This is a genomic window from Dyadobacter endophyticus (assembly GCF_014641595.1).
Taxonomy (GTDB): Bacteria; Bacteroidota; Bacteroidia; order Cytophagales; family Spirosomataceae; genus Dyadobacter; species Dyadobacter endophyticus.
In genome coordinates this window covers 230,686-288,356 of record NZ_BMIA01000005.1, presented here as the reverse complement: position 1 = coordinate 288,356, position 57,671 = coordinate 230,686, and the positions used below count along the sequence as shown (strand labels likewise).

At 49.5% G+C, this 57,671-nt stretch carries 46 protein-coding genes (1 of these 46 running past the window's edge); 21 read left to right on the top strand and 25 right to left on the bottom strand.

What is annotated here, in order from left to right:
* Positions 1-64: 64 nt before the first annotated feature.
* From IEY24_RS28125 to IEY24_RS28080, 10 genes are all read right to left on the bottom strand, one after another.
* Positions 65-715 (bottom strand): response regulator transcription factor, encoded by a 651-nt coding sequence (locus IEY24_RS28125; RefSeq protein ID WP_188938617.1) that lies wholly within the window; start codon positions 713-715, stop codon positions 65-67.
* Between the two features lie 235 nt (positions 716-950).
* A complete protein-coding gene (locus IEY24_RS28120; RefSeq protein ID WP_188938616.1) occupies positions 951-2,069 on the bottom strand; it encodes a DmpA family aminopeptidase in 1,119 nt (372 codons plus the stop codon).
* An 89-nt stretch (positions 2,070-2,158) separates the two neighbouring features.
* Entirely contained in the window at positions 2,159-3,082 is a 924-nt protein-coding gene (locus IEY24_RS28115; protein ID WP_188938615.1) for a DUF4249 domain-containing protein, read from the bottom strand.
* Between the two features lie 41 nt (positions 3,083-3,123).
* Positions 3,124-5,487 (bottom strand): TonB-dependent receptor, encoded by a 2,364-nt coding sequence (locus tag IEY24_RS28110; protein ID WP_188938614.1) that lies wholly within the window; start codon positions 5,485-5,487, stop codon positions 3,124-3,126.
* Between the two features lie 288 nt (positions 5,488-5,775).
* Positions 5,776-6,267 carry a 2-amino-4-hydroxy-6-hydroxymethyldihydropteridine diphosphokinase gene (gene folK, locus IEY24_RS28105; protein ID WP_188938613.1) on the bottom strand — a complete coding sequence of 164 codons (492 nt, stop codon included), beginning with the start codon at positions 6,265-6,267 and terminating at the stop codon, positions 5,776-5,778.
* A 90-nt stretch (positions 6,268-6,357) separates the two neighbouring features.
* On the bottom strand, positions 6,358-6,597 hold the full coding sequence (gene rpmB / locus IEY24_RS28100; protein WP_090384950.1) for a 50S ribosomal protein L28: 240 nt from the start codon (positions 6,595-6,597) through the stop codon (positions 6,358-6,360).
* Positions 6,598-6,691: 94 nt separating this feature from the next.
* Positions 6,692-7,378: a response regulator transcription factor gene (locus tag IEY24_RS28095; protein ID WP_188938612.1), complete on the bottom strand. Its 687-nt coding sequence runs from the start codon at positions 7,376-7,378 to the stop codon at positions 6,692-6,694.
* Entirely contained in the window at positions 7,378-8,628 is a 1,251-nt protein-coding gene (locus IEY24_RS28090) for a sensor histidine kinase (RefSeq protein ID WP_188938611.1), read from the bottom strand. The genes IEY24_RS28095 and IEY24_RS28090 overlap by 1 nt, the downstream gene beginning before the upstream one ends.
* Positions 8,629-8,725: 97 nt before the next feature.
* Positions 8,726-9,616, bottom strand: coding sequence for an N-acetylglucosamine kinase (locus IEY24_RS28085; protein WP_188938610.1), 891 nt, complete (start codon positions 9,614-9,616; stop codon positions 8,726-8,728).
* Between the two features lie 18 nt (positions 9,617-9,634).
* Positions 9,635-9,871: a cytochrome b5 domain-containing protein gene (locus tag IEY24_RS28080; protein ID WP_188938609.1), complete on the bottom strand. Its 237-nt coding sequence runs from the start codon at positions 9,869-9,871 to the stop codon at positions 9,635-9,637.
* Between the two features lie 175 nt (positions 9,872-10,046).
* On the opposite strand from IEY24_RS28080, the gene IEY24_RS28075 reads away from it, so the two are divergent.
* From IEY24_RS28075 to IEY24_RS28065, 3 genes are all read left to right on the top strand, one after another.
* Positions 10,047-10,466, top strand: a complete 420-nt coding sequence (locus IEY24_RS28075) for a hypothetical protein (RefSeq protein ID WP_188938608.1) — start codon at positions 10,047-10,049, stop codon at positions 10,464-10,466.
* Between the two features lie 81 nt (positions 10,467-10,547).
* Positions 10,548-11,570: a thiamine-phosphate kinase gene (thiL, locus tag IEY24_RS28070; RefSeq protein ID WP_188938607.1), complete on the top strand. Its 1,023-nt coding sequence runs from the start codon at positions 10,548-10,550 to the stop codon at positions 11,568-11,570.
* 143 nt (positions 11,571-11,713) lie between these two features.
* Positions 11,714-12,568, top strand: coding sequence for a hypothetical protein (locus IEY24_RS28065; RefSeq protein ID WP_229223304.1), 855 nt, complete (start codon positions 11,714-11,716; stop codon positions 12,566-12,568).
* A 60-nt stretch (positions 12,569-12,628) separates the two neighbouring features.
* On the opposite strand, the gene IEY24_RS28060 is transcribed toward IEY24_RS28065, so the two are convergent.
* Positions 12,629-13,459 (bottom strand): aminotransferase class IV, encoded by an 831-nt coding sequence (locus IEY24_RS28060; protein WP_188938606.1) that lies wholly within the window; start codon positions 13,457-13,459, stop codon positions 12,629-12,631.
* A 154-nt stretch (positions 13,460-13,613) separates the two neighbouring features.
* Between IEY24_RS28060 and IEY24_RS28055 the strand changes: the two genes are divergently transcribed.
* Positions 13,614-14,585, top strand: a complete 972-nt coding sequence (locus IEY24_RS28055) for a polyprenyl synthetase family protein (protein ID WP_426295883.1) — start codon at positions 13,614-13,616, stop codon at positions 14,583-14,585.
* Positions 14,586-14,609: 24 nt separating this feature from the next.
* Entirely contained in the window at positions 14,610-15,230 is a 621-nt protein-coding gene (locus tag IEY24_RS28050) for a rhomboid family intramembrane serine protease (RefSeq protein ID WP_188938604.1), read from the top strand.
* On the opposite strand, the gene IEY24_RS28045 is transcribed toward IEY24_RS28050, so the two are convergent.
* Complete coding sequence (locus IEY24_RS28045) at positions 15,222-15,881, bottom strand: phosphatidylserine decarboxylase family protein (RefSeq protein WP_188938603.1); 660 nt, start codon at positions 15,879-15,881, stop codon at positions 15,222-15,224. The genes IEY24_RS28050 and IEY24_RS28045 overlap by 9 nt on opposite strands.
* Positions 15,882-16,099: 218 nt before the next feature.
* Complete coding sequence (gene secA, locus IEY24_RS28040; protein WP_188938602.1) at positions 16,100-19,444, bottom strand: preprotein translocase subunit SecA; 3,345 nt, start codon at positions 19,442-19,444, stop codon at positions 16,100-16,102.
* A 283-nt stretch (positions 19,445-19,727) separates the two neighbouring features.
* Between secA and IEY24_RS28035 the strand changes: the two genes are divergently transcribed.
* The 7 genes from IEY24_RS28035 (at position 19,728) to bshC (ending at position 30,200) form a co-directional block, all read left to right on the top strand.
* A complete protein-coding gene (locus tag IEY24_RS28035; protein WP_188938601.1) occupies positions 19,728-19,961 on the top strand; it encodes a PspC domain-containing protein in 234 nt (77 codons plus the stop codon).
* A gap of 159 nt (positions 19,962-20,120) precedes the next feature.
* Positions 20,121-21,299 carry an acetyl-CoA C-acyltransferase gene (locus tag IEY24_RS28030; RefSeq protein WP_188938600.1) on the top strand — a complete coding sequence of 393 codons (1,179 nt, stop codon included), beginning with the start codon at positions 20,121-20,123 and terminating at the stop codon, positions 21,297-21,299.
* Between the two features lie 106 nt (positions 21,300-21,405).
* Positions 21,406-22,413 (top strand): glycosyltransferase family 2 protein, encoded by a 1,008-nt coding sequence (locus tag IEY24_RS28025; RefSeq protein ID WP_188938599.1) that lies wholly within the window; start codon positions 21,406-21,408, stop codon positions 22,411-22,413.
* Entirely contained in the window at positions 22,410-23,525 is a 1,116-nt protein-coding gene (locus IEY24_RS28020) for a glycosyltransferase (RefSeq protein ID WP_188938598.1), read from the top strand. The genes IEY24_RS28025 and IEY24_RS28020 overlap by 4 nt, the downstream gene beginning before the upstream one ends.
* Before the next feature lies 1 nt (position 23,526).
* Positions 23,527-26,415, top strand: a complete 2,889-nt coding sequence (locus IEY24_RS28015) for a putative Ig domain-containing protein (protein ID WP_188938597.1) — start codon at positions 23,527-23,529, stop codon at positions 26,413-26,415.
* 170 nt (positions 26,416-26,585) lie between these two features.
* On the top strand, positions 26,586-28,400 hold the full coding sequence (locus IEY24_RS28010; protein WP_188938596.1) for an acyl-CoA dehydrogenase FadE: 1,815 nt from the start codon (positions 26,586-26,588) through the stop codon (positions 28,398-28,400).
* A 249-nt stretch (positions 28,401-28,649) separates the two neighbouring features.
* The gene (bshC, locus tag IEY24_RS28005; protein WP_188938595.1) at positions 28,650-30,200 is read left to right on the top strand and encodes a bacillithiol biosynthesis cysteine-adding enzyme BshC; all 1,551 of its coding nucleotides are present in this window, start codon (positions 28,650-28,652) and stop codon (positions 30,198-30,200) included.
* Positions 30,201-30,202: 2 nt separating this feature from the next.
* Here the strand turns inward: bshC and IEY24_RS28000 are convergent, their stop codons facing one another.
* From IEY24_RS28000 to IEY24_RS27990, 3 genes are all read right to left on the bottom strand, one after another.
* Positions 30,203-31,267: a hypothetical protein gene (locus tag IEY24_RS28000; RefSeq protein WP_229223303.1), complete on the bottom strand. Its 1,065-nt coding sequence runs from the start codon at positions 31,265-31,267 to the stop codon at positions 30,203-30,205.
* Positions 31,227-31,835 carry a restriction endonuclease subunit S domain-containing protein gene (locus IEY24_RS27995; protein WP_188938594.1) on the bottom strand — a complete coding sequence of 203 codons (609 nt, stop codon included), beginning with the start codon at positions 31,833-31,835 and terminating at the stop codon, positions 31,227-31,229. Before IEY24_RS27995 ends, IEY24_RS28000 begins: the two co-directional genes overlap by 41 nt.
* Before the next feature lie 84 nt (positions 31,836-31,919).
* A complete protein-coding gene (locus tag IEY24_RS27990) occupies positions 31,920-32,483 on the bottom strand; it encodes an RNA polymerase sigma factor (protein WP_090149524.1) in 564 nt (187 codons plus the stop codon).
* Between the two features lie 179 nt (positions 32,484-32,662).
* Between IEY24_RS27990 and IEY24_RS27985 the strand changes: the two genes are divergently transcribed.
* Together IEY24_RS27985 and IEY24_RS27980 are read left to right on the top strand one after the other, a co-directional pair.
* Positions 32,663-33,886, top strand: coding sequence for a 4-hydroxy-3-methylbut-2-enyl diphosphate reductase (locus tag IEY24_RS27985; protein ID WP_188938593.1), 1,224 nt, complete (start codon positions 32,663-32,665; stop codon positions 33,884-33,886).
* Positions 33,887-34,027: 141 nt separating this feature from the next.
* Entirely contained in the window at positions 34,028-39,487 is a 5,460-nt protein-coding gene (locus IEY24_RS27980) for an alpha-2-macroglobulin family protein (protein ID WP_188938592.1), read from the top strand.
* A gap of 2 nt (positions 39,488-39,489) precedes the next feature.
* Here the strand turns inward: IEY24_RS27980 and IEY24_RS27975 are convergent, their stop codons facing one another.
* Complete coding sequence (locus tag IEY24_RS27975) at positions 39,490-40,230, bottom strand: MIP/aquaporin family protein (RefSeq protein ID WP_188938591.1); 741 nt, start codon at positions 40,228-40,230, stop codon at positions 39,490-39,492.
* Positions 40,231-40,384: 154 nt separating this feature from the next.
* Here IEY24_RS27975 and purB point away from each other — a divergent pair, with 154 nt between their 5' ends.
* Positions 40,385-41,743 (top strand): adenylosuccinate lyase, encoded by a 1,359-nt coding sequence (purB, locus tag IEY24_RS27970; RefSeq protein ID WP_188938590.1) that lies wholly within the window; start codon positions 40,385-40,387, stop codon positions 41,741-41,743.
* Positions 41,744-41,794: 51 nt separating this feature from the next.
* Here the strand turns inward: purB and IEY24_RS27965 are convergent, their stop codons facing one another.
* From IEY24_RS27965 to IEY24_RS27940, 6 genes are all read right to left on the bottom strand, one after another.
* Positions 41,795-44,347: an adenosylcobalamin-dependent ribonucleoside-diphosphate reductase gene (locus IEY24_RS27965; RefSeq protein ID WP_188938589.1), complete on the bottom strand. Its 2,553-nt coding sequence runs from the start codon at positions 44,345-44,347 to the stop codon at positions 41,795-41,797.
* Positions 44,348-44,634: 287 nt separating this feature from the next.
* Complete coding sequence (locus IEY24_RS27960) at positions 44,635-45,681, bottom strand: hemin-degrading factor (RefSeq protein WP_188938588.1); 1,047 nt, start codon at positions 45,679-45,681, stop codon at positions 44,635-44,637.
* Between the two features lie 27 nt (positions 45,682-45,708).
* Positions 45,709-46,503, bottom strand: a complete 795-nt coding sequence (locus IEY24_RS27955) for a heme ABC transporter ATP-binding protein (protein WP_188938587.1) — start codon at positions 46,501-46,503, stop codon at positions 45,709-45,711.
* Positions 46,500-47,606 carry a FecCD family ABC transporter permease gene (locus IEY24_RS27950; protein ID WP_188938586.1) on the bottom strand — a complete coding sequence of 369 codons (1,107 nt, stop codon included), beginning with the start codon at positions 47,604-47,606 and terminating at the stop codon, positions 46,500-46,502. The genes IEY24_RS27955 and IEY24_RS27950 overlap by 4 nt, the downstream gene beginning before the upstream one ends.
* A 6-nt stretch (positions 47,607-47,612) precedes the next feature.
* A complete protein-coding gene (locus IEY24_RS27945; protein WP_188938585.1) occupies positions 47,613-48,443 on the bottom strand; it encodes a heme/hemin ABC transporter substrate-binding protein in 831 nt (276 codons plus the stop codon).
* A gap of 8 nt (positions 48,444-48,451) precedes the next feature.
* Positions 48,452-48,799: a DUF6686 family protein gene (locus IEY24_RS27940; RefSeq protein ID WP_188938584.1), complete on the bottom strand. Its 348-nt coding sequence runs from the start codon at positions 48,797-48,799 to the stop codon at positions 48,452-48,454.
* Positions 48,800-49,012: 213 nt separating this feature from the next.
* Between IEY24_RS27940 and dctA the strand changes: the two genes are divergently transcribed.
* From dctA to IEY24_RS27910, 6 genes are all read left to right on the top strand, one after another.
* Positions 49,013-50,284 (top strand): C4-dicarboxylate transporter DctA, encoded by a 1,272-nt coding sequence (gene dctA / locus IEY24_RS27935; protein WP_188938583.1) that lies wholly within the window; start codon positions 49,013-49,015, stop codon positions 50,282-50,284.
* Between the two features lie 33 nt (positions 50,285-50,317).
* Entirely contained in the window at positions 50,318-52,051 is a 1,734-nt protein-coding gene (locus IEY24_RS27930) for a M3 family oligoendopeptidase (RefSeq protein WP_188938582.1), read from the top strand.
* Positions 52,052-52,128: 77 nt separating this feature from the next.
* Positions 52,129-52,383 carry a hypothetical protein gene (locus tag IEY24_RS27925; RefSeq protein ID WP_188938581.1) on the top strand — a complete coding sequence of 85 codons (255 nt, stop codon included), beginning with the start codon at positions 52,129-52,131 and terminating at the stop codon, positions 52,381-52,383.
* A 240-nt stretch (positions 52,384-52,623) separates the two neighbouring features.
* Positions 52,624-53,700 carry an NAD-dependent epimerase/dehydratase family protein gene (locus tag IEY24_RS27920; protein WP_188938580.1) on the top strand — a complete coding sequence of 359 codons (1,077 nt, stop codon included), beginning with the start codon at positions 52,624-52,626 and terminating at the stop codon, positions 53,698-53,700.
* 54 nt (positions 53,701-53,754) lie between these two features.
* A complete protein-coding gene (locus IEY24_RS27915) occupies positions 53,755-54,702 on the top strand; it encodes a glycosyltransferase (RefSeq protein WP_188938579.1) in 948 nt (315 codons plus the stop codon).
* 4 nt (positions 54,703-54,706) lie between these two features.
* Complete coding sequence (locus IEY24_RS27910; RefSeq protein ID WP_188938578.1) at positions 54,707-56,341, top strand: hypothetical protein; 1,635 nt, start codon at positions 54,707-54,709, stop codon at positions 56,339-56,341.
* Here the strand turns inward: IEY24_RS27910 and IEY24_RS27905 are convergent.
* Both IEY24_RS27905 and IEY24_RS27900 read right to left on the bottom strand, forming a co-directional pair.
* Positions 56,333-56,776: an RrF2 family transcriptional regulator gene (locus tag IEY24_RS27905; RefSeq protein ID WP_188938577.1), complete on the bottom strand. Its 444-nt coding sequence runs from the start codon at positions 56,774-56,776 to the stop codon at positions 56,333-56,335. The two genes, IEY24_RS27910 and IEY24_RS27905, sit on opposite strands and share 9 nt — an antisense overlap.
* Before the next feature lie 71 nt (positions 56,777-56,847).
* Positions 56,848-57,671 carry the final stretch of a 3-hydroxyacyl-CoA dehydrogenase/enoyl-CoA hydratase family protein gene (locus IEY24_RS27900; protein ID WP_188938576.1) on the bottom strand. The gene runs 1,582 nt beyond the window's last position, so only the last 824 of its 2,406 coding nucleotides appear in the window; its start codon lies off the right edge, out of view — the gene reads right to left on this strand; the stop codon is at positions 56,848-56,850.

Below are 57,671 nucleotides of genomic sequence, written 5' to 3'. Positions count from 1 at the left end.
TGATTTTACTAATGGTTTTGACTATCCTTTCTAAGGGTTTTCCACTACGAACATCAACAAAAAACTACACTACGCCCATGCGGACGGCTATTTTGGTGAGGCCTACCGAGTTTCTGACACCCAGTTTCTGAAAGAGGTTACGGCGGTGGGTTTCGACGGTTTTGTCGCTGATGCACAACTCGCTGGCGATCTTATTGGTAGAGTACTCGCTGGCTACGAGCCGGAGAATTTCAACTTCCCTCTTGCTTAAAAAATCACGTGTGGAAGGTGCGGGCTCCTGAATGTATTTATCCATGGATGTTTCGGCCAATTTGAGCATTACTTCCTGCCCATAATACACTTTCCCTTCTGAAACGGAGCGTATGGCGCGTTCCCATTCATCGAGCTCGGCTTCGAAAACAATGTAGCCGCTTACACCCGACCGTACCACCTCCCGGACCGATTCGGCCGAGGGGCTGGGGGCGAGCAGAAGGAATTTTAATTTGGGGTAGAGTTTTCTGATCTTTAAAATCTGGTCTGCCGTCTTCTCGGCGTGATGTGCGAATACAACTACTATATCGATGTCTTTCAGGTAGGGTAACTGGGTGATTTGTTCAAGATTGTTGCATTTACCAACCAGCTCGATGTAAGACCTCCTCCTCAGCCATTCTGCAACCGCCTCGCATTCCAGAGGATGCGGATGAACGAGGCACGCGTGTGTAATAGAATGTTCCATACTTTTCGGGGTTGAGTACTAGAATTTGCATGTCAAAAGTAATCCTAAGCGACAGGTTCGGCAATACGGGAAAGTACAGGAATAGCCAGGTAAGATTACCCGGTTTCGTAAGGGGTTGAAAATTAGGGCTTTTTAGTCGAAATCCTAACTAATTGTTTACATCATGTCAAATATAAGGGAATCCCTTAGGGGTATTCACTGACTGTTTACTATATACGTTTAAGTAAACATCCGGTTATTCCTTGATCCGGCCGTACTTGCGCATGATTTCCAGCACTTTGTCCCTGGGCAGCTCTTCTATCTTGTGCCCCTGAGTCCCTTCCGAAGTTTTAGCCATGAAGAGTGAATTGATAATCGCTTCTTCGGTAGCTTCCATGGCGGCCATAAAGAGTGGCGAAACATAGTCGTTGTGCAGGAATGTCGAGCTGAAAACCGGTTCGGCCGTTTCGTGCAATACTTTGTTTGCTGTGGAGAATGCGATCACATAATCGCCACTGCCGTTCGCGGCGATGCCGCCCGTTTGCGCCATGCCGAGCATGACGCGTTTTGCAAGCCGTTTCAGGTTGCGGGCGTCCAAAGGAGCGTCCGTAGCGAGCACCATCATGCAGGAGCCGTCCGAAGACTTGTCGAGCGATTCTTTGAATGCATATTTGCCGAGCTCTTGACCCACAGGAACACCATTTACCTTCAAAACACCTCCAAAATTGGTCTGTACCAACACACCTACCGTGTAATTGCCCAGCTTTTCAGGTAGTTTGCGTGAGGCTGTGCCAATGCCGCCTTTCCATCCGAAGCAGACCGTGCCGGTTCCCGCTCCTACATTCCCTTCCGCCACCGGACCATTTTCGGCCTGGGCCAATGCATTAAGGACGTGGTCTTTCTGTACGTGGCGCCCACGAATGTCGTTCAGGAAGCCGTCATTGGTTTCTCCGACGACAGGGTTGACCGATCTGACATTCTCGTTGCCTTTCTGTCCCAGCGTCCAGTCGATCACGGCGTCGGCGGCTGTGGGAACGCTCAGTGTGTTGGTTAAAACAATAGGGGATTCGATCGTTCCAAGCTCCTCGACCTGCGAATAGCCTGTCATTTTGCCGAAACCATTACCAATGTACATCGCCGCCTGGACCTTCTGTTGGAACATGTTGCCGTCGTGTGGAAGAATGGCCGTCACGCCCGTGCGTACGTCCGCGCCTTCCGTGAGCGTTACCTGGCCTACCTTCACACCTGCTACATCCGTGATCGCATTCAATGCGCCGGTGGGCAGCACGCCTATTTTGATCCCCAATTCGCGCGGGCGCTTCTGTGCGGCGAGGGTGAGGGGCAGAATGAGGAGGAATGAAAGGAGGCTCTTCATAAGTCAGTTTTTTTAAGCATGAAATATAACAAAAAATCCACTGGGAACCGGGGCTCTCCAGTGGATACATCTGCTGTTGAAGTGTAATCTTAATCGTTGTCCGGGCGGGCCTTTTCAGGGTCTATCACCGTTTCTTTGCGGCTCACAGCCGACGCGCTGAAAAAGCCCAGGGCTTTGGGGCCTTTTGGATCAGCATTGATGATGTTGGAACGGACGTTGGCGATAGGTGTCGCAAACAATCCGCCGTTTGCACCCTGTTCGCTTACTTGTTTGAGGAATTCAAATGCCTCATAAGTAATGCTATGAAGTTCCACACCCACTTCCGCACCTGCGGAATAGAGGGAGTCGGTGGTGATCGATTCGCGCAACGGCAGAATGAATATCAGGCCATCGGAAGGAGCACCGGCACCAAATGCAGCATCGTAGGCGATCGAAATATTGACCGCTTTATCGACAACCGCTTTGCCGCGGATTACGGGTTTGATCCAGTAAGTATCCCCCACACCTTCGAGATCCCGGGCGTAGAATGAGGCTACAAAACCTTCGCGAGGCCCCTTATCCGGTTCGAAAGGCCATTTTTCATGCCGGTATACCACTGAATCCACGGTTGGCACGCGTTTCAGCTCGGATTTGGCGGTGAAAATATCTGTACCGTTCACCACTTTGAGCGAATAAGTGCGGCCCACGTGTCCAAGCGTGTCGGCAGTGGTTTTACCCCAGGTGTATTTGCCATCGCCGTCGGTGTCCACGAATTTGTAAACTTTGCCTTTATCGTCGGTAACGGTCACTTCTGCGCCCAGTACGGGTTTCGGAGCGCTGTTGTTGAAGTAGGCTTGCGACCATGATAACGTAATTGCCTGCTCGCCGGGCTGATTGTTCAGCCAGCCGTCCACCACGAGCTGCGAAGGGCCGTCAGCTGTGTCCAGGTTGATCACGTCCTCGCAGCTTGTGAGGCTTATCAATGCAAGTGCGAACAATGCCGGGTATTTGATATATTTTAATGTTTTCATCATTGCTGTTTTTCAGGCTTTGTAATGATTTCCGTTGATTGATGTCAGAATTTGAAGTTGTAAGTGACGGAAGGAATGAAGTTTCCGATCACCGAGTAACGTACGGCTTCTGCTTTAAGCGGGTTGTCTTCGTTGATCCGCGTGTAGACCGAGAACGGGTTGCGGCGGTTGTATACATTGTAAACCGAGAACACCCATTCGCCTTCCCCTACTTTGAATAGCTTCTTTTTCGCTTTTAAGGTAGCAGCCAGATCCAGACGGTGGTAAGCAGGAATGCGGCTGTTGTTGCGCAGGCCATTGTAATTGTTACCGATCGTGATACTACCAACAGTGTACCGGTTGGTGGGGAATGTGGCTGGTGTGCCGCTCTGGATCGTGAAGTTCGACGAAAGTGACAGACGTTTGGTCAGTTCATAGATGGCCACCGCAGTAATGTTATGTGGTTTGTCGAAGCGTGCGGGGAACCAGTCGTCGTTATTAATTGATTCGACCAGACGCTCAGTTCTTGACAATGTGTAGCTCAGCCAACCGGTTAGCCTGCCTTTGTTTTTCTTCAAATAAAATTCCGCTCCATAGGCCCGGCCTTTGCCGAATAGCAGGTCACCGGCGAAATACTCGTTCAGCAGCAGATCAGAGGCAGGCACGTAGTCGATCTGATTGTACATTTTTTTGTAATACAACTCCACCGAAGCCTCATAGGTATTATCCTGAAAATTCTGGAACCATCCTAATGCAACCTGGTCGGCCTTTTCGGGCTTGATATTGATCCCGCTCAATGTCCATACATCAAGTGGTGAACTGGCTGCCGTGTTCGACAGCAAATGCAGGTACTGTGAAGTGCGGTTATAGCTGGCTTTAATGGAGGCATTGCTTGTAATACCAATATTCAATGCAGCGCGAGGTTCGAAATTACCGTAGCTTTTGATCACGTCGCCTCTTTTATATTCGGTACCGGGGAAAACCGGCTTCTTACTGGCGCCCTTTTCCGTTTCGGCGTATTGATACTCCGTGGCTGGGCCGAGGCTGCGGAAGTAGGAGTACCTCGCTCCGTATTGCAATGAAATACGATCACCGAATTTCAATTCATGGCCAATATATAAAGCTGACTCGTCGGCATAGCGCGGTTCGAGGCTGATATCGGTCATTTCTCCTTCCGAAATCGCCGTGGCTTTGCCGGGGCGTGTATCATAATATATGTACTGGCCGCCGAACGTCAACTGATTGTTGGGGGTGATGTAGTAGGTAAAATCAGGTTTGATACTCGTGCTGATGATCTTCGATTTCCAGTCGAATTTGTCCTTGGCATCGGGTTTGTTCTGATTCTGGCCCAGGTTATAGTCGTAGTTGCTGTAATAACCGGTCAGGTTCATGAAAAGCTTGTTCGAAAAAATGTGGTTCCAGCGGGCAGTTGCCGTTTTGTTGCCCCATCCGAATCCGAAATCACCTCCTCCGAACACATCTTTTCCAAAATAACCTGATGCGTAGAAAGTATCCTTGTTACCCAATTGGTAATTCACTTTCGCCGTCAAATCATAGAAATAGAATTTGGAATCTTTCAAATCCGAGTTCAAAAACGGTTTTGCCAGAATATCGATGTACGAACGACGGCCAGCTACGATGAAAGACCCTTTTCCCTTTGCGAATGGCTGCTCGTAAGTAAGGCGCGAAAATATCGAACCGATACCGCCGTTGATCTCCCGCTTTTTGGCATTCCCCTCTTTCATACGTACATCGAGGATCGAGGAGATACGGCCGCCATATTGTGCCGGAATACCGCCTTTGATCAGTTTTACGTCCTTCACCGCGTCGGGGTTGAATACCGAGAAGAATCCGAAAAGGTGAGATGAGTTATATACCGGCGCTTCGTCAAGTAGTACGAGGTTCTGTGAAACATCGCCGCCGCGCACGTTGAAGCCCGAGGCACCCTCACCGACGGTCGTCACACCGGGGAGCAGCTGAATGCTGCGAATGAGGTCCACCTCGCCAAGTAATGCGGGCATTTTGCGGATGGTTTTCATCTCGACCTTGTTCACCGACATCTCGATGCTGCGGACGTTTTCATCCTCTTTCTGTGTCGAAATGGTCACCTCTGAAAGCTGGTTGCTTTCGTCGGACATTTCGATGCTAACGGTCTTGTCGCCGTCCAGTACTACCTCGCGGGTCGCTTTTTGGTAGCCGATGTAGGTAAATACCAGCGTGTACTTACCGTCGGGAAGCGTGAGTGAGTAGAAACCATACGGGTTGGTGACCACGCCTGTTTCGGCCTCACGCACATACACGGACACGCCGATGAGTCCCTCGCCATTGGAGTTGTCTTTGACGTAACCGCTCACCGAGTGCCGGTTCTGTGCGAGGGCCGGCAGGCTGATCAAGGCTAATAGAAGGCATTTGAGTACTTTGTTTTTCATGGACTTTTATGGTAGTTACTAAAAACTGGTTTATTCTGTTGCTGGCAAAAAGGAAATAGCCGTTTTTAATGCAGACGATTAAATTGAATTTTTCCTTTTCTCCGTGACAACTCAATGTGGATATACCCCCTGCGTATTGAGAAAAAATATTTCAGCAATAGTTACAAAGGCCAGCAAAGCACGTGTTAATCAGCCTAAAATGACAGCAAAAAATGATGAACTGGTAAAAAACTGGAATAAATGGCTCGATGCCCGAAATGAAGCTGTTAATGTAGTAATAGCATTTTTTCAAGGTATTTTTGACACGGCGGAGGTGTCGGGGCATTCTTCCAGAAGTTGTGAGGAGGTTTTTTGTAAAAGTGGGTGGAGGAAAGCGGGCGCGATCTCTGCTAATGGTGCAAGTACAAAACGGCGATCCTGAATGCGTGGGTGCGGTAATGTAAGGCGGGCGCTGTCCAAGACGGTTTGCCCGAAATACAAAATATCGATGTCGATCACCCGCGCGCCCCAGCGCTCGTAGCGCACGCGCCCGAGGTCGTGCTCGATGTTGAGAATGATCCTGAGCAAATCCTCAGGCAGGAGGGAGGTGGAGATTTCAATAACCTGGTTCAGGAAAGCAGGCTGGTCGGTAATGCCCCAGGGGGCAGTTTCGTAAATCGCGGATTGGCCTGCAATGCTCCCTGCCTGCTTGCCGATCGCCTCGCGTGCGGCTGCGAGCACCTGCGGGCGATCGCCCAGATTGGAGCCTAGTAACAGAAAGACCTGGCCGGTTGCTGCCATAACGAAACACGTTTGGAATACACAATCCACGAAAAAAAGGACTTCCCGATCGGAGGAAAGTCCTTTTCCAATAAATTCGTAAAATTCCTTTTAGAACGTAAGTGTTCCTTTGTCGTATGCTTTTTGTATAGTTGCTTCGATACCGTTCTTGTTGATGGTACGAAGAGCAGAAGCTGCTACTTTCAACGTAACCCATTCTCCTGATGAAGGAAGGAAGAAACGTTTCTTTTGCAAATTCGGGAAGAATTTACGTTTTGTTTTATTGTTAGCGTGAGAAACGTTATTTCCGACGCGAGTTCTTTTACCTGTTATTTGACAAACCTTAGCCATGACTTACAATTTTTCCAAATGAGGGTGCAAAGATGCGTAATTAATTTTTGTTGAGCAAGTAACGGCAAAACAAATTTTCAAAAAAAACTGCATTTTACCATCGCATCCGGAACCCGACGCCGTGTACATTGTCAATGCGGATATCGGGATCGCCCGAGAGGTATTTCCGTAATCTTGAAATGAAAACATCGAGGCTGCGGCCCATAAAATAGTCGTCGTCGCCCCAGATAGCCTTCAAAAGCTCGTCGCGGCGAATCACCTGATCGGTGCGTTCGGCCATAAATTTCAACACTTCGGCTTCGCGAAATGTGAGGCTTTGAGATTTCCCTTCGAGGGTTAATGTCAGTTTTTGAAAATCGAATAAATATTTTCCGATCTGCTTGCTGCCTGGTTTCACAACCAATATTGAATCCGCTTTGCTTCGGCGGAGAAAAACGTCGATACGCAATTTAAGCTCTTCAATGCTGAACGGCTTGGTGATGTAATCGTCGGCGCCGAGTTTGAGGCCTTTGATCTTATCCTCCTGCATAGAGCGGGCCGATAGAAAGAGAATGGGGACCTGGCTGTCGGAGTTGCGGATTTTTTCGGCTAATGTGAAGCCGTCCATTTTGGGAAGCATAATGTCGAGCACGCAAATATCGAAATGCTCCTTACCGAAAAATTCGAGCGCTTCGGCTCCATCCGTGGCATGAACGACTTCGTAATCGTATTCTTCGAGGTTATCCTTGGTAGCAAATGCAAGATTGGGGTCGTCTTCGACGTACAGGATTCTCTTTTTCATCAAGCGTGTTTCTGCGGAATAGTGATTTTAAATGTACTGCCTTTGCCCAGGACGCTTTCCAGCGCAAGGTGCCAGTGGTGTGCCCGGACGATCTGCTTCACATAGCTCAGCCCGATCCCGAAGCCTTTCACGTTATGCACATCGCCGTAGGGAATGCGGAAAAACTGGTTGAAAACCTTCTTCTGGTACTCGGGTGCGATGCCGATACCCTGGTCGCGGACTGCTATAACGAGGGTATTGCCTTTATTGTATGTTTCGACGACCACGTCCGGTACATCGTCCGAATATTTCAGCGCATTATCGACGAGGTTGCTGAGCAGGCAACGGAGGTGAAAAGGGTCGGCGTCGATCATACTGCTGGTTGCATTGGCCTGAAAACGCACTTTTTCTTCATACGGAAGCAAAATGGATTCAATCATCTGCCGGGCGTCGAGCCGTTCTTTTTGCAAGTGCAATGCATCGCGCTCGGCTTTGGCCATAGAAAGTACCATCTCCACCTGCCCCTGCAAGCGGAGGATTTCGTCCTGGACGATCTGCACGTAGCGTTTGTGGCGTGCCGGTTGGGCCACGATATTTTCGGAATTGAGCACGTCGGCGGCAATGCGGATGGTCGAAATAGGCGTTTGCAGCTCGTGGGTCATATTATTGACAAAATCCCGCTGCACTTCGGAAAGCTGTTTTTGTCTTAAAATCACAAACAATGCATAGGCGAAGAACGAAACCGCCACCAGTACCAGCGCCGAGGACCAGATAGCCCCGCTAATGCTCCCCGCAAAATAGGTTTCCTGCTCGGGAAAGCGTACGCCGAAGTAATAAGGGTATTTATCGGTTTTAATCCAGTTGGTCGTTTTAGTGGGAATCTTTTCGCTGTTCTTAGTGCTCAGCGACATTCCGTAGCGGATCCGGTTGGTGGTACAATCGTAAATGCCGATCTCGAAATTCGTGATCAGGTTATGTTTTTGAAAACTATCCTTGATAAAATGTTCCAGGATTTCGGGCTGGGTGGTTGCATTGGTATTCACCAGAAAGTATTCCGGCGACAATTGCTCTACGGGATTCGTGGTTTGCATTACGCCGCAGACGTTGGCCAGTTTTCCGGCAACGTCCTGCAATGCAATGTGGGCATTCTGATTGAACTGCCGGTGCCTGAGGTCAAGGGCCTGCTTTACCCAGTAAATCTGCGTGATAACGACGCCGATAATGAGCAATGCGGAAAAAACCGTGAGGGACTGAATGGTACGTCTTGACATAACTAACTCGAAATGACCAATAAATATACAGCCATTCGTTCAATTAAACAGCCGTGGCGGCCGTAACATGACCGGCCGGGGGCTGTTTAACATTTCATTAACTTTTAGACTTCGGATCGGCCAGGTGGTAACCGATCAATCCTTCCAACGGCGATTTCAGTATCCGTCCTGCTTGTAACCCATTGCTTTCGAGCACCCCGCGAAGGATATCCTGGTAATAATAGGCAATCGATCCGGTAAAATGGACCGGGTAATGGTCGGCATTGGCATGTTTCAAAACATATTTTTTCACAAATAACCCGAATGCATTGCCTAGCAGCGTCTGCATGAATTCGTGGGTACGATTTTCTGCGATGAATTTGGAATACGAAGCAAAATACCGGTTTGGATAAGGCTTTTTATAGGCATGATCAAGCACGGTAAGGCGGTCGAGGCTGGGATATTGCGCAATGAAAAGTGCTTGCAGGTCCTCCGGTAGCTCGTTTTGCAGGTAATGGACAACCAACGTTTTGCCCAGATAGGAGCCGCTTCCCTCATCGCCCAGCCAGAAACCCAGCGAGCCGATTGAATGCGTAATGCGGTCGCCATCGAAAAAGGCATTGTTCGCGCCCGTGCCTAATATGCACGCAAGCCCAGGCTCGTGCCCGCACAACCCGCGTGCGGCCCCGAGCATATCCGAAGCCACTTCTACGACATTGGCCGAAGGAAAGCATTGTTTCAGTGCATTGGTAACGGGCATGCTCGATTTTTCGTCGGCGCATCCCGCTCCGTAGAAGTGGATTTCCTGAACGTCGCTGCCAATGCCCCGGGCAACCTGGCCTTGTAAAACAGGGGCTATCTCTTCCGCTGTCTGGTAAAACGGGTTAATGCCCGCCGACTGAACCAACTCGTGTTTGCCGGTTTTCCGAGCGTCGGACCGTGAATCGATATATGCCCAGTCTGTTTTCGTGGAACCGCTGTCGGCGATCAGGATATTTTTGAAATACATGAAGAATCGTTCGGTTGATTATTCGGGTAGTTGCAGCTTGCCGATGACATTGAAACGCTCGAAAACGCGTTCGGTATGTGGGGCGTCGCCGAGCTCTTTGGTGAGGTCCTGTCCGGCCCAGTGCTCGTAATGATGGCCATTGCGCCAAAGGCGCGACGAGGTCACGTCGTAAATCACTCCTTTATATGCACACCATATTTCCTCCCGGTCCTGCCCGTTACGAAGCGCCAGTTGTGCCCTGGTATATACTTTCATTGGTTTGAATTTGGCGCGCAATTTAGCGATAAGGGTAATCCGCAGGAAAATTAAGAAACGATCTGCCATGAATATTTTGATTATAAGACTAAAAAGTAAGAACTTGGCGTTTTGAAAAGACATTTACGAAAAATAAAATATGAGAAAAAGTTACGCTCTTCTATGGTGTTCAATCATGATTTTGGGACTGGTAGTTGCTGGTTGCAAAAAGAAAGTTGCACCTGTATCTGAAAGAATCGCAAAGGCATGGACAGCAGAATCTGTGAAGCACGGCGCAACGGTGGTTTACACCCGAGGCGGCTCAGGCAATATCGAAGCTGCCTATTCAGGTTTCCGCCTGACGCTTACCAACAGCGGTGGTACTAAAACAGTGAGCCTGATTGACGTGGATGCGAAAACATTCACAGGAAACTGGGATTTGGAAAGCGATACAAAGCTGGTTCTGACCAACCTGACCCCTGCGCCAACCGGTTCGGGAGGGAAGCTGGAATTCACGATCAACTCGATCGACGATGCGAAACTGGTGCTTACACGCCTTACGGCAAGTCCGAAAACAGGGGGTACTATTAATGAGTATACATTGACTAACCCGTAAGCGGAACGTTGATTGAACATAACCAGGGCGAAGCCATTCCCACCGAGGGAATGGCTTCGCTTTTTTATTTAATTTTGCGGGATGGAAACAAGAACTGAAATAAGCAGCCTGGGTGAATTCGGGCTGATCCAAAGAATAAATAAAGGCATTCAGACATCGCTCCCCGACACTGTGAGAGGGATAGGTGACGATGCGGCGGTAATCGACGCAGGAGAAGAGTTCGGCTTGCTGACCACCGATATGATGCTGGAAGGAGTCCATTTTGATCTCACATTTTTTCCGCTTAAACATCTTGGTTACAAAGCCGTGTCGGCTAATATCGCCGACATTGCTGCGATGAACGGAATTCCCCGGCAGGTAACGGTCAGTATTGCATTGAGCAACCGGTTTTCGGTTGAGGCGGTCGACGAGCTGTATGAAGGAATAAAAGTAGCTTGCAAGGACTTTAATGTGGACCTGGTGGGCGGTGACACGACCTCGTCACGGTCCGGGCTCATTATTTCCGTAAGCGTTTTTGGTAAGGTTAAAAAAGACAAGATCGCATACCGGAATACGGCCAAACCCAATGACCTGCTCTGCGTGACGGGTGACCTCGGAGGTGCTTACATGGGCCTGCAGTTGCTCGAAAGGGAGAAGCAGGTATTCCTGGCGAACCCCAATATGCAGCCGGAGCTGGACGGAAAAGATTATGTAATCCAGCGCCAATTGCGCCCGGAAGCAAGAATGGACGTGGTTTTCGAACTAGACGAAGCCGGAGTCGTTCCGACTTCAATGATCGACCTCTCGGATGGCCTAGCCTCCGACCTTCTGCATATATGTGCGCAATCGGGCGTGGGCGCGGTGATTTTTGAAGAACGCCTGCCGATTGACGAGCAGACTTACCTCGCGGCGTCGGAGCTGAATATCGGTGCGGCCACGGCGGCATTGAACGGAGGGGAGGACTATGAATTGCTTTTCACGGTTTCCCAGTCAGCCTACGAGCTGATTAAAAACAATCCCAAGATTACTTTTATCGGTTATATCACAGATAAACAGGGCGAAGTGGAGCTTCATACCAAAGCCGATTCGCGTGTGCCGCTCACAGCGCAGGGCTGGACAGCCTGATTTATTCCCCGGCAAAATCCCCCAAAGCATAACCTTCACCGGTTATGCTTTTTTTGTTTTAATCTATACACGCAACCATCGGAAAGATTTGGTCGTAATCGCGACGTATCCAATTCATCTTTAACAAATCACAATTAGATCCGATGAAAATCCTTTCAACTTCCAAAATGCTGGTGGCATTGGGACTGTTAATGGCCGTTAGCTTGTCCTGCTCGGACGATGACGACAATACCCCCACGCCCACACCAACCAACGATGTTCAATTGAAAGACAATGCGACGCTGGGTAAAATCCTGACCGACAGCAAGGGCAGAACGCTTTACTATTTTTCAAAGGATGCGTCCGGTGCTTCGGCTTGCTCGGGACAATGCCTGGTCAACTGGCCAATTTATTCGGCAGGCGACCTCACGGCGATCAAACTCGATGCTGGTTTGGATAAGGCCGATTTCGCGACGATTACGACGGGTGGCCAGTCACAAACAACTTACAAAGGTTGGCCGCTTTATTATTACAAAGACGATGCGGTTGCGGGAGATGTGAAAGGAGAGAATGTAGGTACAGTTTGGTTCGTCGCCAAAACCGACTACACCATTATGATTGCCAGCGGCCAGCTCGTGGGTAACGATGGAAAATCGTACAAATCGGACTACACCGAAGGTACTGGTGCTACTCAATTCTTCACCGATGGCAAGGGAAGAACATTGTACGCGTTTGTCAACGACAAAAACAATAAGAACAATTTTACCAAGCCCGACTTTTCGAACGACGCTGCCTGGCCTATTTACACTGCCGACCTGAAATCGCTGCCCACAGGAGTTGATAAGACCTTGTTCAGCACGATCGATGTGTTTGGGAAAAAACAGCTGACTTACAAAGGCTGGCCACTTTATTATTTTGGTCAGGACGGAACGACCAGAGGTGCTACCAAGGGCGTAAGCGTTCCTACGCCAGGTAAGTGGCCGATCGTCAATTTGCAATCACCGAATGCGCCTAACTAAATAAGTGCTTATTGCAGAGTGTAATTGGAAAGTGGCGCTCCCGTCGGGATCGCCACTTTTTTATTTGCCCCAGCGGGCTACCAGTTCTTCAAATTGCTTCTGCAAATGTAAAGTCCGTTTGCCGGCCAGGCCATTTCCGACAGGCTGGTCGCTGATCTGCACCACGGGCATGACCCATTTGGTGGTACTAGTCGTGAAAACTTCGTCGGCGGTAATCACTTCTTTATAGGTTATCGGTCGAATTTCTACCTCGAAGTGTGCTTGGGCAAGCTCGATGACCACGCGGCGGGTAACGCCGTTGAGGATATTCCGGTCGGAGGTAATGAGTTTGTCGCCCTGGAATGCAAACAGGTTGCTGCGCGTGAGCTCGCTTACTTCGCCGTCTTTGTGGAAAAGCAGGTCGGCCGCATTCTGGCGTTTCAGTTCGTCGGCCATGAGCACCATATGCACATAATTTGTGGTTTTAACCTCCGGCAAATCGCGAACATATTCGTAAGGAAGCACTTTAATACCTTTCAAACGGCCAGCCGGATTATCTTGCGGCAATGCCTCGGTGCGGATCAGCAAATTAGGTTGCACCACATGCACGCCATCCGGGGCATAACCACCTGTAAGCACAAACCGGAATGCTACTTCCGCCTCACCCGACATGGAATGCAAATCCGCCAGGATCTTTTCAGTTTCCCCCCGCGTCACCGGAAGCGGCAGTTTCAGCAACCGCGCGGAATTTTCGAAGCGTTGCCAGTAATCCTCCCAACGGAAGGGAATGCCATTATAAGTCCTGAAAAAATCGAATAAGCCATAGCCACGCAGCAACGAGAGGTCGTTTGTCTGAAAAACGGGCTGGTCGAGCGGAACGATTTCACCGTTAAAATATTGGTAAAAAGGCATGAAAAGCAGATTTTGTTGACTGGGGTAAAGTTATTAATAAAGGCTTTTCAAATACTGCTTTTGTAAATGTAAATGCCGGTTTTTAGGTTTTATCTTTGCGGCTCACATAACCTGTCGGGCCAGTTGTCGGCCTGGCAACATTACGCTTCGCATGATCGAACCCACTGCATTACTTGAAAAACTACAAATCGAATTCGACCGGCATTCCTATGGCAACACGCCTGTGGAGCTTTATGAGCCGATAACCTACATTATGTCACTCGGCGGGAAGCGTTTTCGTCCTTTGTTGACGCTCCTTGCTGCTTCCATTTTTGATACAGATATTGAAAAAGCCACGAAGCCAGCCATGGCAGTAGAGGTGTTTCACAACTTCACGCTCATGCACGACGATATCATGGACCGTGCGCCTTTGCGAAGGGGCATGCCTACGGTGCATGAAAAATGGAATGCGAATACGGCCATTCTGTCGGGGGATGTAATGCTGATCCGTGCATATGACCTCCTGCTGGACGTGCCGCAGGATAAATTCCGTTCAGTTTTAATGCGATTTAATCAGACGGCCGCGGAAGTTTGTGAAGGGCAGCAGCTCGATATGAATTTCGAAACGCGCTGGGATGTGACGGAAGAGGAGTATATTGGTATGATTCGCCTGAAAACATCGGTATTACTAGGTTTTGCATTGGAACTGGGCGGCATGATCACGGGGGCGGATGAGGAGACGACCAAGCTTTTGTACTCGGCAGGTGAGAATATGGGTATTGGTTTTCAGCTGAAAGACGACCTGCTGGACGTTTACGGTGATCCTGCGAAGTTTGGTAAACAGGTAGGCGGCGATATTATTGCTAATAAAAAGACATTCCTGCTGATTGAAGCGCTGTCGAAAGCCGAAGGACAGCTGAAAACCGAGCTTGACCACTGGATAGGTCTTGAAACATTCGATAATGCCGAAAAAGTAGTAGCGGTAACCGGCATTTACGACGCGTTGGGTATCCGGGCATTTACCGAACGTAAAATAAATGAATATTTTTCGCGCGGAATGGCTAGTTTACAGCAATTGCGCACGGACAGTGTTCAGAAAGAAGTGCTCTTGCAGTTTGTGGAGCAGCTCGTGGCGCGGGAAAAGTAGATCATTCAATCAATAACCCATTTTATGTCGATTACCCTTATTTTAGTAATTATAACCTCGGGGATCAGCTATTACGCGTTCAACAATTACAGTTTGATGGACAAGCTGATCCTGAACCCTTACCGCGTGACACAGCGCAATGAATATTATCGGTTTGTTACATCCGGCTTTGTGCACGCGGATTTCGGGCACTTAATTTTCAATATGCTCAGCTTATGGTTTGTAGGCGAAAGCATCGAGCGGCTGTTCGGCATGCTTTTCGGCGCGAGCGGGACATTTTACTATCTGGCTCTGTACCTGGTGGGGATCATCGTTTCGGACATTCCTACATTTTTGAAACACCGGAAAAATTCGAAATATAATTCGCTCGGAGCGTCCGGCGGTGTTTCGGCCGTGCTTTTTGCGGCAATTCTTTATGCGCCGCTGATGCAGATCTGCCTTTACTTCTTCATTTGCATGCCCGGCTTCATATTCGGTTTGCTCTTCCTCGGCTATTCATTTTATGAAGCGCGGCGCGGCACGAGCTATGTGAATCACAGTGCGCACATGTACGGGGCCATTTTCGGGATGGTATTTATGGCAGTGGTGTACCCCGGCGCGGTACCCCAGTTTTTCGAGCAAATCCTGACTTGGCGGTTATTTTAATGTAGCCAGCACAGTAACGCTGCCTACCGTCTTGTCTTGAAGATTAACATTGATTTCGGCGTCCAGGGGGATATAAAGATCGACTCTGGACCCGAATTTGATGAAGCCCATTTCGGTGCTTTGCTCTACTTTATCGCCTTCCTTCACATACCAGCGTATACGACGCGCAGCCGCACCGGCGATCTGGCGGAACAATACTTCCACGCCCTCAATGGTGCGGATCACGACGGTGGTACGTTCGTTTTCGGTACTCGATTTGGGGTGCCAGGCAACGAGGTACAAGCCCGGATGATATTTAAAATACTGAATAACCCCGCTGATCGGGTTCCAGTTGACATGTACATTCAGTGGCGACATGAAGATGCTGATCTGGCGGCGTGGCCCTTTGAAGTACTCAGTTTCAACAACCTCTTCGATCACTACCACCTTGCCATCGCAGGGCGCCACAATCTGGCGGTCGCTTTGATGGATAACACGCTTAGGAACGCGGAAAAACTGCACAACGAGGAAAAAAACGATGATACTGCCGATCAGCACAAGACGCGGGATCCAGTAGCCGTCAGGAAGGAGATAATTGATCCCTAAATTGATAATGATCAGTACAATGGCCGTTACAGCCATAATAGTATATCCCTCTCTATGCAGTTTCATGCAAGCTTGTTTTTTGTTAATGATGGTCTCTAAAATGCAAATATCGCATAAATCCTGATTTTCCGGCAACGAAAAAGCCCCGACGGTAACGCCGAGGCCATTTTGGTAACGTTTATAGTCAGTTATGGTCAGGCGTTGTCATTTATTGTCAATTGTAACAACCTCTTGCCATCCTGACTACCAATGGCTATATCTGACCACACCCGACAGCCTTGCGGCTAGTCTTCATGCACGTCAATCACGACGCAGTCGCCGTTTTTGACTTCATGTTCTACTTTTTTGAACTTCACGTCGCGGAGAATGCGGCCATCTCGGTATTGAACCGAAACTTTCTGGTTGCGGTCGGCGATTTTGATCGTCCGCACAGGCTGTGCTTTCGTGGTAGATTCCTGTGAATGGAAAGTGTCGCTTTCCAGGTCGTAATCTTCTTCACGGTTGGTATGAAGCTCGGGCGCGGGCTCTGGCCTGCGGACCTGCTGCGGTACGGCAGTTGGCGGTGCCGCTTCTTCCTGAGGAATGTCAGCCTTCATGAGGAAGGAGATCATATCAAAGTTTACTTTACTCAGGAAGCGTTTAAAGAGTTCCACCGATTCGAACTTATAAATCAGCAACGGATCTTTCTGTTCGAATACCGCGTTCTGGACCGATTGTTTCAAATCGTCCATTTCACGCAAATGCTCCTTCCATTCCTGGTCGATGAGCGAAAGCACGATCGCTTTCTCCATTTCGCGGGTAATGTCTTTGCCTTCGCTTTCAATGGCTTTCTGCAAACCAACTACTACGCCAGCCTGACGGATACCGTCTGTGAATGGGATCATGATCTCAGAAATTACGGCACCGCGTTCTGCCTGGATCGAGCGGAGAACCGGCAATGCCTTGCCTGAGATCGAGTCGTTTTTGTCCTGATATTGTTTCTCGGCCGCTTCGTACAATTTTTGCGTGCGGTCGGCGGGTCTCAATGCTGCATACTCATTTTCGCTGAACGGGATTTCCATTCCAAGCGTCGTGATGGCCGCGAGTTCAAGCTCCGCGTAACTTCCGGCAGTCGTAGCGATTTCGTCGCACACATCGAACAATGTATTGGCAATATCCACCGCCAGACGATCCCCGAACAATGCATTGCGACGACGGGTATAGATCGCGTCACGCTGATAGTTCATTACATCGTCATATTCGAGCAGGCGTTTCCGCATGCCGAAGTTGTTCTCTTCTACTTTTTTCTGCGCTCTTTCGATCGACTTGGTAATCATGCCGCTCTGGATCACCTCGCCTTCTTCGAGGCCCATGCGGTCCATTACCTTCGCCATACGGTCGGAACCGAACAAACGCATGAGGTTGTCTTCCAGAGAGACGAAGAATTGGGATGAACCCGGGTCTCCCTGGCGTCCCGAACGACCACGCAGCTGGCGGTCGACGCGACGGCTTTCGTGGCGTTCTGTACCGATGATCGCCAAACCGCCTGCGGACTTGGATTCCGCAGTCAGCTTAATGTCGGTACCACGACCGGCCATGTTCGTCGCAATCGTTACGGTTCCCGGCTTACCTGCTTCGGCAACTACTTCCGCCTCACGCTGGTGCTGTTTCGCATTCAAAACCTGGTGCGGGATCTTGCGGAGCGTAAGCATCCGGCTGATGATCTCGGAGTTTTCAACCGAAGTCGTACCCACGAGTACCGGCCTGCCGGCTTCCACGAGTTCTACGATTTCATCGGTTACCGCATTGTATTTCTCACGAACCGAGCGGTACACTTTATCTTCCTGGTCTTTACGGACGATTCCTCTGTTGGTAGGGATCGAAACGACGTCCAATTTGTAGATTTCCCAGAATTCACCTGCTTCCGTTTCGGCTGTACCGGTCATACCAGCCAGCTTGTGGTACATCCGGAAGTAATTTTGCAGGGTAACCGTCGCGTATGTCTGCGTGGCGTCTTCCACTCGTACGTTTTCTTTCGCTTCAATAGCCTGGTGAAGGCCGTCGGAGTAACGGCGACCATCCATAATACGGCCGGTTTGCTCGTCGACGATCTTAACCTTTCCGTCCATGATCACGTACTCCACGTCTTTTTCAAAAAGCGTAAATGCTTTCAGAAGCTGGTTAACCGTGTGGATACGGGCTGTTTTTACGGAATAATCGCGGATCAATGCTTCTTTCGCGATCACACGATCGTGTTCGTTGAGCGAAGTGTCTTTTTCGATCGCGTCGAGGTCAACAGCGATGTCCGGCAGAATAAAGAAATTGGCCTCTTCCGACTCGCCTGTCAGGAAGTCGATCCCTTTCTCGGTCAATTCAATGCTGTTATGGCGCTCATCGATCGTGAAGTAAAGAGGTGCATCGGCTTGGGGCATCAGTTTCTGGTTTTCTGCCAGGTAAATCGATTCCGATTCCTGCATAATAGCCTTCACGCCGCCTTCGCTGAGATATTTGATCAAGGGCTTGTACTTTGGCATACCGCGGTGTGCGCGGAACAATGCCAAACCGCCTTCTTTTTTATCGCCGGCCTGGATTTTCTTTTTAGCCTCGTTGAGGAAGTCCATCGCGAGGCGTTTTTGAGCTTCCACGATCCTCGAAACGCGTGGTTTCAGTTCCAAAAACTCCTGCTCATCGCCGCGCGGCACCGGACCGCTGATGATCAATGGCGTACGGGCATCATCGATCAAAACGGAATCGACCTCATCGACCATTGCGAAATGGTGCTTGCGCTGAACGAGTTCTTCCGGCGTCCGTGACATATTGTCACGCAGGTAGTCGAAACCGAATTCGTTGTTGGTACCATAAGTGAGGTCTGCTTTATAGGCATTGCGGCGTGCAATAGTGTTCGGCTGGTGGCGGTCGATACAGTCGACGCTCATGCCGTGGAATTCGAAAAGCGGGGCATTCCACTCGGCATCGCGTTTCGCGAGGTAGTCGTTCACGGTAACGATGTGGACGCCTTGTCCGGCCAATGCATTCAGGAATGACGGCAGGGTAGCTACAAGGGTTTTACCTTCACCCGTTGCCATTTCGGAAATCTTGCCCTGGTGCAGTACCACACCACCGATCAGCTGCACATCGTAATGGACCATATTCCATTTAATAGGCTGGCCGATTACGTCCCAGGTTGTGTTCCAGGTCGCTTTGTCACCGCTGATGGTTATATGCGACTTTTTAGTAGCGATTTCGCGGTCAAAATAGTTGGCGGTTACTTCCAGTTTATCATTTTCCGTAAAACGGCGTGCTGTATCTTTTACGATGGCAAATGCTTTTGGAAGAATTTCCAGCAACACCCTCTCCAGTTCTTTATTTCTTTCCAGTTCGAGCGCGTCGATTTTCTTGAAGATCGCCTCTTTGCTGTCCACATTCGGTTCGTCGGCAGCCTGTTGTTTCAACGTACCAATCTGTTCGTCGATAGACTTCAGTTGATCGGCAATATGTTGTTTCAAGTTCGCGGATTGTGCCCGGAGCTCATCATTCGACAGAGAGGCTAGGAGTGCATATTCGGCATTGACTTTATCAACGTACGGAGTTAGTTCCTTTAAATCCCGTTCCGATTTCGTGCCAAACAGCTTGGAAAATATTTTAAACATGATGTGATGTATGTTTTTTAACCGGTTTTATCCTTGAAAATATTGAGCCTGTACATAAACGCGTGTCACATTGTCAGCAAAAACTCCTATTTCTTAGGCCAAAGGTAATTCATTGCCAATACTATTACGCAACAACTGGCATAATCCTAATGCAGATCTAATGTTTTTAATCACTAAAAATAACCCGTGCTACCGGCCAATAACCGCCTGTATAGATTTAGAACCACTACTAGGTAATGCATAGTACCTTTAACACATCAAAACGATTTAAACAGATATAGCCATGAACCACAATAGATTGTTCCGTAACACCAGCAACAAAATGATCGGCGGCGTAGCCTCAGGATTAGCTGATTACTTCGAAATCGACGTCACAATTGTCCGTGTATTGTTGGTACTCGCAGTGTTCATTCCGGTCACATTCCCTGTCATTTTGTTTTACATCATCCTTTGGATCGTCATGCCTGACAGCGCAAAACGACCCAAAGAGCTGGAACAAGGGCACATCCCTTCCTAAAATTTAAATTTCCATCAGCAAAGACTCGGTAGTTGCAAACCGTCGGAAAACAAACTCCGGCGGTTTGTTGTTTTAGGATTAATACCTATTTTTACCAATGGTATGCAGGCATACTATCACAAGCGCCTGCTTAAAACTGATTCCAAAAACAGATCCAATATGAACGCATACATTGTTGCGGGCTATCGCACCGCGGTGGGCAAGGCGCCGAGAGGCGGGTTCCGGTTTACACGTCCCGACGACCTCGGTGCGACGGTGATCAGGCATTTGCTGGAACAGACCCCGCAGCTCGACCCAACCCGCGTGGATGATGTGATTGTGGGAAATGCGGTGCCGGAAGCGGAGCAGGGAATGCAGATGGGCCGGTATGTAGCCTTGCTTTCTTTACCCAAAAATGTGTCTGGTATCACCATCAACCGCTATTGCGGCTCAGGCGTAGAGGCGATTGCCATGGCTTCCGCGAAAATACACGCCGGAATGGCCGAATGCATTATCGCCGGCGGTACCGAATCGATGTCGCTTGTGCCTACAATGGGTTGGAAAACCGCATTGAACTACGAAATCGCTCATACGAATCCGGATTATTACCTGAGCATGGGCCTTACCGCCGAGCAGGTTGCCAAGGATTTCAATATCAGCCGTGAAAAGCAGGATGAATTTTCATTCCAATCTCACCAGAAAGCGCTGCGCGCGCAGAAGGAAGGCTGGTTTACCGAAGGCATTGTGCCGGTGACGGTGAAGGAAACGTTTTTCGACCAGGCCTCCGGTAAGAAGAAAACAAAGGAAACGGTCATCAGCCAGGACGAGGGCCCGCGTGCGGATACCACTGTTGAAGCATTGAATAAATTGAAACCGGTTTTTGCGGCGGGCGGATCGGTAACGGCAGGAAATTCTTCCCAAACTTCCGACGGTGCCGCATTTGTGATCGTCATGTCCGAAAAACTGGTGAACGAATTAGGCCTGAAACCCATTGCACGCATGATGTCGTACGCGACAGCGGGCGTGGATCCTCGCATTATGGGCATAGGGCCGGTTGCGGCAGTGCCGCTGGCATTGAAACAAGCCGGTTTGCAGCTAGGCGATATTCAGCAGGTGGAGCTAAATGAGGCATTTGCAGCACAAGCGCTTGCGGTTATACAGGAGTTAGGCATCGATCCCGATATCGTGAACCCGAACGGCGGCGCGATTGCATTGGGACACGCATTGGGCTCCACAGGCGCAAGGCTTTCGGTGCAGCTTTTCAACGAAATGAAGCGCCGCGACCAGAAATATGGCATGGTTACGGCCTGTGTAGGAGGCGGCCAGGGTGTTGCGGGCATTTACGAAAGGCTTAATTAAGCCGTAGACTAACATTCGACCCGATTTTAAAGGTCTCCCCGGAAGTGTTACCCATCTTCCGGGGAGATTTTTTATTTTTGCCCTTTCATCATGCACGCCGGCTTTCATGGATGTTTCCATTATTATCATTAATTACAGGACACCCCAACTCATTAACAATTGCTTAGATTCGATCAAACGGTTTACCTCCGGGGTAACCTTTGAAGTGATCGTGGTAGACAATGACCCGGCGAATGGCGGAGGTGCTTTGGTGAGAGAGGCCCATCCGGAAGTGCGGTGGATCGACATGGAATTCAATGCGGGTTTCGGTATTGCCAATAACCGCGGCATGGAAATTGCACAGGGAAAGTACCTGCTGCTGCTGAACGCCGATACGCTGCTGACCGACAATGTGATCGGCCGGTGTTTCAACCGGATGAACCAGCGGACGGACATTATCGCCTGCGGTGCATTGCAATATTACCCCGATGGTACACCGATGCCTTTCTACCGCAGCTTTAACGAATTTCGGAAGACGTTTTTCATACTTCCCCCGAGTGGTTTGGTAGATAAGCTCATCGGCAAACTTTATCCTGAACCGGCCTATACCGATCCGGACCAGTACGACTGGCTCGTAGGCGCATTTATGTTTGTGAGAAGGGAAGGTTTCGAAAAAACGGGCGGTTTCAGCAGTGAGTTTTTCATGTACGGCGAAGACGTGGAATGGTCGGGCCGGTTGGGAAAGCTCGGGAAGCTGTGCTATTTTCAGGATTGCATTTTTATCCATCTAGAAAATAACAACCCGTTCCGTCGGACGCATATTTCGTGGATCAACCGGTTCAGTACCCAAATGCAGGTTTCTAATTTTCTTTGGGTCAGGAAGCAATACGGCGTTTTTCAATATATCATGCTGATCCTGCATTACATTTTCATGGTGCCGGTCATTTACGGTTGGAAGATGCTTCTGAACCTGAGAAAAAATGGGAATCCGTTCTCGGAACTTCGCACACAATATATATATGTAAGGAAGACCCGCGTTCTTTTAAAATATTTCTGGAAAACGCTGTTCCTCAGAAAAGGGTTGTATAAGATCAAGCCTCAGGAGAACATCGACCTCTTAACTGCCTCTGCATGAATCAATCCAAGAAAAGAATACTCTTTTTTACGCCCTATGCCACACGGACAGGATCTGAGATGATGCTGTTGTACATTCTGAAAAAAATAGACCGTTCCCGTTTCGACGTCGGTATCGTCAGTTTTGCTAACGGCGAACTGCTGGCCGAGTTCCCCGAAGATATTCCCGTCCATATTGCCCCGCGCAAGTTCAATACGATAGAAAAAATTTCCTTTCACCTGGGCATTAACCCAACGCTCCGGGCATTAAGAAAGCTTGCCAAGAGTTTCCGGGCGGATTTCTGGTATGTGAATACAACCATGATCCCCGAGACGATCGTGGTGGCCAAAGAATTCGGTATTAAAGTAATTACCCACTTCCATGAAATGCCGCTCACTTACGCGTACCTGAGCGCGCCCGATTTCAAAAGCATCGTGGATTATTCGGAACTGCTGATCGGATGCTCTCAAACGACTTGCGATGCATTGAAAGATGCCGGCGGGAAGAATGTGGGCCTGCTTTATTCCTTCATAGATCCTTCGCTTGTAAAAAAAGACGATCACCGGTCGGCCGAACTCCGGCAGAAGCTTAGGATACCGGCCGATGCATTCGTATGGATTTTGTCGGGTATGACTTCGGAGCGAAAAGGCTTCGACCTGCTGCCCGATATTGCGGCAGAAGTGAACGATCCGAATGTCCACCTCGTGTGGGTAGGTGCAACGATCGACGATGGATTGGTGTATTATACCGAGCAACGCTGCGCGAAAAACACGTCGGCGACCAAAATTCACCTGACCGGCAAGCAAAAAGAAGATTATTATGCCTACCTTAATATGGGTAATGGTTTTCTGCTCACTTCCCGGCAAGACCCATTTCCACTGGTGATGATAGAAGCTGCGTTGTTGGGTAAGCCTATTGTTTCATTCCCTTCCGGAGGCGTTTCCGAGTTTGTAAAGGATGGAATGGGTGTTGTTACCGAGGATCTGAGCGTCAGGCAAATGGTCGCGGCGATGCGGTCGGTAATGCGTGGCGACACGAAAACCGACAGTGCGAGGAGCATTGAAGTAGCGAGCCGGTTCAATGTGGAAAACGGATATAATGAGTGGATTGAATTAATTGACAAAACCCGTTAGTATGCTCAATTCTACGTGCGCAGTGAAGTTTTTGACCCGTATTTTTTTGTTACTGAGCGTATTGGCGCTGGCAGGCCGCGTTTCGGGGCAAAGCCAGCAAAGAACGACCGAAATAGATAACCAGCGTTACCTGGCGCTGATGCTCCTGAACCTCACCGACCCGGACGATATTGGCCCGGAACCGGACCTGATCCGCTCCGCAAAGGACTTTGGGCTCAATGCGGTATACATTACTATTCCCTGGGACAAGGTCTATTTCAGCTCGCCTACCGAAACGCCCCAATGGGCGAAATACGATCAGCAGATCAAAATTGCGACGGATTTGGGCATGAAGGTCGCATTACGCGTTCACCTTGGCCGGCACAGCACGCGCATCAAAGGTTTTTGGGAGGTTTCCGACAGTCAGTTCAGCCATTCCAATAAGCCGTTGCTCAGCGGTTACCAGGATACATTTTTTGGCTTTGATAACCAGACCATTCTCGATAAAGGGGTGGCTTTTGTAAAAGAGGTCGTAACCCGTTACAAATACCTGCAGACCGATAAAAAGTTGCTCTACGTGTCGGTGACCAATACCGGTACGCAGGAAGGGGAATATCCCGGCGGGCTGATCGAGAAAGGAAAGGAAGAGGCGGCCGTTTACGACTATTCGCCTTCGATGGTGAAAGGGTTTAAGGATTTTGTAAAATCAAAATACAAGAAGATCGAGCGGATCAATTTCCTGTGGGGAATGACGTTTAAATCGTTCGACGAGGCGAATCCGCCTGCGACTGCCTGGGAGCCTAATCTTTCCTTCCGTCAGCGCTATGGGAAAGACTGGTACATCTACCGCCATATGATGCTCAAAAGGTTTACCGAGCAAATGGTAAGCGCTGTCAAAGGCGTCGACCCGGCTATTAAATATGTTTCTGATTACGGTTCGGTATTCGATTCGCAGTCGGCATCGCGGGGCACGTTGGGCTTTCGTGACCTCAACCAAAAAACGGATGGTATCAAGGTAAACGACAACCTGGCCACGCACGACCATCGGTGGTCGGTGGATATTTTGAAAAGCGATGCGCCGGCAGGTTTTATCACGGCCAATGAGCTTTTTGTGAGTTCCTACCTCGATAACAATGCCCACATCAAACAAATCAACGAAAACTTCGAACACGGTGCCAATGTGGTAGCGGTCGTCATTTCGCAAAAAGAGCAGATGGCACGTGCGGAAGGCTTTTTGCGCCAGGGAGCGACCTTCTGGTTGAACAAACCCATGACTCCGATCGTGTATGCCGATTCGGTCTCGTACCGGTTGTCGGCAGCTACCGAAAAGGGCGGTGCGCAGGGTGTGATCTACGATGAATGGGCCAAACGCGCCTACGCCGATCCGGCAAAGCCACGGCCTGTCCGCATTCGTTTGATCGAAGACATATTGTCGCCAAGTTACTGGGCGGATGCCTCCAACTACATGCCTTATGTTTTCAGACCGGTTCCTATGCAAATAATTCCGGTAAATAAGGACTTCCAGTACCGGCTGCCTATCGATACTTTCTCGGATGTGGATGGAACGGTCGTACGGGTGGAAGTAGGTGCGTTGCCCGCGTGGCTGCGCTACGAGAACGGCGTTCTCAAAGGCAGGCCCGGTACGTTGGGCGACTACCGCATTTCGGTAAAAGGAATTGACGACGAAGGAGGTTCGGCGGAAGCATTTTTCACCATTCGGGTGGATACGCGCGAGAATGCCAATAAGCCGCCGACCGTCGACAGTAATTTCTCGAATCAGATGGTGGCCGTGGGTAAGCCATTTACTATTACGATTCCAAAAACGGCGTTCGTCGATCCGGACGGCGACATTACCAAAGTGGAAGCCAGCGAACTGCCTTCCTGGCTGACGTTTTCGAACGGCATATTGAGCGGAACACCTATGAAACTGGGCGATTACCGCATCAGTCTTAAAGCCTATGATGATCTTAACGCATTTGTCGAAACTTACTTCACGGTTAAAGTCGTGGAGCCGCAGTTCCTGAATGCGCCACCGTTTGCCACCAGTGGTTTGCCCGTAAAGTATGCGCAGATCAATATGCCTTTCAACTACATTCTGCCCACCAATATTTTTGGCGATCCGGATGGCTATATTTCTTCCATTACCGTGCAAAACCGGCCTTCTTGGCTCAATTTTGCCATGAACGAATTTTCAGGAACGCCCAAGGAAGAGGGCGAGTACCAGCTGATCATCCGCGCATACGACAACGCGGGTGCATACGTGGAAATCCCGCTGGTGCTGCTGGTGCAAATCCCCGAGATCCGTTTTGAACTCGTTCAGGGAGGCAGCAAGGTGGATCAGCGGGTGATCAGGAAGTTGTCGGGCGATGACGTAATCCCTTACGATTCGCTGCCGTCGAAACTGAATATGTATGCCTACGGAAATTTCGAGTACGACAAAGTCTCTTTTGATCTGAACGGTCCCTATCGCCGAAAAGCAACTACTGCGATATTCCCTTATGCGCTGTATGAGGATGCGTCTGGATTTGCGCCTTATGTAGGGAGGTATACTTTAACTGTCACCGCATTTAAAGAGGATTCCGCAGTAGTCACGAATTCCATCGAATTCGGCATTTCGGCGGGAGATAAGGCAGACATCACCAAGAACATGGCCGACTGGGCATTTTATCCTAACCCGGTTGAAAGCATCGTCAATATCAAACTTCCCGAATACCAGCCGGGAGATAGCCTGAGCTGGGAAATTGTGACCGTGGCGGGCAAGAGAATTCCGATTACCAGTTCACTGGTGAAGATTTCGGATTCCCTGGCCAACCTCGACCTCGATGCCATCGGGCTGTCCGCGGGCATTTATTTTATCAGGGTCGAAAACAACGGAGAGTTCTTAAAGCAATTCAAGGTTTTCAAGAAATAGCAAAGCCGCATGTCTCTGCAATTGTTGGTGACCGCCATTTGATGGCGGTCATTTTCATTTATTTTTAATAATAGTATGCTTGCATAATAATTTTTATGACCTATATTTGCATTAACCTGTAATGGTATGCAAGCATACTCAACACGTTCCCGACTAACCCGCATTCAGATATGTCCGTTGCAGCAGTAAATCAAACCTCCATCAAAGGAGGTGAATTCCTGATCAAGGAAACCCTGGCCAGCCAGATTTTTATCCCGGAAGAATTTAATGAAGAGCAGCGCATGATCGCTGATACGTGCCGAGATTTCCTTTCGAAGGAAGTGTGGCCGCATCTGGATGAAATCGACCATGCCAAAAGTCCGGCGCTGATCTCCGGCCTGATGGACAAAGCGGGTGAGCTGGGCTTGCTGGGGACTGCGGTCCCCGAAGAATTCGGCGGCTTTGGAATGAATTTCAACACTTCCATGCTCGTGGCAGAAGCGACGGGCGCCGGTAATTCATTCTCCGTGGCACTTTCGGCGCATACCGGGATTGGAACATTGCCGATACTCTACTACGGGAATGAAGGGCAGAAGAGCAAATACCTTCCTAAACTCGCTTCGGGGGAGTGGAAAGCGGCCTATTGCCTCACCGAGCCCGATTCGGGCTCCGACGCCAATTCAGGTAAAACGAAGGCGAAATTGAGCGCCGACGGTAAGCATTACGTCGTGAATGGCCAGAAAATGTGGATCACGAACGGCGGTTTTGCAGACATTTTTATTGTTTTTGCTAAAATTGAAGAGAATGGCGAGACCGATAAAAACCTGACGGCATTTATCATCGAAAAATCATTTGGTGGCATTACCATGAACGAGCCCGAGCACAAAATGGGCATCAAGGGGTCGGATACGCGCCAGCTTTTCTTCAACGATTGCCTGGTACCGGTAGAGAATATGCTCTCCGAAAGAGGTAACGGGTTTAAAATAGCAGTTAATATCCTTAATGTCGGCCGTATCAAGCTCTCGGCAGCGGCCCTCGGAGGCTCAAAACGTGTCGCTTCGCAGGCGATACAATATGCCAACGAACGCAAGCAGTTCGGCACGGCGATCGCCAATTTTGGTGCGATCAAACACAAACTGGCCGAAATGGCGGTAGGCATGTTCGCGACCGAATCGGCGGCTTACCGCGTGGGACAAAATATAGATGACTTAATCCAGGCCTTCAAAGAGAAGGGAATGAACGATGAGGAGGCGAAATTGAAGGCTCTGGAGGAATTTGCGATTGAATGCGCGATCATGAAAGTGCACGGCTCGGAAGTACTGGATTTTGTGGTCGATGAAGGTGTGCAAGTGTATGGAGGGATGGGTTTCTCTGCCGATGCACCGATGGATCGCGCATATCGCGATAGCCGGATCAACCGGATTTTTGAAGGTACCAATGAAATTAACCGCTTGCTGGTGGTGGATATGCTGCTGAAACGCGCCATGAAAGGCCAGCTTAACCTCATGGGGCCGGCGGCGGCAGTGGGCAAAGAAATTTTGTCGATCCCCGATTTTAGCTCCAATGAGGATGAAACATTGTTCGCAGCCGAGAAAAAAGTGATCGGAAACCTGAAAAAGGCCGCATTGATGATTGCCGGTGCCGCGGTACAGAAGTTTATGATGAAACTTTCTGAGGAACAAGAGATTATCATGAACCTCGCCGATATGGTAATTGAAATTTTTGTAGCTGAATCGGTGTTATTGCGGGTGGAGAAGCGGATCGGGCTGTTGGGCGACGCGCCTAATGCATTGCATAAAGATATAGCGGCCATTTACCTCAACCGTGCGGTAGAAAAGGCGAATATCGCCGGTCGTTCCGCCATTACCAGCTTTGCGGAAAGCGATGAACTTCGCGTGATGCTGATGGGGCTTAAAAGGTTCACGAAGATCGAACCGGCAAACCTGAAAGACGCACGCCGCCGCATTGCCGACGAGCTGATTGCCAAAAATGACTATGTCTTTTAAAAAATCATAAATATCTCAGGTGTATAACCTGCTACAACTGAAAACCAAAATGTACACGTTGAAAGCCGTATCTGACTCAGATGCGGCTTTTTTGTATCTTGGTAAAAGGTTTTCGATTATCGGTCAAAATGCGCAATTTTAGGAAACCAAAATCGACGGCTTTCTCGTTAGAGAGTAGGTTTCTTTTTTGACTCAAATAGCAAAATAAATACGTTGGATTCTCTACTAGCTACTGAAAAACCACCTTTCATGACATTGCATTCCGTGGATCTGCGTACCACAGGCCAGTTTCCTGCATTATTACTCGACTATCTGGACCAGAAACCGACGCTCGAATCTTTTTACAGCATTTTCCCGACGCTAGAGAACGCCGAAAAGGTTATTTTGAACAAAAAAGGATTTGATGCAGAGAAGCGCAAAACGCTCGTGGAAGTGCTAACGAGGCAATATCACGGACTGCCTTACCTCCCCGATTTTTCAGTTTTATTACAGGACAATACATTTACCGTCACAACCGGTCACCAACTGAATATCTTCACCGGGCCGTTGTATATTGTTTACAAGATCGTTACGATCATCAAGCTTGCCGAAGCGTTAAAGGCGAAGTATCCCGCATATAACTTCGTACCGATTTACTGGATGGCTTCGGAAGACCATGATTTTGAAGAAATCGCATCTTTCCATCTGTTCGGGCAGACGCACAAATGGACGGGAGAGCATAAAGGGGCGGTAGGAAAGCTCAATCCTAAGGAATTGGCGGGTATTTTGAAGCAACTGCCTGATAAACCGCTGCTTTTTGCGAAGGCCTATCTGGAAAATAACACGCTGTCGGATGCGGTTCGATGTTATATGCACGAACTTTTCGGACGATACGGGCTGATCAGTCTGGACGCCGACCACGCCGACCTTAAACGCCACTTCCTGCCTGTTATCCGGGAAGAGCTCAAAGACTCCATTTCGGAAAAACTCGTTACAGAAACTACTTCCCGGTTGAATGCGCTCGGTTACCACACGCCCCTGCACGCGCGCGAAATCAATTTCTTCTATCTTGACGACAATCTTCGCGAGCGTATCGTGCGCGAAGGCGACGTTTTCAAAGTACTGAATACCGAGCTGGAATTTAGCGAGGAAGAATTGCTGGCACTTGCGGAAAGCAATCCGGAGCATTTCAGCCCGAACGTGATCCTGCGCCCGTTGTACGAGGAAGTGATTTTGCCCAATCTGGCGTATATAGGGGGGCCGTCAGAAGTGCCCTACTGGATGCAGTTAAAAGGCGTTTTTGACCATTTCGGCGTACCTTACCCCATGCTGATGCCGCGGAATTTCGCGCTGTACATGAACGGTCATCAATATAAGAAAGCGCAGAAGCTGAAAATCGATTACAAGGACTTGTTCCTCGACGAGATCGCGTTGCGCAAGACTTTTATCGAACGCAATACGGAGCACGAGCTCAACCTGAATGATCAGAAAGAGGCGTTCAATGCAGTTTTTGAACAAATCCTTGCCAAGGCTACCGAAGTAGATCAAACGATGCATGGCGCAGTGAAAGCGGAGCAAACCCGCCTCTTGAATTCGCTGAAACACCTCGAAAAGCGCATTATCCGCGCCGAGGAGCGTAATCATGAATCGGAGATCGAACAGTTGCTAACCCTCAAAAACAAACTGTTCCCGAACGGAATCGCCCAGGAACGGTATGACAATCTGCTGAATTTCTACATTAACGATCCTCAGTTCATCCAGAAGCTCTACAATGCCTTCGATCCGTTAGATTTCAGGTATAATGTGCTGCTGGAAGAGTAGAGTTACTCTTTTAATTTTACATCTCCAAAGAGCGAGGTTACAGTAATTTTGGTTCCTCCTCCGGTGCCGATTTTGCCCTGATAATGTTTCATTTTGTCGGGCCGGCCGTCTTTATCAGGCTGCATAGAAAAATTGACATTTTCGGTCGGATAACTGAATTTGCCGTACGTCACGCTCACATTGAACTGGTTGGCCTCCGCAGGAAGTACTATTGACGAGTACTGTGCCTGGATATCGACATTCTGCGCCGAATGTGTCAGTTCATCGATTTTGAAATTACCCGAATAATTGAGTTTTATCTTGCCGGTGCCGCGGATCGTCCCGATTTTAGCCCCTGAATAGTCGATAGCAGCATCCAGGTTCACCACGTCGCCGATTGTCAACTCGCCGTGCTTGTTGCTCAGCCAGACTTTCTTGGCCTGATCGAGCTTCACATTTGAATACTGGCAATCCAGCTTCCCGCCGTCCATTTTGCCGATTTTAGCGCTGCCGAATTGCACGTCGATCATATTATCAGGGTTTTCGAGCAATGTGGCTATAAAGTTACCATGCTTAGAAAATACGGTGAGCGGAGCGTAAAAGGAAGGAATATCGGTATTTCCAAATTCGTTCCGTATCGTCAGAGAGTTCTCTTTCGGCATGTAGATCGTATAATCGATCTGGATGAAGTTCTTGTCCCCTTTGCTATTGTTCCAGCCGTTCTTACCGAACTGGCTGCGATCGATGCGGGTAACAATGCTGATGAGGTTTTTCGCCCGTTTTTCATCGATATTCACCGAACTGAGATATTCCGCAGCGCGGTTGTCGGAAGGCGCATTGGCGGTCACTACAATTTCGACCTTAATTTCTTCCTTAGCCCACAGATTCACCTTAACGAGACCAAACTGATTGTCGATTTCAAGTGCATCGCTCTTTTTGACATCAAATACCTTTACAATATTCCTCCGCCTCTCTACCAGTCCATTCTGTTCAGAATCGTCGGGATCGAGGGTTGCGCTGGCTACCTGTGGCAGTGTGGCGATCACACTAAATAACAGGAGCGTCGCTATTTTCTTTATCGTTATCATTTTTCACTTTGTTAATACGTTGCAAAATTTCCAGTTGTTGATTCAGAAGATCCACCTGTAATTGCAGGTTCTGAACCATTGCTTCGAGCAGTGCTTCCTGGTTAGGGGCGTTAGATAAGTTGGAACGGAGGTTTTTATAGCTCGATTCCAGACTTTCCAAATCAGCGGAGAAATCTTTGTACAGCTCAGGATTGTTCCGGGCCAGTTTGATGATCTCCTCCCTTTTTTGGTCTATTGCAACATTGTATTGATTGAATTCGCGGGCATATGCGGGGACTTTCAGGGCCACGTTCGGATCACGGGTAATGCCATACTCGTTATTGAGGTAAGCCAGAAACCCGATTCCGAGCGCCAGGAACACCCCCGCGGCAATACGCCAATCGAAATAGGGGTTACTCAGACGCCTGATTTTTTTTTTCGATTTCTCGGGTACTATCGGAATCTCGTTATGTAATTGGCTCTCAATCTGGCTCCATAAAGAATCCTGCGGTAAGAAAGTATCAAATCCATCCCTGTTATCACGCACAAACCGCTCCAATCGATCCTTTTTATCAGAAGAATTTTTCATAGATTAATTAACTTGTCAAGTGTAAATAATAGTCTCAAATCCGTAAGAGTTTTAGGTAAGTATCATTTCTAACTAATGAAAAGCTCATCTGACCAGCATTTCAGTCAATTTCCTTTTCGCCCTCATATATTGCGTCCGGGAGGTCGTTTCGCTGATCCCGAGCACTTCGCCGATTTCTTCATGGTCGTAGCCCTCGAACAAATACAGGCTTAGTACCACCCGGTAACCATCCGGCAATTTCTGTACCGCGTTGCGAACCCTTTCTATTTCGAGCGTCGTGTCGCTCTCATCCAGTCCGAAAGAGTCCTCATTCCGGTCGCTTTGCTCCAAAGTCTCGTGGAATTCCTCGATTTCCACCCATTTTACCTTTCTGCTCCGCATGTGGTTGATAGCCTTATTGACCACGATTTGCTTCAACCATGCCCCAAACGTGGATTGTTGCCTGAACTGGTGGAGATTCGTGAAAGCATCCACGAAGGCCTCCTGCAAAGCATCCTCAGCCTCTCCCAAATGGTTCAGTATCCGCATGCAGATGTTGAACATGGCTTTTGAGTAATGTTTATAAAGCTCGTACTGCGCTTTGCGCTCTCCGAGTTTACAACGCTCTACCAGTTCGACGTGCCGGTCGGGGTAAATTTGTGTTTTCAAGCAGAAGGTTTAGATTTTGAACGTTCTGAATCAAAGACAACTGTTTATACGGCATGTTGCATTTGGTTAAAAATTTTTTCAAAATGCTGCATACCGAACAAAGGGACATACCGTCTTGTTCTTAGAAAAAGGTGGGGTTATCTTTGTGCTGCCTTGATGCAATCTACCGATTTTAGTACATGAAAACTTTCAATATCCCCGATTTTTACCGGAGCCGCATTATCACGCCGATCAAGGAATTTCGCCGTAAAAACGACAAGCTGAAAAGGGATTATTCGCCCACTTTGCTCGATTTCGGACCGGTACAGTTCCTCATCGCACGCCATTTCGGCTTTTGTTACGGGGTAGAGAATGCGATCGATATTGCCTATAAAGCAATTGCTGAAAACCCGAACAAGCGGATTTTTCTTTTGAGCGAAATGATCCATAATCCGGACGTGAACCGCGATCTGATGGAGCGCGGTGTGCAGTTCATTATGGATACCAAAGGCAACCAACTTATCGGCTGGGAGCAGCTTACCACCGAGGATATTGTCATCGTTCCTGCATTTGGTACAACTGTTGAAAACCAGCAGAAACTGTCGGAACTGGGCGTGAACGCATATGTGTATGACACAACCTGCCCATTTGTAGAGAAGGTATGGAACCGGGCGGCGCAGATTGGCGAGAAAGATTATACGATCGTTGTACACGGCAAGCCCAATCACGAGGAAACGCGCGCCACATTCTCGCATAGTAAGGAAAATGCGCCGACCGTTGTGGTCGAGAATATGAAACAGGCCCAGATTTTGGCGGAATACATGACGGGTCTCAGGCCTGCATTGCAATTTTTTGAGGATTTCAAAAACCAGTATTCCGAAGGCTTCGACCCTGAAAAAGACTTGCAGCGTATCGGTGTCGTGAACCAGACAACCATGCTGGCTTCCGACACGCAGGGCATCGCGGATTATCTCAAAAATGCGATGATCCGGCATTACAGCCTGCGTCCCGAACAGGTCGAGGACCGTTTTGCCAATACCCGTGATACATTATGCTATGCGACGAACGATAATCAGGACGCTACGTATGCGCTGCTTACGCACGAGGCGGATCTGGTGGTCGTGGCGGGAGGTTATAACAGTTCGAACACCTCGCATTTAGTCGAGTTGTGTGAACAGAAGTTTCCAACCTATTTTATCGAATCAGTGAATAAAATCCTCGACCGGCAGCTGATCCGCCATTTTGATTTGCATAAAAAGGAAGAAACGGTCACGGAAAACTATATTCCCGACAAAGCTCCCGTACGTATCATGCTCACGTGCGGCGCATCGTGCCCGGATGCAGTGGTGGAAGGAATTCTCGTGCGGCTGCTTTCGTTTTTCGAAGGAACAAAACCGATCGAAGAAGTCATGCGGGCGTTCTGAAAGCGTGCTACCGTTAAATTTTACAGAGACGCCGTTGAATCATTTGAAAGAGGTTATATAAAGCGAATTAACTTATAAAGTCTAATTTAGGCGGATGGTTTTTGATCCTAAAAATCATCCGTTTTTTATATCTTCTTTCCTATGAAAAAGACTGCCATCCTGTGTTCTTTTTGCCTTCTCTTTTTTGTCTGGTTTTTTAGCAGATGCTCTTCTTTTAATGAGATTCGCGTGGCAGGTACCAACTTCACGGAAGAGGTCGGGCAATCGCAAAACCTTGTGTTTACCTTCAACAAGGACCTGGTTTCTGCGGCCGAGCTCAATAACTGGGATTCGACGCAGTATGTGACGTTCGAGCCTGCGGTTCGGGGGAAATTCAAATGGACTGCACCTAACGAACTTGTTTTCTCGCCTGTTGCCGGATTTGGTGCTGCTACGTCCTATAAGGCACAACTCACGGACCTGGTCACGGAGAAGACGGATAAGGAAAAAAAATACAATATTTCCAAAGACCCGATCGCGTTCCATACCCCCTATTTACAACTCGTGGAAACGGAAAGCTGGTGGACACTGTCTCAGGAAACGAGCAGGCAGGAAGCGCGGCTGCGGTTGCATTTCAATTACCCGGTGAATGGGCAGAATGTGGCTGAAAAATTGAAGGTTTTGTCCGGGAACGAGGCATTGCAATACAGGGTATTGCCCTCGCAGGATGAATCGTCGATGACGCTGGCGTTGACCAATATCGGGAAAGCGGACAACAATGAAACGCCGGTCAATATCGCGATTGATAAAGGTGTGAAGGTGCAAAATACTTCATACAGTAGCCAGGAGGCGCTTGCAAGGACCGTCAGCATTCCGTCGCCGCTGCATCTGGAAGTGATGGATATCAAAACCGGGTTTGAGAATAATGCGGGTTATGCGCGGATCGTCACTACGCAGGAGCTGAATAAGGAAAGTATCGCCAATAGCTTTACGATAAGTCCCGAAGCTGCGGTAGAAACCGAACCGACGGAGAATGGCTTTATTCTCCGAGGAGCTTTCAATGAAACGGAAACTTACGTACTGCAACTGAAACAGACACTGAAAGGCATTTTAGGGCAAGCTTTGGAAGAAGAAACTTCGCGGGATCTGTTTTTTGGTAAAATGCCCGCGGCGATCTCGTTTGCTAATAAAAAGGGCCTGTATTTATCTTCCAAAAGTTCGAGAAATATCGGCGTCAATATCGTAAACGTGCCGAAGGTACAGGTACGCATTTCGAAGCTGTACGCCAACAATATCCTGCATTATATCCACAACAACCGCTGGAATGACTATGCGTACGTGGGGGATGACTGGCAGCCAACCGGCAATTTCAATTATAGCGACGACCGCGACAGCCAACTGAGCGATGTAATCGTGAGCAAAACGGTCGAAACTGCAGACCTTTCGAAAGACAAGGGTATTTCGGCATTGAATATTGCATTACCTGACGACAACAAACGGCAGGGCGTGTATCTGGTGGCGGTGAATTCGGAGGAAGAGGCGTACCTGGGCGCGACCAAGCTGGTGTCGATTTCCGACATTGGCCTTATTGCCAAGCAGGGTAAAGATGAGCTCTGGATTTTTGCAAATTCCATTAAAACCAACGAGCCGATCAAGGACCTTGAACTGACGCTCGTCAGTTCCAACAATCAGACTGTTCACACACTCAAAACCGACGGCGACGGCATTGCGCATGTTGATAAGCTAGGCGAGAAAGCGCCTGGCTTCAAGATTGCGATGATCACGGCGAGTTTAGAAGACGATTTCAATTACCTGCTGCTCGAAGATACGCAGGTACTCACTTCCCGATTCGATGTGGAAGGCTTGCGGGACAATGCGTCGGGGTACCAGGTGTTCATTTACGGCCAGCGCGACATTTACCGCCCTGGCGAAACCATGCATTTCAACACGGTGTTGCGGACGCAGGATTGGAAAACGGCGGCGAAAGTGCCTTTGAAACTGCGGTTACTAACTCCGAATGGCCGAGAATTCCGGACATGGCGCAAAACGACCAACGACCAGGGCGCCGTAGAATCGGAAATCCCGCTCGATGCCGGCGTACTGACAGGCACTTATATTCTGGAAGTCTATAATGCGAATGAGGTTTTACTAGGGTCTCAGGCTGTGAGCGTGGAAGAATTTATGCCTGATCGCATTAAAGTAGATCTCAGCGGTGCGGCCAAAGACTATGTTTCAGGGCAAAAAGTGTCGCTGACGGCCACAGCGGTGAACTTGTTTGGCCCTCCTGCCAGCAACCGCACTTACGAGATGGATTTTCAGTTGCAACGAAAAGGCTTTTCTGCCAAAGGTTTTCCTGAATATACATTTGATATACCTGCTGAAACTACCTTCGAGCGCGACAGCCGCCAGGGCACGACGAACGAGCAGGGCCAAGCCAACGAGCAGTTTACATTACTCTCCGGCTTGCAGGATATTGGTGTGTTGGAAGGCAAGATTTATGTAACTGTTTTTGACGAAAACGGAAGGCCGGTAAATAGGTTGCAGCGCTTCGACGTGTACACGCAGCCGGTATTCTACGGCATTCGCCTGCCCGATGCGTACGTTGGGACGAATGCGCCCGTGCCAGTTGATATTGTGGGTGTTGGCAAGAACGGCGCATTGCAAAATGGTACAACCGCAAGCGTCGAAGTAGTGCGCCTCGAATACCAGACGGTTGTTGAAAAGAAATACGACCGCTTACAATACACCTCCCGCAAGCACGAAAAACTGGTTTATTCCAACAAACTGACGCTTTCGGGAGGAAAAGGTACATTCCATTATGTGCCCACAGTTTCGGGCGAATATGAGGTACGTGTGCGGCGCCCGGGCGCTGCGCATTACACGCTCGCGAATTTCTATGCTTACGGCTACGGTTATACCCAATACTCGTCGTTTGAAGTGAGCAATGAAGGGCGAGTGTTGATGGAAACTGATAAAGACCGGTACAAAACCGGCGAATCGGCAAAGGTTCTGTTCAAAACGCCGTTCGACGGGAGGTTACTGGTGACAATAGAGCGGAACAACGTGCTCGAACAGCACATCCTCACAACCGAGAAGAAGGCTGCCGAACTCACATTCAAAATCAAGGAAGAGCATTTGCCGAACGTATTCGTGACAGCGACGCTGATCAGGCCACTGGACGCTTCCGATATGCCCCTGACGGTCGCACACGGGTTCCAGCCTATAATCGTCGACGATCCTGACCGGCAACTGTCTGTTTCCATTACCGCCATTGAGAAATCGAGATCGAAAACGAAGCAACAGATCCGGATTAAGACGGAGCCGAATGCGGAAGTGACGCTAGCCGTGGTAGATGAGGGAATTTTGCAGATCAAAAATTCTAAGACTCCCGATATCCACGGGCATTTTTATCAGAAGCGGGCATTGGAGGTCGTAAGCCATGATTTGTACGCCCAGCTTTTCCCGGAACTGACCATTTCAGGAACGTCCAGCTCGGGTGGTGACGGTTATGATCTGGAAAGACGCATAAACCCGCTCAGCAACGGCCGCACCGAACTGGTTTCGTTTTGGAGCGGTCAGCTGAAAACCAATGGCAGCGGCGAGGCGACTTTCGATGTCAATATCCCCCAATTCAGTGGCGATTTGCGCATTATGGCAGTTGCTTACAAGGATAATGCATTTGGTTCAGCGACCAAAAACATGAAAGTGGCCGACCCGATTGTGATCAGCGCAGGTCTGCCGCGTTTCCTAAGTCCGGGCGACGAACTGGTACTGCCAGTTAATATCAGCAATACAGAAGCCAAAGCGACTACTGCAACAGTTTCCGTGCAACTTTCCGGCCCGCTGGCAGCAGGCTCTGCACCGGTTACCCAAAATATCACTGTACCGGCCGGGAAAGAAAGCCGTGCAGTGTTTGCGGTCAAAGCGGCGGCGGCCATTGGCCTCGGTAAAGTGGTGGTGAAAGTGAATGCCTTCAAAGAAACTTTCGTCAACCAAACCGAAATTACGGTTCGTCCCGCATCGCCGCTGTTGAAAACGAGTGCATCCGGCCTGATTGCTGGCGACAAGCAGGGCCAGATCGACCTGCGGTCGCCATTCATACCTGCGACAAGTACAAGCCAGGTAGTTCTGAGCCGCTCACCGCTTGTCCAGGGAGGCGGAAAGGCGTTATCGACACTGCTGGGTTATCCATATGGTTGTCTCGAACAAACTGTTTCCAAAGCATTTCCGCAGATTTACTTCGCCGACCTTGCGAAGGCAATGGCTGCACCGGTTTACACTGTGAGAAGCGGGGATAGTGATTTTAACCCCATGACCAATGTACAGCAGGCTATCCGCAAAGTAGAATCGCAGCAGCTATTCAATGGGGGAATGGGTATGTGGCCCGGCGCAACACAGGAAGACTGGTGGGCGACCGCATATGCCGTTCACTTCCTGGAGGAAGCGCGCAGGGCAGGTTTTGAAGTAAATGCCAAAACGCTCAGCCGGGCGGTGGAATATCTGACAGCACAGAGCGGCACCACCGCCAACAGGGAAGTGGTCACTGCGAGCACCAACAGCGGGTTGGCTTACGAGGGGCAGCCAACTGGCACGCAAACCAGAAAGACAGTAGCACGTCGTGAGGCCATTTACTCACTTTACGTGCTTGCCCTGGACGGTCATCCAAACCGTGCTTCGATGAATTATTATAAGCAAAACCCGCACCTGCTCACGTTAGACACCAAGTACCTGCTTGCTGGTGCATTTCAACTCACCGGCGATTCACGGAGTTTCAATGCATTGCTGCCCAAGAAGTATGTAGCGGAAAATGCCGGACAATATTTCGATAACAGCTACTCATCACCCCTTCGGAACATGTCGCTCGTACTGAATACGCTGATCGAATCTGACCCTTCCAATGTACAGATTCCCGTGCTTGGACGGCAGCTCTCCCAGGCTATCCAATCGGCTTCGTACCTGAATACGCAGGAAGCTGCGTTTGCGGTGTTGGCTTTGGGTAAACTGGCTAAAAAGACTTCCAACTCCACGGTAACGGCATCTGTTTCGGCGAATGGCAAGGCATTGGGCCAGTTTTCGGGCAAGGAGTTGAAGATCTCGAAAGGCATCATCAATCAGAAGTTGCTCGTGAAAACGCAGGGCAAAGGCGATTTGTACTGGTTCGCGCAGACAGATGGCATGTCGGCGACGGGCAGTTATGTCGAGGAGGATCAGGGGCTCAGCATTCGCCGCCAATTCCTCACACGCAATGGCGCGCCTGCGCAGTCTTTCAAGCAAAATGATTTGATTGTCGTCAAGCTCTCGCTTTCGAGCACCAATGGCCTGCCGGTTGAAAACGTGGTAATTACCGATCTGCTCCCCTCAGGTTTTGAAATAGAAAATCCGCGCATTACCGAGCCTCGCGATATGCCGTGGATTACGAAAGCGGCAGTGCCGGAGTTTTACGATATCCGCGACGACCGCATCCATTTCTTCACGACGGCCGACGCACAGGAAAAAACCTTTTATTACCAGGTAAGGATTGTTTCAAAGGGCATATTTACCGTTGGCCCCGCTGCCGCCGATGCGATGTACCAGGGAGCGTACCGCAGCTATTCGGGCGGCGGGAAGATTACAGTTGAATAAAATTACATAGAAAAGCTACGAAGAATCAATCCGCCGATGATGGCTCCCACAATGGGGGCCGCCACGGGGATCCAGCCGTAGCCCCAGTCGGAGCTGCCTTTGTTGGGAATAGGCAGTATGGCGTGGGCGATCCGCGGGCCAAGGTCACGCACAGGATTGATCGCATACCCTGTCGTTCCTCCGAGCGATAAACCAATGCTCCAAACGAGCATACCGACCAGGTAGGGTGCGACACCCGACGGTATACCACCTTTTTCGGGATCCGACGTGCCCGCGTAGCCGATGGCCACAATGCCGACGATCAGAATAATAGTAGCGAGAAATTCACTTAGGAAATTGGCACCGGTGCTTCTGATGGCCGGATCTGTTGAAAAACAGGCTAGTTTGGCCCCGCCGTCTTCGGTTGCCTTCCAGTGGGGCAGATATTGCAGCCATACCAGCACAGCGCCAAGAAATGCGCCGATCAGCTGGGCGGGAATAAAAGTTGAAATCAGGCTATAATCGTTTTGGAGAACCGCAAAACCCACCGTAACGGCCGGGTTCAAATGTGCCGCCGCGCTTCCGAATGCATTGGCTGTGAACACACCAAACATTACTGCGAAAGCCCAACCCGCGGTTATCACGATCCAGCCGGAGCTTTCACCCTTGGTTTTCTTCAGTACGACATTGGCAACTACGCCATTGCCAAGTAAAATAAGAACCATGGTTCCGACTAATTCTCCAATAAAAGGTGAAGGCTGCATGTGTTTGGTTTAATCAAGGTTTGTGAACGAATATGCGAATAGTTTTATAATTTCTATTTCCAATCCCAAAAAGAATTTTTCGTTTCTGATTTACCATTTTAGGACCATGAATTCTGCTAACTTTGCCTGATAATCAATTTTTGTATTGAAAATCATGTCATTAAATCAGCTTACGGCGATCTCCCCCGTTGATGGCCGTTATTACAAACAAGTGTCTGAACTTTCGGCGTATTTCTCGGAATATGCCCTGATTTATTACCGGGTGTATGTGGAAATCGAATATTTCATAGCACTCTGCGAAATCCCTCTGCCACAGTTATCAGAATTTGACAAGAAAAAATATGCGTCGCTGCGAAAGATCTATGAAGATTTCAGCGAAGCCGACGCACTGCACATAAAGGACATCGAAAAGGTGACCAACCACGATGTGAAGGCTGTCGAATACTTTATCAAAGAGCAATTCGAAAAGCTGGGCATCGAGTCATACCAGGAGTTTATTCACTTCGGCCTTACTTCGCAGGATATCAACAACACGGCGATCCCATTATCGCTCAAAGATGCGATGGAGCGGCAGATCAAGCCATTGTTCCGTCAGGTGTTGTTTGTACTGAAAAGGATGTCCATCGAATGGAAGAATGTACCTATGCTGGCATTCACGCACGGGCAGCCTGCGTCGCCTACACGGGTGGGTAAGGAATTCCTGGTTTTTGTGGAGCGTCTGGAACGCCAGCTCGAAATGCTTGATAAAATCCCGCATTCGGCGAAATTCGGCGGTGCGACCGGTAACTTTAACGCGCACCACGTGGCTTATCCGAAACAGGACTGGATGGCATTCGGCCACCATTTTGTGGAAGGATTGGGTCTGAAAAGAAGCCGCCATACGACGCAGATCGAGCACTACGACAACCTGGCCGCTACTTTCGACTGTTTGAAACGCCTGAACACGATCCTCACCGACCTTAACCGGGATATGTGGACGTACATTTCAATGGGTTATTTCAAACAGAAAATTAAAGCCGGCGAAGTAGGTTCATCGGCGATGCCGCATAAAGTGAACCCGATCGATTTCGAAAATTCGGAAGGTAACCTGGGGCTGGCGTCGGCATTGTTCGAGCATTTCGCGGCCAAATTACCGATTTCCCGTCTGCAACGCGACCTTACCGACTCTACTGTACTTCGTAACATTGGCGTACCAATTGCGCATTTGGCCATTGCCTTGAACTCACTTCTTAAAGGCCTGGGTAAAGTGGAATTGAATGGAGAGGCATTGAAAGCAGAGCTGGAAGAAAACTGGGCCGTAGTATCCGAGGCCATCCAGACCATTCTCCGCCGCGAAAGCTATCCAAAACCTTACGAGGCATTGAAAGAACTGACGCGCACCAACGAAAAAATCACTCACGACTCTATTTCTCGTTTTATCGAAACGCTGGACGTGTCGGAAAAAATACGCGAAGAACTTCGTGCATTGAGCCCATTCAACTACCTGGGCGTTGTAGAAGACAACACGTTTTAAATGATTAACCGGGTCGCCAGCGACCCGGTTAATCATTTAAAATTATTCCCCTCACCCGCACTTCGACGAGCCGCAATCCTTGCAAGTCAGGCAACCCTCCTGGTATAGCAGGTTTGTGGACCCGCAATTCTGGCATTTTTGTTTGGCGGCTTCGGTACCGTCGGGAATATAACGTTTCAACGCGCGCGCCACACCGGCCTTCCAGGTATTGATCGCCTCGTCGAGTTGCAGACTGCTGATCAGGTCTACCACTTTTTCGATGGGCATTCCGTGGCGTAATGTGCTGGAAATCAATTTGGCATAGTTCCAATATTCGGGATTGAATTTGTAAGACAACCCTTCGATTGTCGTCTTGTAGCCCCGGGTGTTTTTGTATTGAAAATCATAACGGGAGCTGCCGTCGGCTTCACGGTTTTTAATAATCAGGCCCTCGTTCACCCAGCGTGGAATCAGAATCCCGTCTTCATCGTCCGCGAAACCAGTAAAGATCTCATAAGGGCGTCCGTCGATCAGGCCGATGAACGCGATCCATTTGTCTTTTTTATTTTGAAAACGCACTACGTCGGCTTCGAGCGTTTGCGGGCGCTCGGTAGGGAATGGTGCTGGGACACCTTCCTGCAACTCCTCTTTTTTCTCTGTATTGGCAATCAACACACCGGAGCGCGAGCCGTCGCGGTAAACAGTAACGCCTTTGCAACCCGCCTTCCAGGCCTCCATGTAGCATTCACCTACCAACTCCTCGGTCACGTCGTTAGGCATGTTGATCGTCACACTGATCGAGTGATCGACCCATTGCTGGATGGCACCCTGCATTTTTACCTTTTTAAGATAATCCACATCATTCGAAGTCGCTTTGTAGTAGGGCGATTTCCTGACGAGTTCATCCAGCTCTTTCTGAGCGTAATTTTTGCTGATATCCAGGCCATTTACCTCCATCCATTGCTTGAAACGATGATGGAAAACAACATATTCCTCCCATGAATCGCCCACCTCGTCCACAAAATCCACACGAACGTCCTTGTCATTTGGATTGACCTTCCTTCTTCTCTTGTAAACCGGAAGGAAAACCGGTTCGATCCCCGAGGTCGTTTGTGACATCAGGCTGGTCGTTCCCGTCGGGGCGATCGTTAGCAATGCGATGTTCCGGCGACCGTATTCCAGCATTTCGTAATAAAGCTGTGCGTCCGCCTCTTTCAGGCGAAGGATAAAAGGGTTGTTTTGCTCCCTTGCCGAATCAAAAATGGAAAATGCCCCTCTTTCTTTGGCAGTGTGAACGGACCCGCGGTAAGCTTCGAGTGCAACGGTTTTGTGAATTTCAACGGCAAATGCATTGCCCTCGTTGCTTCCGTAGCGCAGGCCTAATGCGGCGAGCATGTCGCCTTCGGCAGTGATACCAATACCTGTCCGGCGGCCTTCATTGGCCTTTGTCTGGATATTCAGCCAGAGATTGCGCTCCACGCGTTTCACCTCGGTGTCTTCCGGATCTTCATCGATTTTTTGAAGGATCGCGTCAATCTTTTCAAGTTCGAGGTCGATGATGTCGTCCATCATGCGCTGCGCCGCTGCAATATGCTTTTTGAAAAGGTCCCAGTTGAACTTCGCCTTGTCCGTGAACGGATTTTCGACGTAAGAAAACAGGTTAATAGCCAGCAAACGGCAAGAGTCGTAGGCACAAAGCGGGATTTCGCCGCATGGATTGGTTGAAATGGTCTGGTAACCCAGGTCTGCATAGCAATCGGGAACGGATTCGCGGATGATCGTGTCCCAGAACAAAATGCCCGGTTCGGCGGATTGCCACGCATTATGAACGATTTTCTTCCAAAGCGCCGTCGCGTCGATGTCCTTGATGTGGGACGGATTATCGCTTTTGATCGGATACTGCTGGCGATAGCTCGTTCCGGAATCGACCGCCTTCATAAACGCGTCGTCGATCCGTACCGAAACGTTGGCGCCGGTAACCTTGCCTTGCTCCATTTTGGCATCGATGAAATCCTCGGAATCCGGGTGCTTAATGGCTACCGAAAGCATTAATGCGCCCCTGCGGCCATCCTGCGCCACTTCGCGGGTAGAATTGGAGAAGCGCTCCATAAACGGCACGATACCGGTCGAAGTGAGTGCCGAGTTTTTCACGGGCGAGCCTTTCGGACGGATATGCGAGAGGTCGTGCCCCACGCCGCCGCGGCGTTTCATGAGCTGTACCTGCTCCTGGTCGATCTTCATAATGCCGCCATAGGAATCCGATTCGCCGTTATTGCCGATCACGAAGCAATTCGAGAGCGAGGCAATCTGGTAAGGGTTACCAATGCCGGTCATCGGACTGCCCTGCGGGATGATGTATTTAAAATCCTTGATCAGGTCGAAAACCTCTGTTTCACTCAGCGGGTTCGGATAGCGCTGTTCGATGCGCGCGATTTCCGAAGCAATGCGGCGGTGCATGTCGTCCGGCGTTGCTTCATAGATCGCTCCGAACGAATCTTTCAAGGCATATTTATTAACCCAAACCCGTGCGGCAAGGTCGTCGCCTTTGAAATATTCCAGCGAGGCCTGAAAGGCTTCATCGGCTGTGTAGGTTCTTTCTGATTGTGAAGATTTTATGGTTTCCATTAGATGGCGTCAGGGAAGATTGCTGAGTTTTGTATATTCAAATGTAAATATTTTGAAGGGTTTATGGAAATTAAAATTTAGAAAAGTTTGCAGAATATATTATTTAAAATATTGATAATTAGATAGTTGATATTTTTTGTGGTTGAAATTGTTTGCAAATTTATTTTTCTCTTATGCATTTATATGGAATTTTAATTTACAAAAAAAACCGGCTCATTCGAGACCGGCAATTTTTAATTACTATGGCGAAATTTAATCTTAAATCGTTGGTATGAATGCTTTCCCGGTCAAAGTGGCAGCGAATGCTGTGCGATCAGCGCGGGCCATTCGGCCAGTTCCGGAATGCCAGGCTTGCGCTTACCGAAGAACTGGTTGAACATCACACCATCCTTGTCGATGAGCTCGATACCGGTCACAATACCGTCCTCGGTTGGTTTCCTTACTACCCATGCCTCGTCAATCGCGTCTTCGCGTAAATGCAGGTTGAACTCGGGGTCCATGATATTCAGCCACGGGCCCATGACGAATATTTTGCTGATGGGGCCTGTGTGGATCTGAATGCAGTTGGGGTTGGAAACAAACACCATGATCGGCAACCCCGTCTCCGAAATTGCATCGAAAAGCGGTTTCATGCTTTCGGTCTTAATACGGTGGGCATAACCTTCCGGCGCGTTGCGCAATGCCTGCTTTCTCGAAAGCTTGTACTTGCGCAGCAGTGTGAAGAAGTCGTGGGTGTCTTTCAATGCGAGCCATTCTTGTTGGAATGCGGCCTTATCGAGGTTTGCCGGTTCTTCGGGCTCGGCCGCCTTTTCGGTTTTTTCGTTAACAAACAACTTCACATCCTGGTCGGCCGCCAGGTATTTGATAACCAATGCGTCATATGCCTCCTTATTGCTTTTCTCGGTGAGGTAAATTTTGTGTGCGGCCTCGCCAAAGCTGTTGAAGAATTGCAAACTGAAACGGTCGTTTTCTGAAACCGCGAACCCGAATTTCCAGTCGCCAAGAAACAAGCGGAGATCAATATCCTCGCCGAGTACCAGCCCGACGTGGTTATTGAAAGATATCTTCTCATAAACGCCCTTACGCTCGTGTACCACATGCTCATTGCGCGTAAGCGCCATCACGTGCCCGAGCGAGCCAACTTCTTTGATCAGGTCTCTGAAATCGCCGTCGAGCAGCTGTACATTTTCCCCCAGACCAGTGGCAAGGAGCTCGGCTTCCGACGTATCGAGCGCTTTCGCGGCATCGCGGATGCGCGTTTTGGGATTGGCGAGCTTGTAATCAGCCCAACGTTCTTTCAATTCAGTTCTTTCGGGTGAAAGGGTCGACTTCATGTCTTGTTAGTATTAAGTAGTTATGAATCAGGGTATATGGTAAACAGGCGCTACGTTCGGCACAATTACCGGGTAGGGCGTCATTTCGGGCTGGATAATCTGCACCGGCAACCCGAATGCTTCCTGGATAGTCTGCTCGGTGAGCACACTTTCAGGCGGTCCGATGGCATGTGTGCACCCGTTTTTCAGCATCAGTACACGGTCGGCATATTGTAACGCCTGGTTCAGGTCGTGTATCACGGCAATTACGGCGAGATTTTTGCGCGTAAGCTCTTTTGCCAGTTGAAAAGTCTCGTACTGGTGGAAAAGATCCATTCCCGTGGTCGGCTCGTCGAGAAGCAAGAGCCCGTTTTCAATCTCCCATACCTGCGCGAGCGCCCTAGCGAGCTGCACGCGCTGCTGCTCGCCACCGGAGAGCGTCGGGTACAACCGACTTTTCAAATGACCTATACCAACCTTTTTTAGGCATTTATCTACGATCGCCAGGTCGCGCTGCGCAGGGTCGGCGTCATAAAAGGGGTAACGGCCCATCAGCACAATCTCCTGCGAGGTAAACGAAAGCGTAATGTTATTTTGCTGAGACAATACGGCCCGTTTTTTGGCGAGCTCTTTCAGTTTGTACTTACGAAGTTCGCGGTCATGGAAAAGTACCGAGCCGGAAGTAGTGCCCAGTTCAGCAGAAAGCACTTTAATCAATGTGGATTTTCCAGCACCATTAGCGCCCACAATCGCCCAGAATTCACCGCATTTGGCAGAAAAGCTGACATCTTCAAGCAATTTTCTGCCCCGTACCTCAAAACCGGCGTTGCGTACATGGATCATAGCCGTTTCCGTTTTTGTTCCCACAAAATATATATGAAGAACGGGGTGCCGAGCATCGCCGTGAGAATGCCGATCGGGAGTTCCGACGGCGCTACGATGGTGCGGGAGAGGGTGTCGGCCAATGTAAGTACAATGGCCCCTGAAAGTGCCGATCCGATGATCAGTGTCCGGTGATTGGGTCCGAACAACGTGCGTATAATGTGCGGTACCACCAGTCCGACAAAGCCGATCGTCCCCGCAACGGCCACTGAAGCGCCTACGCCCATGGTTGCGAGGATGATCACCTTTTGCTTCAACGATCTCATATTCACGCCGAGGCTGGCCGCCTGGCTTTCGCCGAGCACAAGCAGGTTCAGTGCCTTGGAAAGGTAGGGCATGAAAATGAGTGAAATGGCTACGAATGGTGCCACGGCCATTACCGACGTCCAGCTGGCCCCGCCGAGGCTGCCGAGATTCCAGAAAGTAATGCTCCGAAGCTGGGCGTCGTCGGCGAGGTAGGTCATCAGGCCCGTCATCGCGCCCACGAACGCATTGATCGCGATCCCGCAAAGCAATAATGTGGTCACCCCGCCCTCTCCGGTGACTTTGGAAAGCTGGTATACCAATAATGTGGTGAATGCTGCGCCGAGGAAAGCGACAAACGAAATGCTGTACGCGCCGGCGAGCTCGTTCAGCATTCCGAAATATCTAACGTTGAGCATAATGACGAAAACGGCAAAAAGGGACGCGCCGGAAGTGACACCAATGAGCGTGGCGTCGGCGATGGGGTTGCGGAAAAGTCCCTGTAACGACGCGCCTGCGATGCCTAATGCGGCGCCGATGAGCACGGCGAGGCATACGCGGGGCAACCGGATGATCCAGAAAACAATCGATTTCTGTTCCTCGACCCCCGTTTCGGCAATCCAGCCGAGTTTGAACGCGATGATTTGCCAAAGTTCGCTTACCGAAATGGGCAAAGCGCCTGTGCAGGCGGAGAAAATAACGCAGGCCAGCAGGACCAAGCCCAATATCCACACCATCTTGCCCGTTGAGGAAGGCAAAAAGTGTTTCTGGAAGGTTTCCTCCTTCGTCGTTTCCAGCTCGTTTAAAGTTTCTGTCAGCATTGCCCGTTACTTTACTTTTAGGGAAAGTTCAATGGCCGCTTTGCCAAGCCGGGGCCCGAAACCGGTTAGGAGCTGGCCGTCCATGGTCACAATCTTTCGGTTTCTTCCGGCATTGGTATTCGCCACGCCCGGTACTTTCAGGAGGCCGTCCATGCCTTCGAGACTTTCGAGACCACTGGAAAACAGTACGAGTACATCCGGGTTGGCGGTAATGAGCGATTCGGCAGTAAGCGGTTTGAAATCAGTAAAGCCGCTTACTGCATTCTTGTGACCGGTCAATGCAAACATTTTGTCCAGTGAAGTGCCGCTGCCTGAAACCATCAGCGTGCCTGTTCCGCGTGCGTAGATGAAGAGTAATTTTTTCGGATTGGCCGGCGCGGGGATTTTCGCCAGGTCGGCCTGTAATGCTTTGACCATTTTCTCGGCCTGTGCATGGGCATTGAAATAAGCCCCGACCTCACGGATGAGCCGGATAGTGCCCTCTTTGGAATATTCATGCTTGAATGCGACCAGTTTTTTGCCGCTGCTATTGAGTTGCTTCACCACTGCCGGCGAAAGCATGCTCTGGTCGGTGTAAACGATCACGTCGGGGTTCAATGCGAGAATACCCTCGGCCGCAATGCTGCGGTTATGCCCGATCTTCGGAAGTTTTTCCAGAGAGGCGGGGTAGGTACTCGTCACATCCACGCCTACGATCTGTTTTTCCAGGCCAAGCCCGACCAGGATTTCACTCAATGTCCCGTTCGCGGACACGATCCGGAGTGCTTTCGCATTACCGGTCCCAGCCGTGAAAAGGGTTAGTATTAAACAGATATAGAATCTCGGAATGGGCTGCATTTCAGGTTTTACTTTTTAAAGGAAAATATTTTATCCACTTCCAAAACCAGCAGCGCTTCCTGGAACATCGTCCTGATCTCCTCCAACTCGGTATCGTCGAAAGAGAGCATGAAGTTCGGGATGGGCGATGGTAACAAATGGGTTTTGCCGTTGGGAAGTGCTTCGTCGAGGTCATGGAGGTGGTATTGATCATACAAAATGGATTGAAAACCCCTCAAACCGTCCTCTGTAAATACAAAAAGCACGTTACCATAGGCGAAATTGAAATGCGTGCAGCAATTACACTGTCCGATGTAGCCTTTGCCCGTGTGGCTCAAAATCCGTAATGAGTTGTATGAATGCGAATCCTCTTGCATAGCCTCTTGATGATCATGGATATTAATGCCAGGCATTTATCTGAGGCAAATATATGGTATTAATTTAGACCAAGTATAAATAGATATTAAAAATTTACTTCTGCCTTCCCGGAATCGTCTGCCAGACTTCTTATTATTGTAAATTGATAGGTTGCCCAACTGATTGTGGGTGACACCCGATACGAACTGTTTCATTCCTATATCTGAACGCCGTTGAAAAAGCTTGTTACCAATCTGACCTTCTGGGTCCTGACGGCCATTACCGCAGGCGCATTGCTCGGTCATTATTTGCCCGACCAGGCGGTTGAAATGAAATTTCTGGGCGAAGGTTTCATTTCGGTAGTGAAGCTTTTTATCAATCCGATCATCTTCCTGACTATCACGCTGGGCATCGTCGGAATGGGCGACCTGAAAAAGGTGGGCAAGGTAGGTGCCAAAGCATTGCTCTATTTCGAAGTGGTAACGACCCTCGCTCTTGTCGTGGGGATTATTGTCGCCAACATCATCCGTCCGGGCGAAGGCGTGGTTACCGATTCGCTACAAAAAGGGGATATTTCTAAATATGCCGGCAAAGCGCACGATTTCAGCTGGCTGCAATTTTTCTTCGACAATGTGACGTTGCAGGTTTTGCTTTTTGCGCTAGTATTCGGTTCGGTACTGAGCCGTATTGAAGCCAAGCAGCGTATTATCGACGGGTTGAATTTTGTGTCCAAATATGTTTTCAAAGCCCTGCACCTCGTCATGATTTTCGCGCCCATCGGTGCATTCGGCGGCATGGCGTTCACCATTGGTAAATATGGTATCGACACCCTGTTACCGCTTGCAAAGCTCATGGGTACCGTGTATGCGACGATGGCGGTATTCATTTTTGGAGTTTTAGGATTGATTTTGCGGACTTACAAAATTAGCCTGTGGCGTTTTTTGAAATACATCCGTGAAGAACTGCTGATCGTGCTCGGGACCTCCTCTTCCGAAGCAGGGTTACCTTCATTAATGGACAAACTGCAACGAATGGGCTGCTCCAAACCAGTCGTCGGGCTTGTGGTACCGGCAGGATATTCCTTCAACCTCGACGGGACGACCATTTACCTCTCGATGGCGACCATCTTCCTCGCGCAGGTTTTTAATGTGCATTTGAATATAGGCCAGATATTTTCGCTGATCGGTATTCTGATGGTCACTTCAAAAGGTGCCGCGGGTGTGACAGGTAGCGGTTTCGTCGTCCTGGCCTCGACATTGACGGCCATTAAAGTAATCCCGGTCGAAGGACTGGCACTTCTTCTCGGTGTCGACCGTTTCATGTCCGAGGCCCGCGCGATCACCAATTTCATCGGCAACGGCGTAGCTACGATCTGGCTCGCGAATAATGAAAAAGAGTTTGATCGCAGTAAAATGGAATACGCGTTTAATAATATTCAGGAGACGGAGAATGTAGTGACGGATAATTTGAGTGATGTGACGCAGCCGGAACAGACGAAATTGTAATTTAATTTGAGTTTTTAATAAAGTACCTTTTATATGTCCAATCAGAAAACACTTCATATACCGAGCCGGGCGAAACGGCCTTTTATTGGCGAAGAATTTGATTTGAAGAAATGGGATGATGTTCAGCCTTTCTTCGAAAATTTGAAAAACAGGGAAATCAACTCGTTGGAAGATTTGAAACAGTGGTTCTCGGACCGCAGCGAGATTGAATCCTACCTTTCCGAAAATTTTGCATGGCGCTACATCCGCCAAACTTGCGATACAGCCAATACCGGCCTGATCAATGCATTGCAATTTTTTATCACGGAAATCCAGCCGAAACTGGCGGAATATGGTAATGCGCTCGATAAGAAAATTGTCGAGAACCCGTTCCTCGGCGAGCTGACCGAGCCCGGTTTCACAGTCACGTTGCGGGGCATGAAAAAGGCGATCGAGATTTTCCGTGAAGAAAATATCCCGGTAATCACCGAAATGCAGACCGAAGAGCGCAAATATGGCGCTATCGCCGGTGCTATGACCGTCACGCTCGATGGCGAGGAGATGACATTGCAGCGTGCCGCCGACCGCCTGCAGTCTACCGACCGCAATGTGCGGGAGGAGGCCTGGCGTGCCATTAGCGGACGCCGTTATGAAGATCACGGCAAGCTGGACGATCTGCTGAACAAACTCGTCGCCCTGCGCGATACCATAGGCCGTAATGCCGGTTTCAGCAACTACCGCGATTATATGTTTGCGGCAATGGGCCGTTTCGATTACACCCCGCAGGACTGTTTCAATTTTCACGGCTCGGTGAAAAAGGCGGTTGTGCCTATTTTGAATGAAATGGCAGCGGAACGGAAAGCTGCATTGCAGGTAAGCGAGCTCCGTCCGTGGGATACGAAGGTTGATCCCAAAGGATTGGCGCCTTTGAAGCCATTTGAAACGGGCGAAGAGCTTTTGGACAAAACAATCCGTGCTTTCTCACGCCTGGATCCGTTCCTGGGCGATTGCCTGCGCATTATGAAAACCATGAAGCACCTCGACCTGGAATCACGGAAGGGCAAGGCGCCGGGTGGTTATAACTATCCGCTCGACGAAATCGGTGTACCGTTTATCTTCATGAACGCGACTTCGAACCTGCGCGACATGGTTACGCTCCTGCACGAGGGTGGGCACGCGGTACATTCGCTCGTGACGCGCGACCTGGCGCTGAATTCGTTCAAGCATACGCCTTCGGAAGTGGCGGAACTGGCCTCCATGTCGATGGAGCTGATCACGATGGATTTCTGGGATGAGTTCTTTGAAAATGAAGAAGATTTGAAACGCGCCAAGATCACGCACCTGGAATCGATCATCGAAACGCTCCCCTGGGTGGCGACGGTGGATAAGTTCCAGCATTGGATGTACGAAAACCCGCAGCACACACCGGAGCAGCGCACCGAGGCGTGGACGGGTATTTACGAGGAATTTACGGATTCGGTCATGGACTGGTCGGGATTGGAAAACTTCAAAAAGTACTTGTGGCAGCGCCAGTTGCACATTTATGAAGTGCCGTTCTATTATATTGAATACGGTATCGCGCAGCTCGGGGCGATCGGTGTTTGGAAAAACTACCGCCAGGATCCGGCGAAAGGCCTGAAAGGCTACCTGGACGCGTTGAAATTGGGCTATACCGCTACCATCGGCGAAATTTACCAGGCGGCCAACATTCCGTTCGATTTCTCAGAGCGGCATATTGCTGAGCTGATGCAGTTTGTACGGGATGAACTGGCCGAATTAAAAAAATAATATTTCAACGGCCCGCAATTTGGTGGTTATGAAATTGGCGGCTATTTTTGCGCACAATACTATGAACGATCAAAGAAATGAAATTCAATAAAATAGTTGCTTTTGTTGCGTGTGTGGTGCTTCTTTCTTCTTGCGAATACCAACGGTTCAACCGCAAGGACCAGAAAGACGTGAATGCCGGTAACGAGTGGGTATATGGCGTAAGCCCAGATTCCCTGCCACGTCAGATGTCATTCAAGTATGATGCGAAGCCTGAGCTGGATGCCCGCGTAAACGATATCCGTGCGAAACTTTACGGTGGTAAAATTCCTAGCTCGCTGGTAAAAGAATAGCAACCATTCATTGAGAAAATATACGAGATATCCCCACGAAATGGGGATATCTTTTTTTTGCGCCGTTTTCTCTGTTATTGAACAATTTTAATATCGGGTTACGCGTATTATCCTTCTGGATTCTGCCCATTGACTAAGTGAAGTTGTGACGATTGAACATTTTTAATTTACTTTACGTATTCGAGGCAGGGCGAAGCCAAATTTTTAGAAAGAAATAAGCGATTAAAAAGTATTCAAAACATGAACATAGCTTTGGTCACCGGCTCTGCCGGACTAATTGGAAGTGAATCGGTTGCTTTTTTGGCTGGCAAGTTTGATCTGGTCATCGGAGTCGATAATAACCTTCGCCAATACTTCTTCGGCGCGGACGGAAATACCGAATGGAACCGGAACCGTATCGAAGAGGCGTTTGGCAACTATAAACACTATTCGGCGGACATTCGCGAGGTGAGCCAGCTCGAACCCATTTTCAAAGAGTACGGAACGGACATCAAAATGATCGTCCACGCCGCAGCGCAGCCAAGCCACGACTGGGCGGCTCGCGAGCCGTTCACCGACTTCGGCGTGAATGCGGTTGGTACATTGAATATGCTGGAAATGACCCGCTTGCACGCACCCGAGGCAGTGTTCATTTTCACTTCTACCAACAAGGTTTACGGGGATAACCCCAATTACCTGCCATTGGTAGAGCTAGAAACCCGCTGGGAAATCGACGAGAACCACCCGTATTTCGAAAACGGTATCGACGAAAGCCACAGCATCGATCATACGAAACACTCGATTTTCGGGGCTTCCAAAGTCGCTGCCGACATTATGGTGCAGGAATATGGCCGCTATTTCGGTATGAAAACGGCTGTTTTCCGAGGAGGATGCCTTACGGGCCCTAACCACTCCGGTGCGCAGTTGCACGGCTTCCTGGCTTACCTGATGAAATGTGCCATTACCGGAACACATTACACGATTTTCGGTTACAAAGGCAAGCAGGTTCGCGATAATATCCACAGCCACGACCTGGTGAACATGTTCTGGCATTATTACCAAAACCCGCGCCCGGGCGAAGTTTACAACGCCGGCGGTGGCCGTTTTGCTAACTGCTCGATGCTCGAAGCCATCGCATTGTGTGAGCAGATTACCGGAAACAAACTTTCTTACTCTTATTCGGAAACCAACCGCATTGGTGACCACATCTGGTATGTAAGCGACCTTTCGAAATTCAAGTCGCATTACCCGGATTGGAACTGGGAATACGGCCTGACGGAAACGCTTACGCAAATCCACGACGGGATCTCTTCCCGACTAGGAGTAAAAACGGTATAAATTACATCTAAAGCCTCCGGAATAACCTCCCGGAGGCTTTCGTAACTCTCTCCCATGCCAGAAAATTACGTCATTATTATACCCCAATTCAATGACTGGGAGGCGCTGAATCTGCTGATAGAAAAGATTAATGCGGATTTAGATACCCCGATCCTTCAAAATACTACGCTGCTCATCGTGGACGACTGCTCCTCCCGCCTGAGAACCGAGCCATTTGCTGCTTTTGGCGGCAAGGAGCTGAAAGTGTTGCGGCTATACCGTAACCTCGGACACCAGAAAGCGATTGCGATCGGATTGTCGTACGCAGCGGAACATATGCAGACCGACAAGGTGATCGTGATGGATGCGGATGGAGAGGATGCACCGGCGGACATTAATAAGTTGGCAGCCAGATCGATCGAGGAGCCCGGTAAAATTATCTTTGCAGAGCGTAACAAGCGCACCGAGGGCATTTTGTTCCGGTCCTTTTATGTGATTTACAAATACATTTTCAAACTGCTGACAGGCAAGGTGATTACTTTCGGGAATTTCAGCCTTGTACCGCAAAGCCGTTTGCAAAACCTGGTACGCGTTTCTGAAATCTGGAACAACTATCCGGGAGGCATTATCAAATCGCGGATACCCTACGATTCGGTACTCACGAACCGCGCCAAAAGGCTCGCGGGAGAGAGCAAAATGAACTTCGTTTCGCTGGTATTGCACGGTTTGAGCGCTATTTCGGTCATGGTCGATACCACAGCGGTCCGTATCCTGATATTCTCGATATTCATGTCGGGCATCGCCATTGCTTTCATATTCTTCATTCTTTTCCTGAAACTAATCGGGAATGCAACGCCAGGGTGGGCGTCGACATTAGGCAGCACGCTGATGATCCTCATGCTGCAATCTTTCCTGATTTCGCTATTTCTGGTGTTTATGGTGCTACAATATCGCTCGCAGCAACATTTTATCCCTGCTGTTCATTACCGCGATTTCGTCGAGAAAGTAGAGTCTTTTAGCTAGTCGTATGATCAGTTTTGATAATTCTCCTCCTGTATACTGGCTTATAGGCTACTTATTGGCGGGTTTTGTCATTCTTGCTTCACAATACAAATCAGTATCGACCCGCACGTACCTGCTGACGGGCGTCATACTGATCGTGTTCATGCGCTTGCCGGTGATCGTTTTCAACCGCGAGCTCAACCAGGACGAGAGCCAGATGCTCAGTCACGCGATCACACTTTTTCAGGATCCGGTTTACTGGCGGTCGGTGGATGGGACCACGATAGGCCCCCTTGACAATTATCTGCTTGTTATTCCAAAATTATTTGGTTTTCAGCTCGATTACAGCTCTGCCCGCTTTATGGGGCTGCTATGTGTAGCTGGCGCATGGCTTTTGCTTTTTTCTTCCATTAAAAACTGGTTCGGAACAGCTATCGCCCGGCGCATTTCCATTGTACCACTGCTTTTCGTGGCATTCACGCAGGAAATCGATTTTGTGCATTATTCGAGCGAGCAGCTTCCGGTGTTGCTGCTTGCCTACTGCGTCTGGCAACTTTCGCGCCTCGATCCTAAAATGGCACCGGCAACGTCCGGGCTCTATTTTCTGGGTTTGGCAGCGGGAGCCGTACCGTTCAGTAAGCTGCAAGCCATACCGCTCGTCGCGGTGCTCGTATTGTCGGCGTTTTGGATCGTTTTCCAGCGTTTTCAGCGGTATAATGAATGGAAATCTGCCATTGCATTGATCCTCGGCGGACTCACCATACCACTGTTTTTTCTCGCATTCACACTGTCCTTCGGTGTGTTCGACGATTTTATCGATTTTTACCTGCTGGGCAATGCCATTTATGCAGGTGGGGCGGGCTTTCTGGACATTCCTTCGCAGTTCTTCAAAATCATCGCATTATCCACCGACTTTCAGTTTTTCAGTCTGGCCTTAATAGTTCCGATGGTCAGTGGACTGGTCAGGATAGTAAGGCTCCACCTGCCTGGTAAAATGGATTTCCATGTGCCGTTTACGATTATCCTTCTGATTCTGGCCAGCATTTACGCGGTTACCAAGTCGGGCAATGATTTTATACATTATCTTAATTTCTGCATTATTCCCTGGACATTACTGGCTGCTTACGGGCTGTCGGCAGTTGAAACCTGGTCGTTTGCATTTCCGGCAGTGATAATGCTCTGGTTTGGCGGCTACGATGCGCTCCATTTTGTAAAAGAGCGGCGGCTGAATGCCTTCGACTCTGTGGGCAAGACCAGGTTGCAGGAGAGCCCGGTAGTGACTGAAATCCTGAAAAGGCGGAAGGAAGGCGATTATATGGTGGTATGGGGCTGGAACTGTTCCTATTATGTAGAGGCGCAGCTGGCGCAAGGCACCGCTGAAAATCACTCAGAGCGCTCGATTTTCGAGCATCCGATGCGCGATACTTATCGCAAGCGCTACCTATCGGACCTCGGGCGGACGCAGCCTGCATTTGTGCTGGACGCCGTTGGCAAGAACAGCCATTGGGTACAGGACAAAAAAACTCAGGGCATCGAAAGCTACCCTGAGTTGAATCAATATATCCGTAATCATTACACTTTGCTCGGCGAATACGACGATGTGCGATTGTATGTCCGCAACGATCGCATGGCGGTTCCCCGGGCGGCGACTCTACGATAGAATGTCGGTCGAGGCGGTGCTTTCGGCCTGCAACAGATCACTCAGCGTCGTTTTGTCCAGTACCGCGAGGTTGGCATCTCTCCATCTTTCCAGCACAGTACGCAGGCTGCAAGTCTCTTCATCTTTGCAATCATCGCATTTGCCATAGAAAAACATCGAAACGCAAAGCGCGGGTGCAATAGGGCCGTCGATAATCCGCAGCACCTTGGAAAAGTTTACTTCCGCAGGCGGGACGCGCAACAGGTAGCCGCCGCCTTTGCCCTTCTGGCTTTGAAGCACGCCGTTATTTCGGAGGTCGAGCAGGATCGCTTCGAGAAATTTTTTCGGAATCTTCTCTTTTTCAGCGATATAAGAGATCAGTACCGGTCCCTTTCCATATTGTTCCGCCAGAACTTTGAGGGCCTTCAGAGCGTATTTAGCTTTTTTCGAAATCATTGTTGATCAATGTACTTTTGGGTCAGCAAGCGTAAAGATGAAACATAATTTGGTGAAACAATAATTCCCGATCAGTTTCTGGGTGGTTTTCCGCCGTTCAAAAGCCCCTGCATTCTTTCCAGCGTCTTTTTCTCGCCGCATAGCGAAAGAAATGCTTCCCGTTCGAGGTCGATCAGGTATTGTTCCGAAACCAGTTGCGGATAGCTCAAATCACCGCCATTGATCACATATGCCAGTTTACCCGCGATTTTAGCATCGTGGTCGCTGATGTAATTGGCAAGGCGCATTTGGGTAATGCCTGCCAGAAACAATGCAATGCCTGTTTTGCCCTGTACTTTAATGTCGAAACGCGGCTTGGGTTGGGTATAGCCATTTTCAGCCAGGTCAACCGCCGCCTGTTTTGCTTCCGCGATTAACCGGGACCGGTTCAGCACGATCTGGTCTTTTTCTTGCAAATAATTCATCGCTTTCGCCTCATGCGCGGATGTGGAAACCTTCGCCTGCGCGATATTCATGAATGCATTCTGCAGAATGTTCAGCTCCGGATCACCCGCCTGGTACATATCCGAGCAGCGCAGTGCCATTTCCTTGGTACCGCCGCCGGCTGGGATCAATCCTACACCAAATTCAACTAACCCAATATAGGTTTCCGCATGCGCAACCACTTTATCCGCATGTAATGTGAGCTCGCAGCCGCCCCCGAGCGCGAGCGTATGCGGCGCCACCACCACCGGAATCGACGAATACCGAGCCCGCATCATGGTTTGCTGGAACTGCGAAATAACGAGGTTAATCTCGTCGAACTCCTGCTCGATCGCGTACATGAACAACATCGCCAGGTTAGCCCCGGCAGAAAATGCCTCTGCGGCCTCATTGCCGATCACCAGTCCGCGAA

Coding starts and splice junctions, on each gene's coding strand:
- IEY24_RS28050 (WP_188938604.1), top strand. CDS start 14,610: ATGTCGATTACCCTTATTTTAGTAATTATAACCTCGGGGATCAGCTAT.
- IEY24_RS28085 (WP_188938610.1), bottom strand. CDS start 9,616: ATGTATTTCAAAAATATCCTGATCGCCGACAGCGGTTCCACGAAAACA.
- IEY24_RS28000 (WP_229223303.1), bottom strand. CDS start 31,267: ATGATAACGATAAAGAAAATAGCGACGCTCCTGTTATTTAGTGTGATC.
- IEY24_RS28065 (WP_229223304.1), top strand. CDS start 11,714: ATGAAAATCCTTTCAACTTCCAAAATGCTGGTGGCATTGGGACTGTTA.
- IEY24_RS28015 (WP_188938597.1), top strand. CDS start 23,527: ATGCTCAATTCTACGTGCGCAGTGAAGTTTTTGACCCGTATTTTTTTG.
- IEY24_RS28030 (WP_188938600.1), top strand. CDS start 20,121: ATGAACGCATACATTGTTGCGGGCTATCGCACCGCGGTGGGCAAGGCG.
- IEY24_RS27905 (WP_188938577.1), bottom strand. CDS start 56,776: ATGATTTCGAAAAAAGCTAAATACGCTCTGAAGGCCCTCAAAGTTCTG.
- IEY24_RS27975 (WP_188938591.1), bottom strand. CDS start 40,230: ATGCAGCCTTCACCTTTTATTGGAGAATTAGTCGGAACCATGGTTCTT.
- folK (WP_188938613.1), bottom strand. CDS start 6,267: ATGGCAGCAACCGGCCAGGTCTTTCTGTTACTAGGCTCCAATCTGGGC.
- IEY24_RS27960 (WP_188938588.1), bottom strand. CDS start 45,681: ATGAAGTCGACCCTTTCACCCGAAAGAACTGAATTGAAAGAACGTTGG.
- IEY24_RS28090 (WP_188938611.1), bottom strand. CDS start 8,628: ATGTCAAGACGTACCATTCAGTCCCTCACGGTTTTTTCCGCATTGCTC.
- thiL (WP_188938607.1), top strand. CDS start 10,548: ATGGAAACAAGAACTGAAATAAGCAGCCTGGGTGAATTCGGGCTGATC.
- IEY24_RS28110 (WP_188938614.1), bottom strand. CDS start 5,487: ATGAAAAACAAAGTACTCAAATGCCTTCTATTAGCCTTGATCAGCCTG.
- IEY24_RS28120 (WP_188938616.1), bottom strand. CDS start 2,069: ATGAAGAGCCTCCTTTCATTCCTCCTCATTCTGCCCCTCACCCTCGCC.
- rpmB (WP_090384950.1), bottom strand. CDS start 6,597: ATGGCTAAGGTTTGTCAAATAACAGGTAAAAGAACTCGCGTCGGAAAT.
- IEY24_RS28080 (WP_188938609.1), bottom strand. CDS start 9,871: ATGAAAGTATATACCAGGGCACAACTGGCGCTTCGTAACGGGCAGGAC.
- IEY24_RS28020 (WP_188938598.1), top strand. CDS start 22,410: ATGAATCAATCCAAGAAAAGAATACTCTTTTTTACGCCCTATGCCACA.
- IEY24_RS27950 (WP_188938586.1), bottom strand. CDS start 47,606: ATGCTGACAGAAACTTTAAACGAGCTGGAAACGACGAAGGAGGAAACC.
- IEY24_RS28045 (WP_188938603.1), bottom strand. CDS start 15,881: ATGAAACTGCATAGAGAGGGATATACTATTATGGCTGTAACGGCCATT.
- IEY24_RS27955 (WP_188938587.1), bottom strand. CDS start 46,503: ATGATCCATGTACGCAACGCCGGTTTTGAGGTACGGGGCAGAAAATTG.
- IEY24_RS27985 (WP_188938593.1), top strand. CDS start 32,663: ATGAAAACTTTCAATATCCCCGATTTTTACCGGAGCCGCATTATCACG.
- IEY24_RS28060 (WP_188938606.1), bottom strand. CDS start 13,459: ATGCCTTTTTACCAATATTTTAACGGTGAAATCGTTCCGCTCGACCAG.
- IEY24_RS28095 (WP_188938612.1), bottom strand. CDS start 7,378: ATGAAAAAGAGAATCCTGTACGTCGAAGACGACCCCAATCTTGCATTT.
- IEY24_RS27930 (WP_188938582.1), top strand. CDS start 50,318: ATGTCCAATCAGAAAACACTTCATATACCGAGCCGGGCGAAACGGCCT.
- secA (WP_188938602.1), bottom strand. CDS start 19,444: ATGTTTAAAATATTTTCCAAGCTGTTTGGCACGAAATCGGAACGGGAT.
- purB (WP_188938590.1), top strand. CDS start 40,385: ATGTCATTAAATCAGCTTACGGCGATCTCCCCCGTTGATGGCCGTTAT.
- IEY24_RS27995 (WP_188938594.1), bottom strand. CDS start 31,835: ATGAAAAATTCTTCTGATAAAAAGGATCGATTGGAGCGGTTTGTGCGT.
- IEY24_RS27910 (WP_188938578.1), top strand. CDS start 54,707: ATGATCAGTTTTGATAATTCTCCTCCTGTATACTGGCTTATAGGCTAC.
- IEY24_RS27925 (WP_188938581.1), top strand. CDS start 52,129: ATGAAATTCAATAAAATAGTTGCTTTTGTTGCGTGTGTGGTGCTTCTT.
- IEY24_RS28010 (WP_188938596.1), top strand. CDS start 26,586: ATGTCCGTTGCAGCAGTAAATCAAACCTCCATCAAAGGAGGTGAATTC.
- IEY24_RS27915 (WP_188938579.1), top strand. CDS start 53,755: ATGCCAGAAAATTACGTCATTATTATACCCCAATTCAATGACTGGGAG.
- IEY24_RS27965 (WP_188938589.1), bottom strand. CDS start 44,347: ATGGAAACCATAAAATCTTCACAATCAGAAAGAACCTACACAGCCGAT.
- bshC (WP_188938595.1), top strand. CDS start 28,650: ATGACATTGCATTCCGTGGATCTGCGTACCACAGGCCAGTTTCCTGCA.
- IEY24_RS28125 (WP_188938617.1), bottom strand. CDS start 715: ATGGAACATTCTATTACACACGCGTGCCTCGTTCATCCGCATCCTCTG.
- IEY24_RS28115 (WP_188938615.1), bottom strand. CDS start 3,082: ATGATGAAAACATTAAAATATATCAAATACCCGGCATTGTTCGCACTT.
- IEY24_RS27980 (WP_188938592.1), top strand. CDS start 34,028: ATGAAAAAGACTGCCATCCTGTGTTCTTTTTGCCTTCTCTTTTTTGTC.
- IEY24_RS28035 (WP_188938601.1), top strand. CDS start 19,728: ATGAACCACAATAGATTGTTCCGTAACACCAGCAACAAAATGATCGGC.
- IEY24_RS28025 (WP_188938599.1), top strand. CDS start 21,406: ATGGATGTTTCCATTATTATCATTAATTACAGGACACCCCAACTCATT.
- IEY24_RS28075 (WP_188938608.1), top strand. CDS start 10,047: ATGATTTTGGGACTGGTAGTTGCTGGTTGCAAAAAGAAAGTTGCACCT.
- IEY24_RS27945 (WP_188938585.1), bottom strand. CDS start 48,443: ATGCAGCCCATTCCGAGATTCTATATCTGTTTAATACTAACCCTTTTC.
- IEY24_RS27920 (WP_188938580.1), top strand. CDS start 52,624: ATGAACATAGCTTTGGTCACCGGCTCTGCCGGACTAATTGGAAGTGAA.
- IEY24_RS27940 (WP_188938584.1), bottom strand. CDS start 48,799: ATGCAAGAGGATTCGCATTCATACAACTCATTACGGATTTTGAGCCAC.